This is a genomic window from Arenibacter amylolyticus, from assembly GCF_002150785.1.
Lineage (GTDB): Bacteria > Bacteroidota > Bacteroidia > Flavobacteriales > Flavobacteriaceae > Arenibacter > Arenibacter amylolyticus.
Genome location: NZ_MTAZ01000031.1, coordinates 1 through 45,516, shown reverse-complemented (window position 1 = coordinate 45,516; position 45,516 = coordinate 1). Strand labels below are relative to the sequence as shown.

Below are 45,516 nucleotides of genomic sequence, written 5' to 3'. Positions count from 1 at the left end.
CCCAAACCATTTAATTCATTATTTCAATCCTAGCGCGCCTGCCTAACGGCAGTCAGGCCTGCCTGTCGGCAGACAGGTCTACCAGTTCCGCCACTCGAGCAAACTAATTATTTTTATCTCTAAGGGATCTCAGTTGTTCTTTGTAAAACTCTTGAACCTCCTAATTCGCAATCTGCTTTTAATGTATTCCTTGCTATGCTGCAGGGCATAAATTTTGATAGCGACTGCAAAAGTAGAAAATATTTTGTTTAATCCCACAAAAAAATATCAAGAATTATACTTTAGCAACCCAAATAAATTTCTAAATTTGCACCTGCTTAGAAAGACGAACCTCCAATAATCTAAAAAACAAGACGTTATAAATGTCATATCAAGTACCGGAACCTAAAATTTTCACCTGTACACAAAGTGCAAAACTGTCCGAGAAAATAGCTGAATCTTTTGGAACAGAGCTGGGGAATGTAATTTTTTCCAGATACAGTGATGGTGAGTTTCAGCCTTCTTTTGAGGAGTCTATAAGAGGTAGAAGGGTTTTTATTATCGGTTCAACCAATCCAAGCTCCGAGAATCTAATGGAACTATTGCTTATGTTGGATGCGGCCAAACGCGCGTCTGCCCGACATATCACTGCAGTAATTCCCTATTTTGGGTGGGCAAGACAAGATCGGAAGGATAAACCGAGAGTGCCTATAGCCGCTAAGTTGATTGCCAATATGTTGGAAGCTGCTGGGGCCACACGTATTATTACGATGGACCTGCATGCCGATCAGATTCAAGGGTTTTTTGAAAAACCGGTAGACCATTTGTTTGCGTCCACCTTGTTTTTGCCCTATCTGGAGAGCTTAAATCTTCCAAATCTTACGATAGCCTCCCCGGATATGGGTGGTTCTAAAAGAGCCTATGCCTATTCTAGAGCGCTAGATTGCGATGTGGTAATCTGTTACAAGCAAAGAGGTGGAGCCAATGTTATTTCACATATGGAGCTGATTGGGGATGTAAAAGGTAAGAATGTGGTATTGGCCGATGATATGGTAGATACTGCTGGGACCCTGACCACTGCGGCAGATCTAATGATGGAACGAGGAGCAGCAAGTGTAAGGGCTATTACAACCCATGCATTGCTTTCTGGGAAGGCCTATGAAAGAATAGAAAATTCGCAATTGTCCGAGCTGATTGTTACAGACTCCATACCTTTGCGAAAAGAAAGTAAAAAAATAAGGGTGATTAGTTGTGCAGAATTGTTTGCAGATGTTATGCATAGGGTACATCATAACACCTCCATAAGCTCTAAATTCTTGATGTAGGAGCTTAGTGGGAAAAGGAAATTAATTAATATTTAATTATATACAATGAAGTCAATTACAATTAAAGGATCAGAAAGAGAAAGCGTGGGCAAAAAAGCGACAAAGGCCTTACGTAATGCTGGAAAGGTACCTTGCGTTATTTACGGAGGGGAAAAACCATTACACTTTACAGCAGATGAACTGTCGTTCAAAGATTTAGTGTACACTCCAAACGCGCATACTGTTGTGATTGATTTGGGAGAAGCAGGTAAATATGATGCCATTAAGCAAGACATCCAATTTCACCCTGTAACGGACAATATTCTACATATTGATTTCTACCAATTGTTCCCGGACAAAGAAGTTTCTATGGATATTCCTGTGAAATTAGTAGGAAACTCTCCTGGTGTTCGTAATGGTGGTAGATTACTATTTAGAAAGAGAAAACTTAGTATTAAGGCACTTCCTGGTGATTTGCCCGATTTCTTTGAGGTGGATATCTCTAAATTGAAGATTGGTCACCATATTTCAGTGGAGTCACTTAAGAAGGACGAATTTACAATCCTACACCCAGACGCTACTACCATAGTGCAGGTTAAAGCGGCACGTAACGTTATAATCGAAGATGATGAGGACGAAGAGTTAGAAGCAGAAGCTACCGAAGGAGGAGCTGCTGAGGCTGCTAACGAATAGATCTTATTCAATTTATTATCAAAGCATCTGCGAAAGCAGATGCTTTTGTATTTTTATAAACTCCAAAAACAGGTCTATGTTCCACTATTTAAGGGCGCTTTTTAAGGTGAACGGACTACTACTGGACGAAACAGACGGAATGAAAAAATTTTTAATAGTTGGTCTTGGTAATATCGGTGACGAATATGTTGAAACTCGACATAATGTTGGGTTTAAAATATTGGATGCCTTGGCCAAAAAGGAGGAATTCTCCTTTGAAACCCAAAAGTTGGGGGATGTTGGGGTGTTTAAGGTGAAAGGGAGAAGTATACTCTGCCTAAAGCCCTCTACCTATATGAACCGCAGTGGAAAGGCCCTTCGGTATTGGATGGAGAAAGAAAAAATCCCCTTAGAAAATGTGCTGGTAATTACAGACGACATCCACTTGGATTTTGGAACCTTAAGGTTGAAGAAAAAAGGTAGCGATGGTGGACATAATGGGTTGAAGGATATCCAGTTGCATTTAAATACTACGAAATACAATAGATTGCGATTTGGCGTTGGGGCCGACTTTGGCGAAGGGGGGCAAATAAATTACGTACTAGGGGAGTGGAGTCAAGATGAACGGGACAGGCTGAAAGAGCGGTTCGAGAGAACTACCGAATTGGTTCGGTCTTTTGTGCTGTCCGGCATGGAAAGAACCATGAACCATTTTAACAATACCTAAGCAGTTATTTAGCGGACCTTGAAAGAGGCAATGGCGTTCGTAGCCTTGTTGCCTTCCAGATCAAAGCTTACAATACGCCAGTAATAACTGGTGTTGCTGGTTACACTTACGTTTAATTCCGACTGACTGGAGGTGAGGGATGCCAAAAGGGTGGTTGGTGGATTGTCCGTGGAAAAATACACCTCGTAACCAGCCAGGTCATTGTCTACATCTGCACCTTCCCAGATTAACACCACTTCATTATTGATGTCCTTGGCCACCGTACTCCCCATTCTGGGTGCCTTTACTTCCGCAGGGAAGGGGGCGTAAGTAGTTTGGAATCCGGCATTATAAAAAAGCCAAGTTTCACTTTTTCCGGTCTCTTGAACGGCCTTGTTCCTGCTGATGACAGACCACGAGTAGGGGCTCCCTTTTTCTAAAGTCAGCTTTGCTGTTGGGGCAGTAGACATAATTGTTTGCGTGGTATTGGTATTGAGGTTGGTAGCTCTAAGCTCATAGGTTTCTGTGTGATTGGAAGCTACCCAGTTAAACGTTACTACCGAGGTGTTGGTCCCGATTACGGTTTCTCCTGTGGTGCATTCAGAGTTTTTAAGGGGGAAGGTTAATTGTGCGGCAGCAGGGGCCTGGGGTGCGTCTTTACCCCCGCAGGCCATTAGAATCATTAAAAATAGAAGTAAGAAGGGGAGTCTCATGAGCCTATTTTTTAATTACATGTATTGTGGTGTTTGTAACACTGCCTTTTAGTCTTAGGAGGTAGCTTCCAGAAGGGAGTCCCGAAAAATCTAAATTTAAGCTGTGACCCGTGGGTCGGTACGTTTTCTCTTTAATAAATTTTCCTGCTAAGGTATAGGTGGCAACGCTAAGCTCTTCCACTGTCTGGTCTAGGCGAATAGATACAATTTCGTCAAATGGGTTGGGATACGCCTGCGGCTTGTCTAACAATAAGAATTGTTTCTCAAAAACTCCTTGACAAGCCATCTTGCTTTGCACTTTTAAGTGATTGATGCCTTTGGAGAGGTTTAGCACCAAAGCAGGGGAGGTGGTGGTTGTGAGCGCCCCGTTAAGTTCAATATGGTATTCCTCTGCTCCTTCCATGGTGATTATTACCTGTTTCCCATCAGCGGTTAGATTGGCGTTCACCGTTAGGGGGTGAGGTTCGCTTATCACGGTTTCAAAACAATAGGGTTCATAGGTCTTTCCTCCCTCTGTTCCTTCAATGCAAATCCCATAGGTTCCTGAGGCTAGGTTCTGAATAGTGTAGGATTCCGTGAAATTGAAGGTGGTGCTTATGGAGCCTCCTGTAATTGTCCCTTGGTAATTTAGCGTCTTATTGGCGTGTAGGTCAATGGAACCATCACTTTTCCCCCGGCAGGAAGCACTATTAATTGCTATCTCAAAATTATCTGCTGGGAATAGGTATAACGGACATCCATTTAAATCTACCAGCGTTCCTGGTGGGGTTCCTAGGCAGAGGTCGTCCCCATCATCAAAGACACCGTCATTGTCATCGTCTATTCTTAGGGTGCCCTCTACGCAAAAATCTATAGAGAAGGTATTTAGGAATCCCCCGTCTGAGGGTGCTACATCCCTAACTTCCAGTGTCCATTGACCAAAGCTAGACTCCCCGTTAAAGGCGCTTAACGAGCCTAGGGGTTTTACGGTGCCTTGGATAGCAGGATTAGTGCCACAGATAAAACTATTGGCATCATCATCAAAAGTCGCATTGATATTCTCGCTTGCACCACAGGAATTGGATACTAGGGTTACCCTGGTGCCCGACGGGGAAATTAGATCTATTTCCAAATCGGCCAGAAAAGTGTGTTTAAGGTCTATAGTAACATTCATATCTGCAATTGGCAGATCGTTAATAATATCTATAGAGGCAGTGATGGTAGAGGTCCCGGTAGTGGATATGGCCATGGGGAGTCCGTTAGCGGTTTTGGTATTGCAGTCCAGATCAATGGTAGAGAAGCTAAAGGCAGGTCCAAAAGTCCCCTCCCCACAGCTGTTTTTAGGCTTTACCCGCCAAAAATAGGTATTCCCTTCGCTTAGATTGTCTGTTAGGTAGGTGGTAAATAACGTGCTATCTGCTCTAATAATATTAGTGAAACTGGGGTCTTCGGCAATTTCCAACTCGTAGGAGGTATGTGAAGGGTTGGGAGCCCATTCCAATACCGTGGCCACATTGGTATTGGTGGCGCCATTGGCAGGGGATTGAAGCACCACGTCGGTATAATTAGTGTCCAATACCCTTAGGTCTATGGCGATGGTCTTGGTGATACTTGGGGTGGTGGCTAATATATTGATGGGGTAATTGCCTGGGGTTACTGCATTAGTGTTAGAAAAGCTGAGGTTCACCAAGGTGTCATTTACAGCAGTGGAGGTAGGGGAAAAATCAACAGTAAGTCCGGCAGGAATCCCAGTGGCCGAAAAAGTGGCTTCCTCAGAAAATCCTCCAAAGGTTTTATAGGTGAAGGAGGTGGTTAGGTTGTCTCCTTGGCATACTTCATATTGTAATTTAGGGAAGTCCAAAACTATCTCGGAAGTGGCAATACTGAAATTGGATGCGTTTACCGCCAAAAATATATTATCGTGGGCCTGTACCATTATTCGTGCTAAATTGGTAGCGGTACTGGGGATGATAATATCGTGTTGCCCATCATTTGGCACCCCTTCCGCAAGTAATATAGGAAAGGAGATCCCTCCGTTGGCAGAAAAATAAATATCCACCATTTGTGTGTTCACGGGAAATTGGTTGGTATTGGCTACATCCCAGGTGACCTCCTGCCTAGTGCCAGCTAGGTAGGTTTCATTCGCGGCTTGGGAGGTTATTTTAAAAGGCCCGGCCTGGTCTGTCACCTTTACGGTTACCAGGTCGGCATCTACTTGTCCCCCTCCCGGGGCATTGTCCCTAACCGTTAAGGCGAAGCTGAGATCTCTTTCTACGTCCGAAACGGTTTCCCAAGTGCTATTGTTCGTTGGATTGGTCTGGGTGAGGTTGCCATTGACAATACTACTTAGCCTAGGGAAATACCTAGTAGGTTGTACACTGGGCTTTATGGATCTAAAATTGGCTCCGCTAAGGTTGGTGGGACCAAAGCTGGAATAGGTGACAATCCCGTCATTAATCTGCTCCCAATTATAAGTGAGTATATCCGTTGAATCTATATCTACGGCATGGGCAGTAAGTGCAAAGGCGGTAGATTTTGGGATGGTGTAATCTCCAGAAGGCGTTATCTGAGGCGGGTTGTTGGTAATAGGGATAACTTCCCCGCAATTGGCCGTTTCTATGTAATCTAGTATTTGTAGAATGCTGTAATAATGAAAATAATCGTCCCCCTTCAAGGCCACATTGTTTTTTCCCGATATGCCTGCGTATCCCATAATGGTAGTGCCGCTTCCCGGCTCCGCCTGCACTAAGGTGCCTTCAGATTCATAGGACCAGGTGTGGTTGGCCCCAAACTGGTGTCCAAATTCATGGGCCACAAAATCCAGGTCAAACATATCCCCTTCTGGCATACTCCCAGAGGAGTAGGCACTTCCTTTCCTGGAATCGATGCATGCAGAGGCTATAAATCCGGCATTTCCTCCATTGAAGTCTTTATGGAAAAGGTGTCCTACATCGTAATTTTCTGGCCCTACTACCGTGGTTAAGGTGTGTTGCACCTCAGAATTTAAATTCACCCCATAGGGGTCTGTATCCTTGTTGAGGTAGATTACCTGTTCTGTTGCTGCTACCAGTTCTAACCGCACCCCTAGGTCGCGCTCAAAAACTTCATTGACACGGGTTAGGGTCGCATTTATTCCTGCAAGGGCGTCCGCAACCGTTCCCCCGTGGTAGGCCGTGTATTCCCCAGTAGCGGAAATGGCCACCCTGTATTTTCGCAGTTCCTGGCCATCTACTAATTTCTGAGAGGAAATTCTTTTTTCTGGTCCCGTGACAGATTGGGTGTCGCAGATAAAATCCGTATTCATCCTATAGGTATCCTCCCTCCTGTAAACCATATACTCATTGTTGGCGCGAGAGGTTTTTTGCATAAAGGTGGCAGGCTGCCCATTGCCATGGATAATCATGCTCTGAAGTCCCTTATGGGATACGCTAAAACGTATGCGGTCTCCGGAAGCATCTAGGCTATGGCCTATGTACGATTTAATTGCTGGATATTTTTGTGCCAGGGCTGGTGAGAATACGGAAGCCTCTTCAATTTGGAAGGAGGTAAGTTCCCCCGCTGCATTTGGGAAGGCCAAGGTCTTTTTGCCCTTGCTAGCCATGGTAGCCTGTAATTGGTCCCCAAAAACACGGGAATCTAGTGTGAAAATTTGGGCGTTTTTAACCTCTAAGGGTACTACTTGCTGTTGGGTGTTTTGGCTGTAGGAACCTGATTTTATCCAATAGGGAGATTGTGCCGCCCCGTAAAAGCTGAGAAAAAATATGGATATTGATAAAACAAGGCGTAATTTTACAACCATCAACAAGATATTAGTACATACTCAAAGATAGGATTTTTTATTATTTCAATTTGTGATAACAGTTCAAGGCATCTCTAGGTACGATAAAGCGCATTCCACCGCCATTACGATTGGCACTTTTGACGGTGTTCATGTAGGTCATCGAAAGATATTGGAGCGACTTATAAAAAACGCCAAAGATCTGGGACTAAAATCTACCGTCCTCACTTTCTTTCCACATCCAAGAATGGTTTTGCAGCAAGATGTGTCTATACAACTCCTGAATACCATAGATGAAAAGATTAAAATACTTAGATCCTTGGGGCTAGATTATCTGATTATCCATCCCTTCACCAGGGATTTTTCTCGCTTATCTGCAACGGAATTCGTTCGGGATATACTGGTGAACGAGCTAAAAGTGAAGAAAATAATCATCGGTTATGACCATCGCTTCGGACGGAATAGGAATGCCAATATCAATGATCTCATTTCATTCGGGGAGGCGTTAGACTTTAAGGTGGAAGAAATATCGGCCCAAGAAATAGACGATGTTTCCGTGAGTTCTACCAAAATACGAAAGGCCTTGGAAGCGGGGGATGTACGTACGGCCAATAATTATTTAGGGTATCAATATATGCTTACGGGTACCGTGGTAAAGGGGAAAGGACTGGGAAGAAAGTTAGATTTCCCAACCGCAAACCTATCCATTGCCGAAGAGTATAAGTTGATCCCCAAAAATGGGGTATACGTGGTTAGTAGTGTCCTAGATGGAAAAAAGGTCTACGGGATGATGAATATCGGGGTAAACCCCACCGTTGCAGGGACCAAACGCAGCATTGAAATTAATTTTTTCGATTTTGACCAGGATCTCTACGGAAGGCTTATTCAGATAGATATCGTAGATCGTATACGGGACGAATATAAGTTTGACTCCTTGGAAGCTTTAAAGATACAGTTGGGAAAAGATAGGGAAACCTCCCTCTCCTTAATTCCCAAATAATGTTAGAACGATTCCTGTTCACCAAGATAGATAACAGTCCGCTAGTTGTTTTTCGGATGTTGTTTGGCGTATTGGTGAGCTTTGAATGCTATGGGTCTATACTTACTGGATGGGTGAAACGCAATTTGATAGACCCTAGCTTTACCTTTTCTTTTATAGGTTTAGAATGGCTGCAGCCTTTGCCGGGATTTGGCATGTATTTCTATTTCTTTGCCATGGGCACCCTAGGGATCTGTATTGCGTTGGGATATAAATACCGCATAAGCGTCCTTAGCTTTACCATCCTATGGGCCGGCGTGTATTTTATGCAGAAAACGGCTTATAACAACCATTACTACCTGTTGTTGCTCATTTCCGGTATGATGTTCTTTTTACCGGCGCATAAGGACTATTCACTAGATGCAAAACGTCATCCTAGGATCCGAGCGCATAGCATGTATGCTTATGTGAAATGGGTAATTGTACTTCAGTTGCTCATCGTATATACCTATGCGGCTATCGCTAAGCTGTATGGGGATTGGTTAGACTTTAGTGTGATTGAAATTCTCTTTAAAGGAAAGGCGCATTACCCCGTGGTGGGTCATTGGTTGCAAAATACTAGCTTGCATCAGTTTATAGGTGTTTCCGGATTCCTTTTCGATCTGTTGATTGTTCCCGCCCTGCTTTGGAAACCCACAAGGAAGTGGGCCTTTATTGCCTCCGTCTTTTTCCACCTATTCAATTCCATAATTTTTCAAATTGGGATATTTCCCTATTTGGCATTGGCTTTTACCGTATTCTTCTTTCCGCCAGAGGTAATACGAAAGCTCTTTTTAAAGAAGAAAGCCCCTTATTTGGAGGTGGAGTCAGTGGCGCCGCCTGATAGAAATTGGATTGTTGCCCTTTGGGGTCTTTATCTTTTGGTGCAATTAATACTTCCGGTAAGGCATCATTTTATTAAGGGAGATGTGTTGTGGACCGAGGAGGGGCATAGGATGAGTTGGAGGATGATGTTGCGAAGCAGGGAGGGAATGGCCACCTATAGGGTGGTGAATAAGGCTACGAACGATGTTTATTTGGTAGATTTAAACACCTATTTAACCAAAGCCCAACAGCGGAAGGTAGCCAGTTATCCAGATTTTATGTGGCAGTTTGCCCAGTATTTAAAACGGGAGTATAAGGCAGAGGGGATAGAGGTCTCGGTATTTGTGGATGCCAACGTAGGGGTAAATGGGAAGCCCAAGCAGCCCTTTATAGATCCTGAGACAGACTTAGCCGAGGTGCGGTGGAACTATTTTTGCCATAATCCCTGGATACTGCCTCCAAAGCAGTAAAGACCTTCTTCTAGGGCCAATAAGAAAGTATGGTTTTTAGGGGGAATCTACCTTCCATAGTAGAGCAGAACAAATTGTTCTAGCAATAAATTGATTCCTTCTCCAATTAAGCTTAAATTTGACCTCCAAAAAAATAGAATTCATGCTACAGTTACAGGCGATACGCGAAGATAAGGAACGGATGATAGCGGCGTTGGCAAAACGCAATATAGCGGCGCTTCCACTTTTGGATAAGGTGCTTCAGTTAGATGAAGAGCGAAGGGCAGCTCAGACTCGTCTGGACAATACCTTGGCTACGTCCAATAAGCTGTCCAAAGAAATTGGGGGGCTATACAAAAGTGGTAAGGCAGAAGAGGCCGATGCGCTTAAGGAACGTACCGGAAAACTAAAGGAAGAGGCTAAAGAATTGCAGGACTCACTTGCGAACACGGCCAAGGAATTGCAAGATTTGCTTTACCAAATTCCGAATATTCCACATCCTTCCGTACCCGCAGGGAATTCTGAGGAAGACAATGAAGAGATTTTTAAGGAAGGGGATATTCCTGTATTGGTAGAAAATGCACTTCCTCATTGGGAGCTGGCAAAAAAATACGACATCATAGATTTTGAGCTGGGCGCTAAGGTTACTGGAGCAGGTTTCCCCGTGTATAAAGGGAAGGGAGCTAAACTCCAAAGAGCTTTGATTGCCTATTTTTTGGATAAAAACACCGAGGCGGGGTATCAGGAGATACAGGTTCCGCATTTGGTAAACGAAGCTTCGGGCTATGGAACGGGACAATTGCCAGACAAGGAAGGGCAAATGTATCATATAGGTGCAGATGACCTTTACCTAATTCCGACTTCAGAAGTCCCAATTACCAACCTTTTTAGGGATGAGATTGTTTCGGAAGCTGCCCTGCCGTTCACCTATACCGCATACACTCCCTGTTTTAGGAGAGAAGCGGGTAGCTATGGAGCCCATGTAAGAGGGTTGAATAGATTGCATCAATTTGATAAGGTAGAATTGGTACGCGTAGAACATCCTCAAAAATCCTATGAGGCCTTGGACGGGATGGTAGAACACGTAAAAGGAATTCTAAGGGAATTGAAACTTCCTTACAGGATACTCCGACTTTGTGGAGGAGACCTTGGTTTTACCTCGGCTTTGACCTTCGATTTTGAAGTGTTCTCCACAGCACAGGACCGTTGGTTGGAAATTAGCTCGGTCTCCAATTTTGAAACCTTCCAATCTAACCGCTTAAAACTCCGTTTTAGGGACGAGAATGGAAAAATGCAGTTGGCACATACGCTTAACGGAAGCTCCCTAGCCTTGCCTAGAGTGTTGGCAGGAATATTGGAGAATTACCAGACCGAAAATGGAATCGAAATTCCAGAGGTGCTAAGACCCTATACGGGCTTTGATAGAATAGACTAAATAGTTGTTAGTCGGTAGGTACCTTGGTTGTTAAGCTTCCAATAACTACAGCGGTGTGGCGCTATTCACTTTCCTAATTCCTAAAAAGGAGCGGAGAAGCGCCAAGCCCATACAAGGGGTTGTAGCGCTAAGTTGAAAACGTAAGGGCATCTATGAGTAGCCCTCCTTATTATAAACTGCCCTCGGATGCATGCCGGGGGCAATTCTAATCTAATAGGAGACGTGTAAGCAATTTCCAGGGCTCTTTACGGTCCTAAATGCCTGCTAATTGTGCTTTGTGTTAAAAATGCCAACAATAGCTGCCATTCACTTTGTTCATTCTACGTATCTTTGATAAAAAAGTAACAGTGCGAACCATTTTCCTCATTTTTATCTTTTTTTGTTCCCTGTCGGCCTTTTCACAAGAAGACTTTCTGGCAAGACAGTATTTTGAGGAGGGGGATTTTGACAAGGCCATGGTATTTTATGAGAAGCTGGTGGACAAAAATCCGCATCGTACGGATTATAGGGAACAGCTAATCGCCTGCTATCAGGAATTGGAGCAGTATCATAAGGCGGAAGAATTGCTGCAACAGCTTATTGGTGCCGGAAATCAGTACCCAACGGTTTTTATAGAGCTGGGCCGAAATTATGCGCTGCAGGGTATGCAGGAAAAGGCTACCGAGAATTACGATCGCGCCCTTGCAGAATTAGAAAAGCACCCAAACTTTGGCTATGGCATCGGTTATAAATTTCAACAATACGTATTGTTGGACTATGCCCTAAAGGCTTTTTCCCGCGCCATGGAATTAAACCCGGCTCAGAATTTCAATTTTCAAATAGCAAGAATCTATGGGGAACAGGGCAATATAGAGATGATGTTTAAATCGTACCTAGAGTTAATTGGCAACACCAGGGTGTCTACGGCCAATGTGCTTCGCAGTATAAGCGATTTTATCACCTCCGATGCCGAGCATCCCAATAATCTAAAATTTAAACGTATCCTTTTACAAAATGCACAGCAACATCCCAACGTGCTTTGGAACGAACTATTGAGTTGGCTCTTTGTGCAACAAAAGGAATACCGTAGTGCCTTTGGTCAAGAACGGGCCATCTATAGGCGTAGCGAGGAAAAATCGTTGCAGCGATTACAGGGATTGGGGAAAATGGCCATGGAAGAACAGGAATTTGATGTGGCAACAGAAGTATATTCTTTTATTGAAGCTACTAGCAGTAACCTAGGAGTGGTGTTAGACGCCCAGTTGAATCTGATTGAACTGGAATTAAAGGATGCAGATGATAAGAAGCTACAGGCTGTAGAAAAGAAATATGCCCAATTAGTAGCAGAGTACGGACTTAAGATAGAAACCTTGTCCCTGCAGATTGCGTATGCAGAATTCCTGACTTTTAAGCGAGACCAGCCAGGCCCGGCTATAGCGATCTTGGAACAATGTATGGAGCTACCCTTAAACAACTATGGGCAAGCCTATGTAAAAAATACGCTGGGAGATATTTTGGTGTACAACCAAGAATTTAATCGCGCTTTAATCTACTATTCCCAAATTCAGCGCGACTTAAAGAATGATGTGTTGGGACAGGAAGCCCGCTTTAAAGTGGCCCAGACCAGTTTTTATAAAGGGGATTTTGATTGGGCCCTAACACAATTAAAAGTATTGCGGGCAGCTACTTCCCAGTTGATTGCCAACGATGCCATGCAATTGAGTTTACTTATTGCAGACAACTCTTTGGAAGACGCTACCCAGACGGCCTTAAAAAAATATGCCAGGGCCAGTTTTCTAAATTACCAGAATAAAAAGACGGAGGCCGTGCTGTTGCTAGACGAAATATTGAAAAATCATAAGGGCGAGAAAATAGAGGATGAAGCCTTGCTGAAACAAGGGAATATATTAACTGAGTTAAAAGAATATGGGAAAGCAGAATATAATTATCTGAAAATTGTGGAATTTTATGGTCAGGATATCTTGGCAGACGATGCCCATTTTGCCTTGGCAGAACTGTACCGTACCGTATTGGATAATCCTATCAAGGCTAAATCCCATTATGAGCAAATTATTTTTAACCATCAGGATAGTTATTTCTTTCCCCGAGCAAGGAAATACTATAGGGAATTGCGGGGAGACCGCATTAACTAGTGGAGAAGACGGTGCCAATTAAAAAGCACCTAAGGATGGGAAATCAATGAGGGCAAAGCCTATCCCCAAAAGAGGCTCCCGTAAATTAAATAGGAATGCGCTTCCCCGGAAGCATAAAATAAAAAGATGTACATATACAACGTAACAATAAACATAGAGGAATCCATTGAGCAAGACTGGCTACAATGGATGCAGGATACCCATATTCCAGAAATGCTAGCAACGGGAAAATTCTCCAAGGCCTTGATGACCAGGGTGATGGTAGAGGAGGAGATGGGCGGATATACATTTTCCGTGCAATACACCACAGACTCTAAAGAAACCTTGGAAAGATACTATGCCGAAGATGCGGAGCGACTACGTAGTAAAGGAATGTCACTTTTTGGAGGTAAGTTTGTCACCTTTAGGACAGAATTGGCCGTGGTAGGTGAACATTAATAAAACTCCAACTTTTCTACATGAGCAAAAAGGCGAAAAAAACATATAGATCCCAAGGTACACCTACAAGGCCTAGGAAGGAACAAGGCCCCGTAAAGGCAAAGAAACATCTGGGACAGCACTTTCTTAAGGATGAGGCTATAGCAAAAGATATTGGAGATACGCTTCGCTTGCAGGGAGTGCGGAATGTGATTGAAATTGGTCCGGGAACCGGGGTGCTCACTAAATATCTGTTAGAAAAGAATATAGATTTGGTAGCGATGGATTTGGACCGGGAGTCCATTGAATATCTCAACCAAAGCTTTTCATTGGAACACCAAAAATCTAAACACCCCAATGGGAGTTTTAAGGTCCTGGAGGCCGACTTCCTAAAATACGATCTAAAAAGCCTCTTTGGAGAGGAGCAATTTGCCATAACTGGTAATTTCCCTTATAACATCTCTTCCCAGATTGTTTTTAAAATGCTGGACTACAAGGAGTATATCCCCGAGTTTTCAGGGATGTTCCAAAAAGAGGTGGCAGAGCGTATCTGTGAAAATAATGGGAGCAAAGCCTACGGAATTCTCTCTGTACTGGTGCAGGCATTTTACGATGCGGAATACTTGTTTACCGTTCCCCCACAGGTCTTTGACCCCCCGCCTAAGGTAGATTCGGGCGTATTGCGGTTAACTAGGAAAGCCGACCTTGAATTGGGGGTGGATGAAAAACTATTTAAAAGAGTGGTAAAAACCGCTTTTAACCAACGCAGAAAAACATTGCGGAACAGTTTAAAGGTGTTTAACCTTTCCGATGTTCTTAAGGAAGATGGTATGTTGGGGTACAGACCCGAGCAAATGACTGTTACCGATTTTATTGCGTTGACAAAGAAAATACAGGATGACACCGTTTAAACTCACCGAAGAATTTGTAGATGAGATAGAAAAGCTCATAGAAAATCAGCAGGATGCGGCCATTACTGCCCTTTTGGTAGATGTGCACTATGCTGATGTGGCAGAGTTGATGAATGAGCTAGATGAGGATCATGCCACCTATCTAATAAAATTACTGGATACCGAAAAAACTTCGGAAACCCTAACTGAGCTCGATGAGGATGTAAGGGAAGCCATTTTGGGTAACCTTTCTTCCAAGGAAATTGCGGAGGAGTTAAATGAATTGGATACCGATGACGCGGTAGATATCATTGGCGAGCTTCCCAAAAATATGATCCAGGAAGTAATTTCTGAACTGGAGGATAAGGAACACGCCAAGGATATTGTAGACCTGCTGCGATACGATGAGCATTCTGCAGGTGGACTCATGGCGAAGGAGTTGGTGAAGGTAAATGAGAATTGGAACGTGCTTACCTGTGTGAAGGAAATGAGGGCGCAGGCAGAAAATGTGACCCGGGTGCATTCCATTTACGTAGTAGATGATGAAGGGAAATTAAAGGGCAGACTCTCCCTAAAGGATCTGCTTACAACTTCTACCAAAGCCAATATTAAGGATGTCTATATCCCAAAGGTAGATTACGTAAATGTGAACGAACGGCCCGATGAGGTTGCTAGGATTATGTCTAAATACGACTTGGAAGCTATTCCGGTGATCGATGAGATAGGCAGATTGGTAGGTAGGATTACCATTGATGATATTGTAGACGTCATTAGGGAGGAAGCCGAAAAGGATTACCAGTTAGCAGCAGGTATTTCGCAGGATGTAGAGGCAGATGACAGCATCCTAGACCTTACCCGAGCCCGTTTGCCATGGCTGTTTATCGGGATGATGGGCGGTATTGGGGCCGCAAGTATAATCAACGTTTACGAGGGCGCTTTTGTCAAATTCCCCATTTTGTTGGCCTTTATACCGCTTATGCAGGCAACTGCGGGGAACGTGGGGGTGCAATCCTCGGCGATTGTGGTGCAGGGTCTGGCCAATGATACCATTAAGAAAGGGGATTTGCTGGGCCGTCTAGGAAAAGAACTCTTGCTGGGGCTGGTAAACGGATTGGCACTGGCTTTAATCTTTATCCTGATCAGTCATTTTGGCTTTAACACCAGTTATATGGTGTCTATCACCATCGGGGTGGCCCTGGTGAGCGTAATTGTAAACGCGGCGGTTATCGGCACCTTTATCCCCATATTTCTTAACAAGCGGGGGATAGACCCTGCCATTGCCACCGGGCCGTTTATAACCACCAGCAATGACGTTTTGGGAATATTGATCTATTTTACCATTGCCAAGCATATTTTAAATTTTTAGGGCACTCCACCGCTTAGGGCGGTGTCGGGCTTTCCGCGCTACACGGTAGCTTGCTGCAATCCCTAGTGCAGCCACAAGGGTGTTTGTTGCTAGCCTAAATTGCTGGTTTTACAACCGTAAAGGGGGCAGCTACCAAGAATTGGCGAGCGCTAAGCTATATTAGAGAAACAACCGAAGACAAACAACCATAAAAAATAAACTACCTATGAAAGTACTTCATCTAGATGTTAACCATCCATTAATCATGGAGCAGTTTGCCGCCCACGGCTTTGAAAACCATGAAGATTACACCTCCACCAAAGAGGAGGTGGAAAATAAAATTGCCGCCTATGACGGCATTATCATTCGCAGTAGGTTTACCTTGGACCAACAGTTTTTGGATAAGGCCACCAACTTAAAATTTATTGGTCGGTTGGGAGCTGGACTAGAAAATATAGATACCAAATACGCAAAAGACAGGGGGATATTCTTAGCTGCAGCCCCGGAAGGAAACCGAAATGCAGTGGGAGAACATACCCTAGGAATGATTTTATCCCTTTTTAATAAGTTGAACAAGGCAGATAAAGAGGTGCGAAGCGGTACGTGGGACCGAGAAGGGAATAGGGGACTGGAGCTCGATGGAAAAACCGTTGGAATTATTGGGTATGGTAATATGGGAAAGGCATTTGCCAAAAAACTCAGAGGTTTTGATGTGGAGGTTATCTGCTATGATATTGTGGGGGGAGTAGGGGATGCCAATGCCAGGCAGGTAGGTATCATGGAATTTAAACAACGATCCCAAATTGTAAGTCTTCATGTGCCACAGACCCCAACTACCATAAACATGGTGAATACAGAATTTCTAGAGGGGTTTAAAAACCCTATTTGGCTATTTAATACCGCTAGGGGTAAATGCGTAGTAACGGAAGATCTAGTAGCCGCCCTCAAAGACGGTAAGGTGTTGGGAGCCGGCTTGGATGTGTTGGAATACGAAAAGAAGTCCTTTGAGGATATGTTCGATGATGCGGCGCTGCCTCCAGCTTTCAATTACCTAATAGAAGCAGAAAATGTACTGCTTTCGCCCCATGTGGCAGGCTGGACCGTGGAGAGTAAGGTGAAATTAGCACAGACAGTGGTAGATAAAGTTGTGGAAAATTTTCCTAACTTTAAGGAATAACCCTAAAACCAAGGTGTGCAATATCAGGCAAATTCCCCAACGGAATATTTAGAACAGCTTCCCGAAGACCGCAAACTGGTGTTAAGTAAGCTAAGGCAGGTTGTCTTGGATAACCTGCCTCCCGGCTTTGAAGAGCAGATAAGTTATGGTATGTTGGGCTACGTGGTACCGCATTCCAAATATCCCAAAGGGTATCATTGCGATCCCAAACTTCCCCTTCCTTTTATGAGTCTGGCTTCCCAAAAGAATTTTGTGGCGGTATACCATATGGGGGTTTATGCCAGTGAGGAGCTGTTACATTGGTTTCTGGGCGAGTATCCCAAACACCTAAGCACCAAGCCAGATATGGGGAAAAGCTGTATCCGGTTTAAGAATATGAAAACTATCCCCTACGCTCTTATTGGGGAACTTTGTTCCAAGATGACGATGGAGGAGTGGGTTGCCCTGTACGAGGGGAAAATTGAGGGTAAAAGATAATTGAAAGTCAAGCTATCTACTATAAATTATAACCAACCGAGATGAAAAAAAGAGTAACAGGATTGGGCGGATTTTTCTTTAAAACAAAGGACCCGGACAAGGTAAAATCCTGGTATAACAAACACCTAGGCTTAAATACCGATCAATACGGCTGTACCTTCTGGTGGAAAGACAAGGAGGGGAACGATTGTAGTACCCAGTGGAGTCCCATGAAAGACGATACTACCTATTTTAAACCTAGTGAGTCTTCTTTTATGATGAATTTTAGGGTAGAAAACCTAGAAGAACTCCTAGAAGTTTTAAAAGAGGAGGGGGTAACGGTAGTGGGAGAGATGGAAACCTACGACTATGGTAAATTTGGATGGATCTTAGATCCGGATGGCAATAAATTAGAGCTTTGGGAGCCAGTGGATAAGGCGTTTTTGTAAGTTAAAAATAATTGTTAAATTTAATCGTTATATTTATTGTTCGACCCTTTAAATTATTAATAATCAAAATTACCAACACAACCATGACAGAAGACAACAAAGATAAAGATGATAAAGCCAAAGATGCTTTTGACAACGCTAAGGAATCGGCAAAGGAATTCTCCCAGGAGAGTAAGGAATCCGCAAAAAATATAGGTGATGAAGCCAAAAAAACAGCCAATGAGTTTAAAGAAGGCTTGGCTAGTGCCGGTGGAGAAAATAAAAAGGTGTTAGTGGGAGTCCTCGCCATTATTTTTGGTCAATTGGGAGTCCATAAATTCTTGTTGGGCTATCAAAAGGAAGGGATCATACTATTGGTGAGCACTATAATTGGCTATGCTACCATGTGTCTAATTGTTGGGAGCTTTATTGTAATGGCTACCGCAGTTATCGGAATTATAGAAGGAATTATCTATCTCACCAAGACAGACGAAGAATTTTATAATACCTATCAAGTTGGTAAAAAGCCTTGGTTCTAAACTCAAAAAACTATTTAAAAAAAGCCAGTGATACTACATCACTGGCTTTTTTTATGCATTTTTTTGTGGTAGACTAGTTTAAGAGTGGTGATAGTCCTATAGGGCCTCGGTGTTAAGATTTTAAGTTACTTTCTTCCATCTGTTGTCCCTCCGCCAATTTGCGCTCCAACTCGGCCTGAAATTCCTCCATTACGGGCTTTACAGTTCCTTCCGGAAGATCGGCGATCTTAATATACATAAGTCCGTCCACGGAATTGTTAAAGAGGGGGTCTACATTAAAGGCCACAACCTTGGCATTCTGCTTAATGTATTTTTTTATTAATACCGGTAAGCGTAGGCTTCCGGGTTCCACTTCCTCAATTAGCTTGTCAAACTTATTTAAATCCGCAGCAGTCTCATCAAAAATAAACTCCTTATCTGCGTCTTTCAGTTTAACCTTAAACGCTTTTTTGGGGCGAATGTATTGCGCCACATAAGGATCCCAGTAGTTGCTTTTCATAAACTCTATCATCAAGGACTTGGAGAAATTGGAAAATTGGTTGCTAATACTCACCCCGCCAATCAAGTATTTATGATCGGGGAAACGTAGGGTAGTATGTACAATTCCTTTCCATAGCAGAAACAAAGGCATGGGTTTTTGCTGATATTCACTGATGATATAAGCTCTTCCCATTTCTATGGATTGCTGCATCATGCTATAGAGTTCTGGCTCAAAGCGAAACAGGTCTTGTAGATAAAATCCGTTGATGCCGTGTTCAGCAAAAATTTCGGACCCCATTCCCATTCTATAGGCTCCTACAATTACTTGTGCTTGGTCATCCCAAAGAAAGAGATGGCGGTAGTAATTGTCAAACTCATCCAGGTCTATGGAATTATTGGTGCCTTCGCCAATAGCTCTAAAAGTAACCTCTCGCTGCCTTCCAATTTCTTGTAGCACAAAAGGCATATCTGAGGCCTTGGCTAGGAAAACCTCGTAGTTTTTACTCTGCAAAAGTCTGCAGTCCATCTCCCGTAGCCTATTGATGTCCTCTATAATTACCTCGGTCCCAACGGCCTCTGCAATCTTTCTGGGGGCTTTTGGAATTTTTAAACTGGTGGGAAGTTGATGTAATAAACTCTCCTTCTCATAAGCATTGGAAAGCATATAGGTTTTACGACGTAGTAACTCCGTGAAATCTGCTAAGGTCGCCTGTTCTTTTTGGGTCTTTACGGAAATTGGTTTCCCTATTCGTACTTTTATCACCCGCTTCTTTTGAGTAGTAAGCTCAGAGGGGAGTTTTGCAGTGCGAAAGACATCACTGATTTTGGACAGGGTGTAAAACATCCTGCTGTTCTTTGCATGAAAATAGATAGGTACCACCGGTACTTCGGCCCTACGGATTAACTTTAAGGCAGCCTCTTCCCATGGGCGGTCTACAATTAGTTTTCCATCCCTATAGGTGGATACTTCCCCCGCAGGGAATATTCCTAATGGATGTCCTTCCTGTAAATGTTTTAAGGCATTTTTAAATCCTACTAAGCTGCTTTTGGCATCCTTGTGGTTTTCAAAAGGATTTACCGGGAGGATAAAGGGCGCCAAGGGTTCTATACGATTTAATAGAAAGTTGGCAATAATCTTAAAGTCGGACCGCTGGTGTAACAGCAGTTTTAATAGCAATACCCCATCTATCCCGCCTAAAGGGTGGTTGGAGATAGTGATATAGCTTCCGTCTTTTGGAAGGCGTTTAAAATCTTCTTCAGGGATTTCAAATTTTATTTTGTACTCATCTAATATGGCATCCAAAAAGGCAACACCATCTAAGTGCTGGTGGCGATCGTAGAAACGATTGATACTGGCTATTTTGGTTACTCGCATGAGCAACCACCCTACAAATGTTCCAAGAAAACCATAGTTTTGAAGATGTATCGCCTTAGCTACTTCTTTTGCGGTTACTAAACCCATGTATTATTGAAATTTGGTCACCACTAAGATAGGGAAAAACCCATAAGTCCGCCCTTTAAATAACAGGAAGGTCCATATCTTGCTAATTTTGTTTAACTACCAACTGCAAGGTTTCTCTACCTCGCTGCTCTAATAGTACTTCCCTTCCGTTCTGTAGCGAGTCTACGGCTTCTTTATTGAAATGCCTAATGGTATAAAGTGATACTCCTTCGTGGCAGGTTACCTTGAAGCGTCCCTTTAAATGGCTCAATAAACTTTCCAGTTTGCCAAACTTGTTATCTACACAGACGGAGAAGCTAATGGCAGAGCTCTGTATAAGGTCTACCTTCATCTGATGATCGTGCAGCATTTTAAACAATTCGCTAATGCTGTCTTCTACGATAAAGGAGAAATCCAAGGACGACAATTTCATTAATACCTGGTCCTTCTTTAGGATAAAACAAGGTACTTTTGGTTCTATTCCTACGCCCTTTCCAACGGTAGTCCCTTTGTCTAACGGGTTGATAAAGGATTTTACGTGAAGCGGTATCTCCTTTCTCTGTAAGGGTTGTAGGGTTTTTGGGTGAATTACCGAAGCTCCATAAAAGGCTAGTTCTATCGCTTCGCGGTAAGAAATGCTGTTGAGTAGTTCGGCATTTTCAAAATACCTGGGATCTGCATTGAGCACCCCAGGGACATCTTTCCAGATGGTTACTTCATTGGCATTGAGGCAGTAGGCTAGGATGGCGGCCGTATAATCCGAGCCCTCCCTTCCTAAGGTAGTGGTGAAATTATTCTCGTCACTACCTAAAAATCCTTGGGTAATATTCAGTTTACGCTTATCTACCAATTTCGTCACATTTTCCTGCGTCTGCTCCCAGTCTATTTGCGCATCTCTATAGTCGTCGTTGGTCTTAATAAGGTTTCTTACATCTAACCAAGTATTGGTGATTCCTATCTCATTAAAGTAGGCGCTTAGGATGGTAGAGGACAGCAATTCGCCATAACCCACCACTTGATCATAGACAAAGCTATGTTTTGGGGATTTGTTCCATGCTAAAAATCCTTGTACCTCGTCAAAAAGTGTTTTCACACTCCCGTATACGGGATGCTGGTCATTGGGAAATAGGTCTTTAAGGATAGAGGTGTGGTAATTATAGACCTCCTGGATACTAGACTGTATAGCCGCCTTATCCTTAAAATAAGCATTTACGATTACCTCCATGGCATTGGTGGTTTTGCCCATGGCCGATACCACTACCAATGTATTTTCGTGTCCAACCTGTTGTAAAACATTAACAACGTTCCTTACTCCTGCTGCATCTTTTACCGATGCTCCCCCAAACTTAAAAACCCTCATATCCTTTCTAAAAATGTTTCAATTCCTTTTTCGTCCAAATGCACCACATTCCAATCGCGTTTCACTTGGGCACCTTTACTTTCATACAGCGCTATGGCATTTTCGTTCCAATCCAATACCTCCCAATTAATACGTTTAACGCCCAATTTCTTGCCGTGCTCCACTACCTTGGTCAGTAAGGCGGTTCCTAAACCACTGCCTCTCATCTTTTCCGTCACTACCAGATCTTCCAAATGAATGATGGGGCCTTTCCATGTAGAATACCGCTTAAATAATAGCGCCATACCTACAATATCCCCTTCAGATTCGGCCACGTAACAATGAAATAGCTTTTCTGAGCCAAATCCATCGCGCTTAAGGTCTTCTACGGTAACCTCTACGGCATCCTCCTCCTTCTCAAATACCGCCAATTCCTTGATCAGCTGATGTACCTGGGCCATATCATCGGCCTGTGCGTCTCGAATACTATACTTCATAATTGTTACAAATAAAACACAAAGTTATAAAAATTAAAAAACAATAATTCACGAAAACGTTGTAGTTTCACAAATTAACCGATATTTGTGCTTAAATAAACAACACAAACCATGGTTCAGAAAAACACCACGCTTGGAGAGTTCATCATTGAAAACCAGTCTTCTTTTCCCTACTCTTCGGGAGAGCTGTCCAAATTGATAAATGCCCTAAGACTAGCTGCAAAAGTAGTAAACCACGAGGTAAATAAAGCCGGTTTAATAGATATAATCGGGAATGTAGGGGATACTAATATTCAGGGGGAGGAACAGCAAAAGCTAGATGTTCTGGCTAATGATAAATTCATTCAGACCCTTACGAATAGGGAGATAGTATGTGGAATCGCTTCCGAGGAGGAGGATAGTTTTATCTGTATCAACAGCAACGATAATAAAAATCAAAACAAATATATTGTGCTTATCGATCCCTTGGATGGTTCTTCCAATATTGATGTTAATGTGTCCGTGGGGACCATCTTTTCTATCTATAGGCGTATTACCCCTTTGGGTACCCCAGTAACCTTGGAAGACTTCTTACAGCCTGGTAGAAATCAGATTGCTGCGGGTTATATTGTTTACGGAACTTCTACCATGTTAGTCTATACTACTGGGGACGGGGTAAATGGATTTACCCTAAATCCGGCTTTGGGGACTTTTTACCTTTCGCACCCTAAAATGGAATTTCCGGAGACAGGAAGGATATATTCTATAAATGAGGGTAATTATGTGCATTTTCCACAAGGTGTAAAGGATTATATTAAATACTGCCAACAGGAAGAGGGAGATAGGCCCTATACTTCCCGATATATCGGATCCTTGGTTTCCGATTTTCACAGGAATATGATTAAGGGAGGGATCTACATCTATCCCAAAAGCAGTGTTGCGGCAGAGGGGAAGCTGCGACTGTTGTACGAATGTAACCCCATGGCATTTCTTGCTGAACAGGCCAAGGGAAAAGCCAGTGATGGCTATAGGGCTATTATGGATATAAAACCCACCGAATTACATCAACGCGTGCCCTTCTTTTGTGGCAGTCGGAAAATGGTAGAGAAAGCAGAGGAATTTATGCAGCAGGCATAAAAAAAGGAGCCCAGGGCTCCTTTTTTTTAATTCCTTGTGCTTGTTCTAATGCTTTAAGAGGTAGATATAGTCCTCCAGACTTATCTTTCCGCTAAAAATATCAATGGATTTTTGTATAATAATTTCGGCAGCTTCAGATTTATAACCCAGGCCTATCGCATATTTGGTGATTAAATTGCGTTCTTCCTCCTCTATAACATGGTCTGCAAAAATAATTCTAAAAAGATCGAAAAGTCTTTCCAAGCGTTCTTCTGCACTTGTAGGAGGATTAATGGGATATTTGTTTTCGGCCTTCATAACCTCCTTGTATTCCTCCTCGGTAATATCCAATTTTTGGGCAAAACGGTCTAGTAATTGTTTTTCCTCCTCATTAACTTCTCCGTCAACAGCAGCCAAGGTCGCAATAGCCGCAAAATGGGCTAAATTTCTTCTGTGGGCACCACTACTGTAAAGATCTACGAAAGACATATTGTATATAAAATTTATGGTTTTTAACAAAGATATGTGTTTTCAAAAAAGTTTATCCACAAACCCGAGAATTATTTTAGTGGATATTAAGAATTAGACCAGCATCCAAATAGGTGGTTTGTGTAAGTTTTCCCGGACTAATCCTCTAAAACCGCGGTTAATAAAATGGCGTGTTTTTCCTTTATTAAACTGGGCCTACAATCAATCCAAGGGAAATTTTCTTATTGATGATAAGGAACATTTCTTGGATCAGTAGTATCTTTGTGCCTGTATTATTGCATTTTAGCGATAACATTGTGTCGACCCCAAATAAAAATATGACCATTAGATTCACTTCAAAGCCATTACTCTTACCTACCATTGTTTTTCTGGGGCTGCTTACTGTGGTTATCCTGTTGTGGAATAGTTCCTTGGATGGGCATAAGGAATTATTGCAGCATAGGGTAGACACCAATGGATATTTTAGATTTAAAGAGTTCCTGTCTTCTTGTGAAGATGACATCGCGGCCTTAGAAAACTTAAAGGAGCGCATTGAGATGACCAATGGAGGGTACTTCGACTATTGGGAGGAGGATGCGGCCCTTATCTTAGCACAAAACCCCTCCTTTAAGTTTGTGCAATGGATTGATAGCACCATGATCATAAGAAAAATTACCCCGCTAGCGGGCAACGAGGCGGCTATCGGTTTGGATATTTCAAGGCATCCTAGAAAAGACGGGTGGTCTCGCCACGTAAAAGATTCCTCTACCAATATCACCTCCTGGATTCCCTTGACCCAAGGGGGAAGAGTCTTTTTGGTGGATGTACCCGTATTCTTCAATGGCGCTTTTCAGGGAACCATCACCGCTGGTATGGATTTTACCGTTCCATTTAATCAGCTTACTACGGGAATGAACGATTTTTCCATCGTAATGAAAGACGATGAGGGGACCGAATTCTACCGTTATAACAACCCAAATCCGGAATATTTTGAGGACGAGCTGGTATATGAGAAGTCGTACTTAGTAGACGAACTAGACGGACAGCATTGGACCTTTTCCTTGATGCCAAGCGATATCAATATACTTCAGGCGCAAAGAAGAGAAGCCTATAGCGATTTAATATTTGGGATATTACTGTCCGTGCTTACTAGTTCCATGATCTATTTCTACCTGGTTTCCCGTAGGGAGAATGGTAGGTTTAGGGAATTAAATGCAAAGCTCAATGATCTAAACGCAACTATTAGGAAAGAACAATTGAAGGCCGAAAAGGCTTCCAAAGCTAAAACGGAGTTCGTTTCCAATATGAGCCACGAAATACGTACGCCATTGAATGCCATTTTAGGCTTTATTGAAATCCTTAAAGCATCCGAATTGGACAAGTCGTCCTTGGAATGTGTTTCGCTAATGGATATATCGTCCAATAAATTATTGATGCTGGTGAATAACATCTTGGAAATTGATAAAATAGAATCGGGGAAGATAGAATTTAACAAGGAAGAGTTCTCTCCCTCCGCAGAATTGCGGAGTATTCTAAGTATCTATAGGCCCAGTATGGAGGTAAAGGGATTACAGGTGCTGCTAAATGTGCGCTCTCAAGACAACTGCAAGGTAATTGGGGATATGGGGAAGTATGGGCAAATACTCACCAACCTATTAAGGAATGCGTTAAAGTTTACCGAAGCAGGAAGCATAGAGGTGTCCTATTCGGAAAAGGTGGTAGCCCGTAAATTGCAAGTTAGGATCAGTATTAAGGATACGGGTATTGGGATTCCTAAAGAGAAATTGAAAACCATTTTTGATCGCTTTATACAGGTAGACTCCGGAATTTCCAAAAAGCACGAGGGGAGTGGGCTGGGCTTGTATATCACCTATATCTTAATAGAGCTTTTGGAAGGACATATTGAGGTGGACAGTGTTGAAAATGAAGGGACGGAATTTATTTTGAAATTTAATTTTCCGCTTTCCGAAGTGACTCAAATACGTGCGGAACGCTCGCCAGAATCTATAGACTTAAGTGGTTTTAGGATCTTGATCGTAGATGATAATAAGATCAATATGATGGTGTTGAAAAAAACCATGGATAATTTTGGGGTTCACTCTAGCTGTGTTTCCAATGGAAAGGAGGCGGTGAAGGCAGTGGCAAATGGGGAGTACGATCTAGTTTTTATGGATGTCCATATGCCCGAAATGGACGGTTTTGAGGCTACTAAGGAAATAAGAAAGACCAACAAGGATATTGTAATTATTGGCTTCTCTGCCGATGTAACCAAGGAAACCATACAAGGGGCCAAGGATGTTGGAATGAACGATTATTTTACCAAACCCATGTCTTTTGATAAACTAAAGCAGAACCTGGCCAATTACCTCATTAAAGTTTAGCGCACTTTTCTACTACCCCTGACGTTCCCCTGCCGTATACGGTATTTTCTAAGTTCTCAGATGTTCTACGGCTTAGGAGCTTGCTTTATTTGGTTCTTTTGTTTGGAACTCCCAAGAGTACCCATTGAAGCCCAATACTAGCTATGGCTCCAAGAATTAGTGCCGTCTTCCGGTATCAAATAATACATGGAAGACGGCAGAAATGGCTATTAGAATGAATTTAAAACCTACAAAGAGATCTTAATTCTTCAACGCCTTTAATCTAGGAATGTATAAGGCCTATTTAAATGCTGGCATCCCGGTTATATCTGCTCCCGTAATCAGTAGGTGAATGTCATGTGTGCCCTCATAGGTTATTACACTCTCCAAATTCATCATATGGCGCATAATGCTGTATTCTCCCGTAATCCCCATTCCGCCTAGTACTTGTCTGGCTTCGCGGGCTATGGTAAGTGCCATGTCTACATTATTTCGTTTGGCCATAGAAATTTGGGCGGTGGTTGCCTTTCCCTCATTTTTCAACTGCCCCAACCTAAATGCTAATAATTGGGCCTTGGTGATTTCGGTAATCATTTCGGCCAATTTTTTCTGTTGTAATTGGGTGGCCCCTATGGGTTTTCCAAATTGGATGCGCTCCTTGGAATAACGCAAGGCGGTATCGTAACAATCCATTGCAGCACCAATGGCTCCCCAAGCAATTCCGTAACGTGCAGAATCTAGGCAACCCAAGGGGGCGCCAAGTCCATTTTTCTTTGGTAGGAGGTTCTTCTTGGGGACTTTTACATTGTCAAAGATGAGTTCCCCAGTTGCCGAGGCACGTAAAGACCACTTATTGTGGGTTTCAGGAGTGGTAAAGCCTTCCATGCCTCGCTCTACGATGAGACCATGGATTCTGCCTTCTTCATTTTTTGCCCATACAATGGCGATATCCGCGAAAGGAGAGTTAGATATCCAGAGTTTGGCACCGTTTAAAAGGTAATGGTCTCCCATGTCCTTAAACTTGGTTTCCATACCACTGGGATTGGAACCGTGGTTGGGTTCGGTTAGTCCAAAACAGCCCATTAATTCCCCGCTTGCTAATTTTGGGAGGTATTTTTTTCGTTGTTCCTCAGATCCATAAGCGAAAATTGGATACATTACCAGTGAAGATTGTACGGAGGCAGTAGAGCGTACCCCGCTGTCTCCACGTTCAATTTCTTGCATAATTAATCCGTAACTTATTTGATCTAGTCCCGCGCCACCATATTCCTCTGGAATGTAAGGGCCAAAAGCGCCAATTTCTGCCAGTCCACCAAGTATCTGCTTGGGGAATTCTGCCTTTTGGGCATACTCCTCTATAATAGGGGAGATATCGCGTTTTACCCATGCCCTTGCGGCATCACGAACCAAAATATGTTCTTCGGACAAAAGATCGTCCATTTGGTAGTAATCGGGGGATTCAAATAAATCTGGTCGCATATCAAAAGTTTAAATCAAACATAAAGAAATAATCACTCTGGTAAAAATATAACAATAATGCATTTAACAGTTACATTTTAAGGTAAAAGTCTTGGGTCAATGCAATATAATCTTCCGTATAACAATGTCGTTCCTTCTCAATAATGAGCTCCTTCCTACTTATTTTGTTTTTTTGAAATTGCATTTCCAAAAGGCTGCGTTTCACCTGTGCTGCTGGGGTACCGCGTACATGGGTGATTTTGCTTGGGAATAGGTGGAATTTCTCGGCTATAGCTAAAAGTTCTTGTTCTTCTTTATGGGGGATGATGGTAGAAAATCGGCCTGTTTCAGATAGTAGTTTAGATACGCCCTCCATTAGTTCGGAAATAGGAAGTGAGACGCTCTGCCGTGCCATGTCCCTAGACTGGTTGCCACTGGAAACCGTTTCGGAATAGAAGGGTGGGTTAGAAACAATTAGCTCGTATTGGTCGTCTATCTCATTGGCAAACTCATCTAGGCCTGCGTGGTAACAGAATAAACGGTCTCCCCAAGAGGATGCTTCAAAATTCTCCACGCATTGTTCGTAGGCCGCTTCATCAATTTCTAGGGCATCAATTATCTCGGCATCGCTTCTCTGCGCCAGCATAAGGGCTATAATCCCTGTTCCGGCTCCTATGTCTAGAATGGAGGAGGGGTAGTTGTCTACGGAGGTCCAAGCGCCCAAGAGTACGCCATCCGTGCCAATTTTCATCGCGCAGCGATCTTGTTTTATTTCAAATTGTTTAAATACAAAAGGTTTGCTCATGTGGAGGTAGCTTTTTCGCTAGTAGTGTTTTTCTATAAGTCAAATATATATGAATTTGCTTTAGGTTGCTTTCAATTATTGAGCCTCCCTACTTCTCTATTTTCCGAGCCCTCCAAGTCTAGTAGTGAATCGCCTAGTTTTTGTCGCATATCATTGGCTAGTAATCTAATTTTTTTCACCACTTCTGGGTGGTCTGCAGTTACATTCTTGGTCTCAGCCTTGTCTGCTACCACATCGTAAAGGGCAATGTCTTCCAAGGCAACCATTTTGTATTCTCCTGGGAGTCCATCTGCTCCAGGTACTTGCCCATCCATAGTTCTGTAGGTGTGTGGAAAATACATTTTCCACTTACCATAGCGTACTCCATGAAGCTCGTTTACTCGATAGTAAAAGAAGTAAGCTTCCTGGGGACTCTCCGTGCTATCCCCTGTAAGTACAGGCCAAATGCTTTTTCCGTCAATGGGTAGTTCTGGCAATGGGGCGCCAGTAATTTCAGCAATGGTGGGTAAAATATCAATGGCCATTACCGGGATATCTATAGTTCTGCCGGGGGATAATTTTTCCGGATATTTTATTATAAAAGGTTCGCGCTGGCCACCTTCCCAAGCAGTTCCCTTGCCCTGGCTAAAGGGCAGTGCGCTTCCTGCGTGATTTCCGTATGCTAACCAGGGCCCATTGTCCGAAGTGAAAATGACTACCGTGTTTTCTTCTAGGCCATTTCTTTTTAAGGACTTGATAATCTCTCCCACAGACCAATCGATCTCCATAATGACATCTCCATAGAGTCCGCCTTCAGATTTCCCCTTAAACTTATCCGATACAAATAGAGGAACGTGGGGCTGCGGATGTGCTACGTATAAGAAAAAGGGTTTGTCCTTGTTTTTCTCGATAAAAGCGACGCTTCTCTCCGTTATTTGGGTGGTGAGATCCGATTGGTCTGTTAGGGTGTCCAGTATTTTTTCATTCTCGTAAAGGGGTAGCGGGCCAAAATTAAAAACGGGGCCCTGTTGGGGGTGTTGGGGCCACATATCATTGGAATAGGGAATGCCAAAATAATCATCAAAGCCGTGATTATTGGGCATAAATTTCTGATGGTCACCTAAATGCCATTTGCCATAGATGGCGGTGCTGTAACCTATGGATTTCAACATCTTGGCGATGGTGGTTTCCTTGGTGTTCAATCCTGTTTTGGCATTGGGCATATAGGCGTTGTGGATGCCAACCCGGTTAGGATAGCAGCCGGTGAGTATTCCGGCCCTGGAGGCCGAGCAAACGGCCTGTGCTGCATAAAAGCTGCTTAGCTTAACTCCGTCCTTTGCCATCTGGTCCAAGTGAGGAGTTTTTATATCGGGGGATCCAAAGGTTCCCACATCTTGATACCCCTGGTCATCCGTGAAAATTAATATTACGTTGGGCGGATTGGTTTTAGTTTCCTTTTTATCCCCGCAGGACAGTAATAGAAAAAATAGCGGAATTAAAATTAGGGTTCGGGACATAGGGTTGGTTTTTAATGATGGGTTATTTGGTTTGGTGCTAGGCTAAAATACGGAATTGCCATTAAATGGGACATCAAGGGGTGGGGTGAGAATGTGAGGTGGCTAATAGGCAGGCGAGTGAGGTCCCAGTCGCAATTAGCTATAGGCTATGGATAGGTGTTGGGGAAAATACCGGCTATTAAACTGCTACTAATAAAATTTACTAGGAAAGATAAAGGTCTACAAGACCTTCTGGAGTATCCACAAATATGGTTTTCTCATCGCGATTTACTTGAACGATAATCTCATCGCGGACGGGGATAAGTAATTGTTTTTCCCCTTTTTTTACCTCAAATAGTGCTTGGGGGGTACTATCATTTACACTTTCTATGATTCCAATATTGCCGTGGACTTTGTCTTCCATGGCAAACCCGATTACTTCGTGATAATAGAATTTATTCCCTTTTAGTTTGGGAAGGAAGGATAGCGGTAAGTAAATTTCGGAGCCCATTACCTTATCGGCATCCGATTCATCGGCCACTTCTTCAAATCTTACGCGGAGCAAGCTAGATCGGTGGAGTCTGCTTCTTTCAATAAAAAAAGGAACCAGATTGTTTCCAAGAGAAACAAATACTGATTCCAATTCTTCGTATAATTCGGGTTCGTCGGTATCCAATTTAATGAGTACCTCTCCCTTGTAGCTATATTTAGAAACGATTTTTCCGAGGTAAAAACACTCTTCCTTTGTCATCGCTTCTAGATAACTATTCCTTTTCTGTAGTTGCTTCTGCAGTATCCTCAGCTGCTGCCTCTTCGGTAGCTGCTTCTTCTTCAGCAGGAGCTTCAGCTGCTGCCAATTCTGCGGCTCTCTTTTCGTTAACTTCTTTTTCGGCAGCAAGGGCTTTTTCCTTGGCTTCCGCTTCGGCCTTAGCCAAATCTTCTACCTTAGAACCAACTTTCTTTTCTTTTTCCTCTAACCAAGCGTTGAATTTTTCTTCGGCCTGCTCTTCGGTGAACGCTCCTTTACGTACGCCACCTAATAAATGATGCTTTAAAAGAGCACCTTTGTAAGAAAGGATTCTTTTAGCAGTATCTGAAGGCTGAGCCCCGTTTTGAAGCCATTTTACCGCACCGTCCACATCCAATTCAATAGTGGCAGGGTTGGTGTTTGGGTTGTAGGTTCCAATTTTATCCAAATATTTACCGTCTCTTTTAGCGCGGGAATCCGCAGCTACTACCCAGTAAAATGGTTTTCCTTTTTTTCCGTGTCTCTGTAATCTAATTCTAACTGGCATATCACATTAATTTGTAGGGTGCCCGACCCCTGATTATTAATTCTTTTTTCGCTTGGTTCTTCCAAAGCGGGTGCAAATATAATATTTCTATTTGATGTTGCAATGTATTTTTTCATTAAACTACTGCTTAATAGGGCTGCAAAGACTTTTAATGCTATTTGGATGCTGAGTTTTGCCTTATTTCCCCATTTTTAAGGGCAAAACGAGGGAGGATAACAGCTCTCCTTTTTGCACGTGTAGACATCTCCGAATAATTCGGTTTTTATTGCGCATGGGATTTGCTTAATTTTACCCGCTGTTTTTTTAGGATATACCCTAAAGGTCTTGGATATTGCCCAGCGGGGCGTATCCAAAGGAGGAATTGCCAAGGAAGACCTTCCTATGCAGTAGCACAGAGCTGGTAGCATACAAGGAATTTCTTTCAGAAGATTGGACGATGATCCTTTAGTATTAACTTTAAACAATAAACCTTAAATCTCACTCTAACCTATGTACCTAATTTTTGATACCGAGACCACAGGATTACCCAAGCGTTGGAATGCGCCGCATACAGACGTGGATAACTGGCCGAGATGTATCCAGATAGCCTGGCAGTTGCACGATGAAATGGGGAGGCTTGTGGAAAGTCAGGATTTTTTGGTGCAGCCAGACGGATTTAATATTCCCTATGACGCAGAGCAGATTCATGGGATTTCTACCGAATTGGCCCAGGAGCAAGGGGTGCCCATACACGAGGTCTTAGAAAAGTTTAATATCGCCCTGGGGAAGGCCAAGTTTGTGGTAGGACAAAATGTGGGGTTCGACCTAAATATTATGGGGGCCGAGTTCCACCGATACGAAGTGGAAAATAGCTTGCAAGAGCTGCCAGTGCTTGATACTTGTACCGAACATACCGCCCAGTTATGTCAGATTCCTGGAGGAAGGGGAGGGCGCTTTAAGTTGCCTACGCTTACCGAACTTCATGAATACCTATTTGGAGAACCCTTTGCTGAGGCCCACAACGCTACCGCCGATGTGGAAGCTACTACCCGTTGTTTTCTAGAGCTGGTAAGGCGTAAGGAATACACCACGGAGCAATTGGATGTGGGGCCAGATTACTTTAAGAATTTCTCGGAAGCCAATCCGCAGGAGATCCAACTGATAGGTTTAAAGCATATCAACCTTAAAAAAGCTTCCAAGAAAATTGCCGATAAACTATGGGCAAAGGATACTGAGGTTGTTTCAAAGGAGGAAATTCAGGAGAATTTAAAGGCGCTAGAAGAGGCACAATTTGTACATCTCCACAACCACTCTCAGTTCTCCGTATTACAGTCTACCATGTCCGTTGCAGAGTTGGTGCAAAAAGCGGCCCAGGAAAAGATGCCTGCCGTAGCGCTTACCGATCATGGAAACATGATGGGGGCTTTCCATTTTGTGAGTGCGGTAAACTCCCACAATGCCAAAGTAAAGGCTAAGAATGCCGAAGCGGTGGAGAATGGAGAGGAACCTACCGAGCAGGAGATCAAGGCAATTTTGGGGTGCGAATTCAATGTCTGTGAGGACCATACCAATAAAAGTGTGAAGGACAACGGGTATCAGATCGTTATTTTGGCCAAAAATAAAAGAGGATACCACAATATGGCCAAGATGTCGTCTATCGCCTATACAGACGGATTTTATTATGTGCCTAGAATAGATCGTAAGATCATAGAGCAATACAAGGAAGACTTGATTGTCCTTACGGGGAACCTTTATGGGGAGGTGCCCGGGAAAATATTGAACGTAGGGGAGAATCAGGCGGAAGAAGCCCTGCTGTGGTGGAAAGAACAGTTTGGCGATGACCTATATATCGAAATCATGCGCCATGGGCAGGAAGACGAAGACCGGGTAAACCAGGTGTTAATAGCCTTTGCCAAAAAGCATCAGGTGAAATTGGTGGCGACCAATAATACCTACTATGGATCTAAAGAAGATGCAGATGCCCATGATGTGCTTTTGTGTGTAAAGGACGGAGAAAAACAGGCCACCCCTATCGGGCGGGGACGTGGTTATAGATTTGGGCTCCCCAACCAAGAATATTATTTTAAGTCGGCAGACCAGATGAAGGAGGCTTTCAAAGACCTGCCAGACTCTATCATCAATATCCAAGAGGTAGTGGATAAGGTGGAGCCTTTTGAGCTTGCACGCGACGTACTACTGCCTAAGTTCGATATTCCAGAGGAGTTTAAGGTGGCCCAAGATGAAGAGGATGGTGGTAAAAGAGGGGAGAACGCCTACTTAAGGCATATTACCTATGAGGGCGCCAAGGTGCGCTATGGGGAAATTACCGATGAGATTAGGGAACGACTGGATTTTGAGCTCTCCATTATTGAGAACTCGGGGTATCCAGGGTACTTTCTCATTGTGGAAGACTTTATTCGGGAGGCTAGGAAAATGGATGTTTCCGTAGGGCCCGGAAGGGGTTCTGCAGCGGGTTCGGTTGTAGCCTATTGTCTTACTATTACCAATATAGACCCGCTAAAATATGACCTGCTTTTTGAGCGGTTCTTGAATCCGGACAGGGTGTCCATGCCCGATATCGATATCGATTTTGATGACGAGGGAAGGGGACGTGTAATGGATTATGTGATTAAAAAATATGGAGCCAACCAGGTAGCGCAGATTATTACCTACGGTACCATGGCAGCAAAATCTTCTATACGGGATACGGCAAGGGTATTAGACCTGCCGTTGGGAGATGCCGATAGGATTTCCAAGCTAATCCCGAACATGTCCAAATTGAGTAAGATATTTGGGGTTAGTGAGGCCGATTTAAAAAAGAAGTTCCGATCCGAAGACCTGGAAAAAATCAATGAGCTGCTCAATATTTCCGAAGGTGAAGATCTGGAAGGGCAGACCGTAAAAATGGCGAGGATATTAGAGGGGTCCGTGAGAAATACCGGAATCCATGCTTGTGGGGTGATCATTACCCCTAGCGATATCACCAACTTTGTTCCCGTGGCAACGGCAAAGGATTCGGACCTATATGTTACGCAGTTCGATAACTCGGTGGTTGAGAATGCCGGACTCCTAAAGATGGATTTCTTGGGATTAAAAACCTTGACCCTGATTAAGGATACGGTGAAAATTGTAAAGGCCAAACACGGGATAGATTTGGTGCCAGACGATTTTCCTTTGGACGACCAGAAGACCTATGAGCTGTTCCAGAGAGGGGAGACCGTAGGGGTGTTCCAGTACGAATCCCCAGGGATGCAGAAACACATGAAGGACCTAAAGCCTACGGTGTTTGATGACCTTATTGCTATGAACGCCCTTTACAGACCAGGGCCAATGGAATACATTCCTAGCTTTATTGCCCGTAAGCATGGGGATGAGGAGATTTCCTATGACCTGCCCGATATGGAGGAATACCTACAGGAGACCTATGGTATTACCGTGTATCAGGAGCAGGTGATGTTGCTGTCCCAGAAATTGGCGGGCTTTTCTAAGGGTGATGCCGACGTTTTGAGGAAAGCTATGGGGAAAAAGATCTTTGCCCTCCTAGAAAAATTAAAGCCTCAGTTTCTGGATGGGGGTGAGGAAAGAGGTCACCCTAGGGAGGTGCTCGAAAAAATTTGGAAAGACTGGGAGGCCTTTGCTTCCTATGCCTTTAACAAGAGTCACTCTACCTGCTATGCCTATATCGCCTATCAGACCGCTTATTTAAAAGCGCATTATCCGGCAGAATATATGGCGGCGGTGCTTTCCAATAACATGAACGATATTAAGCAGGTTACCTTCTTTATGGAGGAGTGTAAGCGTATGGGATTAGAAGTACTAGGACCAGACGTTAATGAATCGTTCTATAAGTTTGCCGTAAACGCCGAAGGGGCAGTTCGTTTTGGAATGGGGGCCATTAAAGGGGTGGGCCGCGGTGCAGTAGAAACTATAGTGGAGCATAGAAGGAAAGATGGACCTTATAAGTCTGTTTTTGATCTGGCAAAACGTATCGATCTACGGGCAGCCAATAAAAGAGCTTTTGAAAACCTAGCCCTGGCCGGAGGGTTCGATTCGTTTGGGGATACCCATAGGGCGCAATATTTCCATGACGAAGGGGACGGAATTACCTTTTTGGAGAAGGTGATCCGCTATGGGAACAAATTTCAAGAGAACGAAAACTCGGCCCAAGTAAGTTTATTTGGGGATGCCAGTGAGGTGCAGATCCCAGAACCGGTTGTGCCACCTTGTGAAGAATGGGGCACCATGGAGAAACTCCGAAGGGAAAAAGAAGTGGTCGGAATATATATATCTGGGCATCCTTTGGATGATTTTGCAGTAGAAATCAAGGCTTTTACCAATGCCAATATCACCGCAGTAGCCAATATGGCCGATCATGTAAACAAAGAGCTAACCTTTGCAGGGGTAATCTCCGATGTGCAGCATAGGGTTTCCAAAAATGGAAAGGGATGGGCCACTTTTGTTGTAGAGGATTATGCCGATTCATTGGAATTTAGAATTTTTGGGGAAGAGTATTTGAAGTATAGGCATTTCTTTATGATCAACTCCTTTGCCTATTTTAAAGTGTTTATCAAGGAAGGATGGGTTAACCGGGATACTGGTAAGAAAGGAGATCCTAGGATGCAGTATAATATGATAATGATGTTGCAGGAGGTAATGGAGACTTTTGCCAGAAAACTGACCATAAGAATAGATGTAGATCAACTCAAGGAAGATAATATACGTGACTTAAAGGATACGCTGGATGCTCATATGGGTAACCATCCGCTGCACTTTGTGGTATATGAAATGAAAGAAAAGATAAGGGTAGATATGACCAGTAGAAAGCAGAAGATTAATATTTCAACGGAGCTGCTTACGCAATTAAGGGAAAAAGATGTAAATTACAAATTGAATTAATTCGCAAGATTTGCAAGCGCTTGGTTGGCAGTAGGCTGGTTGCAATATAGGAATAGGATTTGTTGATATCAGCATAACCAAAACCAATAAAGAGTATGTAAGGAAAAGGCAAAATAATTGTCTAAGTTTGTATAATATTTAAAATAACGAAACATGGCATTAGAAATAACAGATGAATCCTTTGAAGAGGTAGTATTAAAAAGTGACAAACCAGTAGTAGTAGATTTTTGGGCAGCATGGTGCGGACCTTGTAGAATGGTAGGACCTATCATTGAAGAGGTAAGTGCTGAATACGAAGGCAAAGCCGTTGTAGGTAAAGTGGACGTGGATGCCAACCAAGAATTTGCCGCTAAATACGGAGTAAGAAATATTCCTACCGTATTGGTATTTAAAGATGGTGAAATTGTAAACAGACAAGTTGGCGTTTCTCCTAAGAAGGTATATACCGATGCTATTGACGCATTGTTGTAGTTTTGCTGAGGTTGAACCAAAAGCATAAAACTTTGAAAAAAAATCCTGCCCTTTGGCGGGATTTTTTTTGGTATTAATTCTTCCAAGTGGGATGGATTCAAGAATGGACTGGGAGGCTAATTTATACAGTGTCGGTTTTTACGGTACACATTTCCGATAAGCGGGTTTCTTCATTATATTAGCAGTATGAACCCATCGTCCGAGATACAGAAAGCCCAGCTATTTCCAAATTTGGAGTTATTGGCCAACCAGATTATGGAAGGCTTTATCAGTGGAATTCACAAAAGTCCCTTTCACGGGTTCTCGGCCGAATTTGCAGAGCATAAGATTTATAACAAGGGGGAAAGTACCAAGCATATAGATTGGAAGCTCTTTGCTAGGACAGATAAACTGTACACCAAGCGCTATGAGGAAGAGACTAATTTACGTTGCCATATTATTTTGGACAATTCTGCTTCCATGTATTATCCGGAGGTAAAAAAACTGGGACTGGATAATTTAAATAAAATAGGTTTTAGCGTGCTTGCCACGGCCGTCTTAATGCAAATACTAAAAAAACAGCGCGATGCCGTTGGGTTAAGTGTATATTCTGATCGTTATAGCTATTACGCGGCCGAAAAGAGTAGTGAAAGACACCATCGGATGCTGTTGGCCAAATTAAGTGAGATTAGTAAGGAAAACGCACCTGCAAAGAAAACGGAGACCTATGATTATTTGCACCTAATTGCGGAAAAACTAAAGCGACGCAGCCTCGTAATCCTTTTTACGGACATGTTTCAGACCACTGTGGATGATGAAAAGCTTTTTGATGCCTTGCAACATCTAAAGTACAACAAACACCAAGTGGTATTATTCCATGTGATGGATCGGGAAACGGAGCTTTCCTTTAATTTTGACAATACACCCAAGCGATTTTTGGATATGGAAACAGGTGCCCATGTAGATTTGTATGCAGATACTATTAGAGAGGGGTATCAAAAGGAGGTGCAGCATTATTTTAACGCGATAAAGCTGAAATGCGCCCAATACAAAATTAAGTATGTGGAGGTCGATGTACGGGCAGATTTTGCCATGGTGATGAACACTTTTATGGTGGAAAGAAAAAATTTCGCATAAAAATTAAAATTTTTTCGAAAAATGTTTGTGCAATCGAATAAGGGGTGTATATTTGCACTCGCTAAACGCCACGGTTCGGTAGTTCAGTTGGTTAGAATACCTGCCTGTCACGCAGGGGGTCGCGGGTTCGAGTCCCGTCCGGACCGCTAAGTAAACAAAGGCCTTCAAGAAATTGAAGGCCTTTTTCATTTCCATTTATAAACTATTTATAAACATTTTTTTGGATCATGACTAATTGTTGTGTTTAGGTAAAATATTAATGTTGATTTGAGCAGGACTTCTTTTTCTTATGCCAGTTATACTGGATCAAGTCAAAAAGTTGGATCAAGTCAAAAAGTTGTGGGATGCTGGAATTAGGCAAAAATATTTAAGAGTCCGACAGGAAAAATCCTATCTTTTTCATCCCTCTGAGCTGTGCTAATTCCATGTTTCAGAATCTTATCTGTTCTTTTTGTCAGAGATGTAATTTGCCTCAAAAGCTTCCAGTTTGCGATTTTGCGGGTGCGTTGGTATTCCTATAAATAAAGTCCATTAAATAAGCCCTTTTTTCTCTAAAGAAGTTCTCAGCTTAGCTTGATTTTCCCAGAAGTTGTCTTTTATTTTCTGCATAATGGGCCCAAAATCAGGATGTATTTTAAGTGATTTAATCAGTGGTTCATCTTCAATCAACAAAAACCAGTACAGGTAGTTTTCTTCTTCGGAAAAAATTCTGAGTTGGTCTATAGCTTCATCAATCTTCCCCTCATAGGCGTATTTCCAAACCAGATTAATGCTTTTGTATTTAGATTTGTCTTCTTCGCAATACCTTGAATAATCCCTGAAAAGTTGCTCAGCTTCTTTAAATAATCCCATGCTTTTATAGACTAACGCAATTTTAGCGTTTTCCTGCACATAAATGTCGAGACCATTAGCCTCCCTGACATTGACAAATTTTTTAAAATAGAAATAGGCGCTGCTATAATCTTCTTCGATATAGTACAGCTTCCCAATGTCCTGTAAAATGTCCAGCCTAGTAGTATCCTTATTCCATTCTCTTATAAGCAAATTCCTGGTTCTCTCAATAGTACCATCCTTAGCGAACAGAATAAATGCCTTTAAATGTGGTGCAAAATAATTTTCGGAATTGTAATCCAACGACCTATTGATGTATTCTAAAGCTTCCTCTTTAAATCCTGATGACACCAGGGCATTACTTAGCTGTAGATACGTATAGCTCTGAGTGACGGAATCACGGTCAATAGCAAGACGAACCCCTTTTAAGGCGTACTCTAGGTATTTGTTGGTGTTAGGAGACAAACGATAATAGAAATCCGCAAGTATTTGTACCGCCAGAGAAGAATTAGGATTATACTCCAACGCCTTTTCAAGATGTGGTAAAGCTAATTGGTACTCCTTGGTTTGAATGTAGTAAAAAGCCTTGGCGACCAAGCTTTCAGCTAATTTTGAATCATAAAGTAAGGCCTTATCCGCAAAGCTATTTATCTTATCAGTGTGCTGTTTCTCACTTTGAGACATTTCTAGAAGATAGTATGAAATAGCGATGTTGGCATATGCTAGGGCGAATTCTGAATCTTGTGCAATGGCTTTTTCAAATAAGGGAATGGCCTTTTCCAACCCCTCCTTAGTACGCGAATAATAAGGATCCAATGCTTGTAGGTAGTAATCATAAGCCACAAGATTTTCAGTTGGTTTTTTCTCCATTTGCTCTAATTCGGCCGGTGTAACCACTGCCGCAATGGCATCCGCAATTTTCCTGGCAACATCATTCTGTAACTCAAAAATGTCTTTAACTTCCTGATTGTACTGTCCTGCCCAGATTGGGGTGTCCGTGGAAGCTTTGATCAACTGGATATTCAGCAAAACTTGATTTCCAACGCGTTGTCCACTACCTTCTACCAAATAGTTTACCTGCAGTTCTTCGGCAATTTCGGGGATGCCCATATCCGTATTTCTGTATTTCTCTACCGAGGTTCTGCTGATGACCCGCAGGTCTTCTATTTTTTGTAGGTTATTCAAAGCAGATTCCATAAGTCCGTTGACAAAATAAAGGTTCGTGGAATCGCTACTTTCATTTTTAAAGGGCAGAACGGCTATGGATTTTTCAATTTCTATCTTCTCTAGCGCATCCTTTCTATTAAAGAGCAAGAAGGAAACAACGAGCAGGACTACGGTCATTGCAGCAATAAAGATCCATTTGAATCGCTTCAATAAATTGATCCGGACCTTTTCTGTTTCTATCGCTACAGTGCCTTTTCCAATCTCCCCAGGCGAATATCCATAAAATTCCCGAAAACATTTTATGAAGTATGAGGTGCTTCCAAAGCCTACTTGATGCGAAATTTGGGAAACGGTTAAGGAATCTTCCTTTAGCAGCTCCATTGCTTCTTTAAGACGGACTTGACGAATGAACTGGCTTGCGGAAAGTTGGGTTTGTTTCTTGATTTTTCGCAACAGGTTGGACCTGCTCATATTCATAGCATCTGCCAATTCGGACACCCCAAAATGCTCATTGGCCAAATGTTGTAGAATCAGGGCTTCCGCTTGTTTAATAAAGGTGGATGTATTGGCCGATTCGTTTGACATGTTGGTTTTATTTGCAGTTCTAAATTTAGGGAAAATCCAAACAAATAAGCGGTTTTTCAGTACAGCATATGTATTTTAAAGTCATCAATTGCGTCATAATTTATATCACTGCGCCATAGTTTTTACACTCCATTGAAACTTTACATAGTTCTCCGCATAGCTTATACCTGTTGCTTCAAGATCTTTAGAACCTTTGTATCAACAAAAATTATAACGAACAATTTAAAATTAAAATCATGAAAGCATCATTCACAAGAACAACGACAGAAGCCAAAACAGGACAGTATTTTTCATTATTCCGTTCTACCAAAAGAGCGCAATGGGCACAATACAGGAATTTTAACCGATAATCACGGTTCATAATAACAATTAGTCAAATAAGATCACAGTCATGAAAACTATTATCAACCTGTCTGCTGGAAAGGCAGGTCAATCGCCAACGGAATCTAGAAGGTTCAATTTCTTTTACCACTTAAAGAGCAGCAAGAGAATCCGTTGCGCAGCATGGAGACATTACCTTCCTTAAGAATCCTACCTCAAAGGGTTGGATAAAGGATAGGCCCTCATCAAAGTCTATCCTTTATTTGTGAAGCAATTTGATTAGTTCTACCAATAGCTCATAGGAGTTGTTTCAATTTCTATGGCGCTTTTATAACAATAAAATTATAACAAACAATTTAAAAATTTAACAGCATGAAATCCAAGATTTACGAATACCTATTAGAATTAAATAAAATAGCCATGAGAAAAACAGTTAGAATTGCTTCAATAAGAACCTTGAAATACATGTCAATAGTTCTTCTTGTGCTTACCTCAGCATGCGGTCAATCCAACAACAAAACAAAAGCGGAGACTACCATTAATGGTGAAACTAAATCTGTGGTCGCTAAACCGAAAATCGATCTTCACACTGCAGTACTTTCTGATAATTTGGAGGCGGTTAAACAACATATCAAAGCAGGAACGGATTTAAATATAAAAGATGCTATGAGTGGTTCTACACCCCTAATTACTGCCTCGAGCTTTGGTAAAATTAAGATTGCCCAAGAACTTATCGATGCCGGGGCCGATTTAACTGTTAAAAATAAGGATGGTGCCACGGCTCTGCATACTGCCGCGTTCTTTTGTAGGATAGAGGTTGTTCAAATGCTAATGGACGCCAAGGCAGACAAGACTGCAAAAAACAATTTTGGAATGACCCCAAGAGAATCGATAATGGGGCCCTATGCCGAGGTTAAACCCATCTATGAAATGTTACGGCAACAACTGGCCCCGCTTGGCATGCAACTAGATTTGACCGAAATTGAAAAAACCCGTCCGGTCATTGCCATGATGTTGCAGTAATAAACCCTAAACCAATACAAGAATGAAAACAGAAAGAAGACACGATATAGATTGGCTCAGGGTCATTGCTATTGGTCTACTACTCATCTATCACATAGCCATCATTTTTCAACCTTGGGCCATGCTTATAGGATTTGTTAGAAGTGATGAATTCTTAGAGGGGTTATGGAAACCGATGACCATGCTCAATGTGTGGAGAATCCCCCTATTGTTCTTCGTCTCGGGAATGGGACTTTATTTTGCCATGCGAAAGAGAACCTGGAAGCAATTGCTTATGGAACGGACCAAGCGAATTCTTTTACCCTTCGCTTTCGGCTTTGTGGCCATAACCACTTTACATATGTTTATCTTTCAGAAGTATTACGATATACCCTTGGGCTACTTTCCGCATGCAGGCCATTTATGGTTCTTAGGGAATATTTTCGCCTATGTACTCTTATTACTACCGTTGTTTTTGTATCTGAAAAGGAAAGAGAACGGAAGGTTTAGAAGATGGCTGTCTACCATAATGAGTACCCCTAGTGGGCCCTTAGGTATTACCCTGTTTTTTGTTGTAGAAGCGCTGGTAGTTAAACCTCCACTCTTCGCCTTGTATGCAGAGACCTGGCATGGATTTTCCCTAGGCCTGCTGGCCTTCTTCTTTGGTTTTATATTTGTGTATTGCGGCCAATCATTCTGGCAAACCGTTTTAAAATGGCGATGGCTATATATTGGGTTAGCTACTGTTCTGTATGGATTCAGATACTTTGTGTTTGCAACAGAAGCTCCCGGATATCTTATGGCCATTGAATCTAATTCCTGGATTTTTGGGGTATTTGGGATGGGTTATAGGTATTTGAATAGGCCAAGCAAAATACTGAGCTACTTAAGCAAGGCGGCCTATCCTATATACATTATTCACATGGTGGTATTGTACGCTGGGGCCATGGTTTTTTTACCAATGGATATGCCCGTTCTCCTAAAATTCATTGCAATTACAGTGTTTACGATGCTCCTATGCTACCTTTTTTATGAGTTCATCCTTCGGAGAATTGCTTTCTTAAGGCCATTGTTTGGGCTAAATTGGTCTCAAAAAAAATCTAAAGATCCGAACTTCAAGGCTATACCTGAAAAAAGAATATCGTAACTTTAAGTTCATTATATGCTTCAAAACCAATGCTTTGATTGTGTGAAGGCAACCCTTGAAATCCGCAAACAAAAATGAAAGTCTTTCGAAAAATACGCTATAACTTAATCGGGAATAATAAGACAGGTAAGTATTTAAAATACGCTTTTGGCGAAATTGCACTTGTTGTAATTGGGATTCTGATTGCATTACAGATCAACAATTGGAATCAGGCCAAAAAGGATAACAAGGCGCTAAAAGAGTATTTAGTTAAAATTAAGTCCCACACCATAGAAGACCTTTATAAACTAGACTCCATAACAAGAGGTAGAACACAAATAGCCGAGCTTTGTAAAAAGGCCCGTGCAAGTATCTTGGATAAGACAGAAGACCAGAATCTTATCCTTCTTATGTCTAGTGGGTTCGCCTTTGCAGATTTATATTTCAAACCGAATGCAGGAGGGTATGAAGCGTTAATAAATTCAAACTATTTTGGCAAGATCAACAATACGCCCCTGGATTCCCTGTTAATCAGATACCATAGTTTAATAGACGAAATTGCAGCAAGCGAAAAAAGTTATAATGATTATGCAAAAAGTCAGCAGGCGTATCTTTCCACCCAGTTCGATAGGTCTTTGATGCTCGCTTTCGCTTTTGTACCCCCAGATTCCCTAAATAATAGGGCAACAACGCAAGCTGAATACTTGGAGGATTTCGCGGCCTACACGGCCTCAGCCCCCTATAGGAACGTCATTAGCCTAGCAGCTTGGCAGTTTGATACTATGATTATTTTGTATAATAAATTAAGGGAGTTAGGGGAAAGCATCATCGAAGAAATAGATCTCTTCACAGAGAGAAATCTTTAAAATTTACATCTTATACAAATGAAAATATTTAAGCGTTTATTGAAAATTTTCATAGCACTCATTGGTGCAATGGCAATAACTGCACTGATTATACTTTGGATTGATTCACGAAAAACCAGCTATCTTAAAATCGATAAGGACGAACCAACATTCAATGACACTTATCTAATTACCAACGTCAATGTCCTACCTATGAATATAGATACGGTTTTGGTCAACAAAATGGTACACATAAAAGATGGCATCATTAATAAAATTGCGGATACAATTCAGGTCGATGACATTCAAATTCTGGATGCAAAAAACCGCTATCTAACGCCAGGTCTTATCGATATGCATGTTCATGTTTGGGATAAGTACGAATTGGGGATATACTTGTCCAATGGGGTTACCGCTGTAAGAAACTTATGGGGTATGCCCATGCATCTAAGGTTAAAGAAAGAGATCGAGTCCAATGAAATAGTATCACCATCTTTTTTCACTACAGGTCCTAAACTAACTGGACCGGAATTTATTGGAGATGATAACCTTAACCTGTATTTACCCGATGAAGCCCAAGAAAAAATTAAAGCTTATAAGGAAAGTGGTTACGACTTTATCAAAACCTATAACGGTCTTCCAAAAGATTTATTTGATGCCGTTTTAATTCAGGCTAGAATTTCAGATATGGACATTGTTGCACATCCTTCTCAAAAGGTTCCGTTTTCTTACCATTTAAATCCGCAGATCAAATCTATAGAACATGCTGAGGACATCGTACAGCAATCTTTAAATTTTGATTTGGATACGCTAAAATTAAGACCAATCATTGACACTATTGCGGTTTACAAAGACGCTATATATTGCCCAACCATTACCGTATTTAATAACATTTATCAGATGATGATGAACGATTCCATTCTGGACACTAAAAACTTAACATATATGAATCCCTTGATTAGAATGGTAGATAGCAAGAACCAATTTGAGCGCTGGTTTATTGCCAAACAGGAGGATGCCAAAACCATTGATCGAATCAAAAGTCAGCATGATTTTCATTTGACCATTGTAAAAAAGCTACACGAGGCAGGCGTAAAAATTATTTGCGGCACCGACGCAGGTATTGGGGTTACCCTTCCGGGATTCTCAATTCATAAGGAACTGAAATTTTACAAAGAAGCAGGTCTTTCCAATTACGAAGTATTGAAAACAGCCACGGTTAATGCTTCTACAACCCACGACATCTTGAATTCATTAGGAACCATTGAAGAAGGTAAAATCGCTAATTTATTACTATTGGAGAATAACCCACTACTGACATTGTCAACTCTTGAAAATCCAACCAGCGTTTTTATTAAGGGACGAAAGTTGGAAAGGGAGACTTTGGTTTCTTTTAATGAAAAGGCAAGGAACAGAAAGAATCTTATGGCTTCTGCATTAAGGTATTTGGAAAACTTGGCATCTGTAAAATAAAACACCTCTAACAATGTGGTAGTTGAACGTTTCCACAAAAAAATAAATGACGGGCAATAAAAGCAAAAGCAATCAACACTAACAAAAATGAGAAATAAACCAACCAAACAACTATTTAGGATTGTATTATTATTAGGCACGGCAATTTCCTTATTCTTTGTGCCATGGATTTTGGTAAAGGCATGGATCTTGCCCCTTCCGGATACGGTTCAAGAACAAGTAGATGAAGCGATTGGTCATGGCTTTGATGGGATGATCGTTTATGTGGATGAAGGGGGTAAACCACCAGCGTTCTATGTAGGCGGTTGGAAAGACCGTGATAACAAAATACCGGCAGACCCCAATGCATTGTTCAAAATAGCAAGCATTAGCAAACTCTATACTGCCGTTGCCATTTCCAAACTGGTCATGAGCAAACGCTTGTCTTTAGATGGGACACTCGCGGATTATTTTCCTGAATTGGTTGGTAGGATTGAAAATGCCAATAAGATCACCCTCCGATCCATGGTTCAACACCGAAGTGGTATTCCCAATTTTACCGATAATCCCGCCTATTGGGAGAACGAACAGGAAAATGGAAAAAGGGCACTGGAATTTGCTTTAGATCTGCCCGCAAGTTTTGAGCCTGATCAAGGCTATGAGTACTCAAACACCAACTATTTATTGCTCCGCCAGATAATCGATAAAATTTTAGGGTATGGTCATGAACCAATAGCGTCCTAAACGTTTAAAAAAGGAAGGGAGTTTTG

General features: G+C 42.3%; 36 protein-coding genes, 1 tRNA gene and 1 pseudogene. 26 read left to right on the top strand and 12 right to left on the bottom strand.

Annotated elements, in window-relative coordinates; genetic code table 11:
- Window positions 1–362: 362 nt before the first annotated feature.
- From BV214_RS11965 to pth, 3 genes are all read left to right on the top strand, one after another.
- Complete coding sequence (locus tag BV214_RS11965) at window positions 363–1,304, top strand: ribose-phosphate pyrophosphokinase (protein ID WP_086477744.1); 942 nt, start codon at window positions 363–365, stop codon at window positions 1,302–1,304.
- 45 nt (window positions 1,305–1,349) lie between these two features.
- On the top strand, window positions 1,350–1,976 hold the full coding sequence (locus BV214_RS11960; protein ID WP_086477743.1) for a 50S ribosomal protein L25/general stress protein Ctc: 627 nt from the start codon (window positions 1,350–1,352) through the stop codon (window positions 1,974–1,976).
- Between the two features lie 76 nt (window positions 1,977–2,052).
- Entirely contained in the window at window positions 2,053–2,682 is a 630-nt protein-coding gene (gene pth / locus BV214_RS11955) for an aminoacyl-tRNA hydrolase (protein ID WP_086477742.1), read from the top strand.
- An 8-nt stretch (window positions 2,683–2,690) separates the two neighbouring features.
- On the opposite strand, the gene BV214_RS11950 is transcribed toward pth, so the two are convergent.
- Window positions 2,691–3,374: a hypothetical protein gene (locus tag BV214_RS11950; protein WP_086477741.1), complete on the bottom strand. Its 684-nt coding sequence runs from the start codon at window positions 3,372–3,374 to the stop codon at window positions 2,691–2,693.
- A 4-nt stretch (window positions 3,375–3,378) separates the two neighbouring features.
- The gene (locus BV214_RS11945) at window positions 3,379–7,152 is read right to left on the bottom strand and encodes a reprolysin-like metallopeptidase (RefSeq protein ID WP_086477740.1); all 3,774 of its coding nucleotides are present in this window, start codon (window positions 7,150–7,152) and stop codon (window positions 3,379–3,381) included.
- A 52-nt stretch (window positions 7,153–7,204) separates the two neighbouring features.
- Between BV214_RS11945 and BV214_RS11940 the strand changes: the two genes are divergently transcribed.
- From BV214_RS11940 to BV214_RS11890, 11 genes are all read left to right on the top strand, one after another.
- Window positions 7,205–8,131, top strand: coding sequence for a bifunctional riboflavin kinase/FAD synthetase (locus BV214_RS11940; protein WP_086477739.1), 927 nt, complete (start codon window positions 7,205–7,207; stop codon window positions 8,129–8,131).
- Window positions 8,131–9,444, top strand: a complete 1,314-nt coding sequence (locus BV214_RS11935; RefSeq protein WP_086477738.1) for an HTTM domain-containing protein — start codon at window positions 8,131–8,133, stop codon at window positions 9,442–9,444. The genes BV214_RS11940 and BV214_RS11935 overlap by 1 nt, the downstream gene beginning before the upstream one ends.
- A 142-nt stretch (window positions 9,445–9,586) precedes the next feature.
- A complete protein-coding gene (gene serS, locus BV214_RS11930) occupies window positions 9,587–10,858 on the top strand; it encodes a serine--tRNA ligase (protein WP_086477737.1) in 1,272 nt (423 codons plus the stop codon).
- A gap of 347 nt (window positions 10,859–11,205) precedes the next feature.
- Window positions 11,206–12,990 carry a tetratricopeptide repeat protein gene (locus tag BV214_RS11925; RefSeq protein ID WP_245806789.1) on the top strand — a complete coding sequence of 595 codons (1,785 nt, stop codon included), beginning with the start codon at window positions 11,206–11,208 and terminating at the stop codon, window positions 12,988–12,990.
- A gap of 126 nt (window positions 12,991–13,116) precedes the next feature.
- The gene (locus BV214_RS11920; protein ID WP_086477736.1) at window positions 13,117–13,428 is read left to right on the top strand and encodes a DUF4286 family protein; all 312 of its coding nucleotides are present in this window, start codon (window positions 13,117–13,119) and stop codon (window positions 13,426–13,428) included.
- A 20-nt stretch (window positions 13,429–13,448) separates the two neighbouring features.
- A complete protein-coding gene (gene rsmA, locus BV214_RS11915) occupies window positions 13,449–14,318 on the top strand; it encodes a 16S rRNA (adenine(1518)-N(6)/adenine(1519)-N(6))-dimethyltransferase RsmA (RefSeq protein WP_086477735.1) in 870 nt (289 codons plus the stop codon).
- A complete protein-coding gene (gene mgtE, locus BV214_RS11910; protein ID WP_086477734.1) occupies window positions 14,305–15,663 on the top strand; it encodes a magnesium transporter in 1,359 nt (452 codons plus the stop codon). The genes rsmA and mgtE overlap by 14 nt, the downstream gene beginning before the upstream one ends.
- A 205-nt stretch (window positions 15,664–15,868) precedes the next feature.
- Window positions 15,869–16,819 (top strand): 2-hydroxyacid dehydrogenase, encoded by a 951-nt coding sequence (locus tag BV214_RS11905; protein WP_086477733.1) that lies wholly within the window; start codon window positions 15,869–15,871, stop codon window positions 16,817–16,819.
- 15 nt (window positions 16,820–16,834) lie between these two features.
- Window positions 16,835–17,296, top strand: a complete 462-nt coding sequence (locus tag BV214_RS11900; protein ID WP_086477732.1) for a DUF1801 domain-containing protein — start codon at window positions 16,835–16,837, stop codon at window positions 17,294–17,296.
- A gap of 41 nt (window positions 17,297–17,337) precedes the next feature.
- On the top strand, window positions 17,338–17,724 hold the full coding sequence (locus tag BV214_RS11895; RefSeq protein WP_086477731.1) for a VOC family protein: 387 nt from the start codon (window positions 17,338–17,340) through the stop codon (window positions 17,722–17,724).
- A gap of 83 nt (window positions 17,725–17,807) precedes the next feature.
- A complete protein-coding gene (locus BV214_RS11890) occupies window positions 17,808–18,242 on the top strand; it encodes a TM2 domain-containing protein (RefSeq protein WP_086477730.1) in 435 nt (144 codons plus the stop codon).
- A 112-nt stretch (window positions 18,243–18,354) separates the two neighbouring features.
- On the opposite strand, the gene BV214_RS11885 is transcribed toward BV214_RS11890, so the two are convergent.
- The 3 genes from BV214_RS11885 to BV214_RS11875 form a co-directional block, all read right to left on the bottom strand.
- Window positions 18,355–20,184 (bottom strand): GNAT family N-acyltransferase, encoded by a 1,830-nt coding sequence (locus BV214_RS11885; RefSeq protein WP_086477729.1) that lies wholly within the window; start codon window positions 20,182–20,184, stop codon window positions 18,355–18,357.
- 82 nt (window positions 20,185–20,266) lie between these two features.
- Complete coding sequence (locus BV214_RS11880; RefSeq protein WP_086477728.1) at window positions 20,267–21,523, bottom strand: aspartate kinase; 1,257 nt, start codon at window positions 21,521–21,523, stop codon at window positions 20,267–20,269.
- Complete coding sequence (locus BV214_RS11875) at window positions 21,520–21,999, bottom strand: GNAT family N-acetyltransferase (RefSeq protein ID WP_086477727.1); 480 nt, start codon at window positions 21,997–21,999, stop codon at window positions 21,520–21,522. The genes BV214_RS11880 and BV214_RS11875 overlap by 4 nt, the downstream gene beginning before the upstream one ends.
- A 111-nt stretch (window positions 22,000–22,110) precedes the next feature.
- Between BV214_RS11875 and fbp the strand changes: the two genes are divergently transcribed.
- Window positions 22,111–23,115 (top strand): class 1 fructose-bisphosphatase, encoded by a 1,005-nt coding sequence (gene fbp / locus BV214_RS11870; protein ID WP_086477726.1) that lies wholly within the window; start codon window positions 22,111–22,113, stop codon window positions 23,113–23,115.
- 45 nt (window positions 23,116–23,160) lie between these two features.
- Here the strand turns inward: fbp and BV214_RS11865 are convergent, their stop codons facing one another.
- A complete protein-coding gene (locus tag BV214_RS11865) occupies window positions 23,161–23,613 on the bottom strand; it encodes a tellurite resistance TerB family protein (RefSeq protein WP_394334938.1) in 453 nt (150 codons plus the stop codon).
- 287 nt (window positions 23,614–23,900) lie between these two features.
- On the opposite strand from BV214_RS11865, the gene BV214_RS11860 reads away from it, so the two are divergent.
- Window positions 23,901–25,943: a response regulator gene (locus tag BV214_RS11860; RefSeq protein ID WP_176328506.1), complete on the top strand. Its 2,043-nt coding sequence runs from the start codon at window positions 23,901–23,903 to the stop codon at window positions 25,941–25,943.
- Window positions 25,944–26,222: 279 nt separating this feature from the next.
- On the opposite strand, the gene BV214_RS11855 is transcribed toward BV214_RS11860, so the two are convergent.
- From BV214_RS11855 to BV214_RS11835, 5 genes are all read right to left on the bottom strand, one after another.
- A complete protein-coding gene (locus BV214_RS11855) occupies window positions 26,223–27,401 on the bottom strand; it encodes an acyl-CoA dehydrogenase family protein (RefSeq protein WP_086477723.1) in 1,179 nt (392 codons plus the stop codon).
- A gap of 70 nt (window positions 27,402–27,471) precedes the next feature.
- Complete coding sequence (locus BV214_RS11850; protein WP_086477722.1) at window positions 27,472–28,185, bottom strand: tRNA1(Val) (adenine(37)-N6)-methyltransferase; 714 nt, start codon at window positions 28,183–28,185, stop codon at window positions 27,472–27,474.
- A 71-nt stretch (window positions 28,186–28,256) separates the two neighbouring features.
- The gene (locus BV214_RS11845) at window positions 28,257–29,681 is read right to left on the bottom strand and encodes a sulfatase family protein (RefSeq protein ID WP_086477721.1); all 1,425 of its coding nucleotides are present in this window, start codon (window positions 29,679–29,681) and stop codon (window positions 28,257–28,259) included.
- A 202-nt stretch (window positions 29,682–29,883) separates the two neighbouring features.
- Complete coding sequence (gene rimM / locus BV214_RS11840) at window positions 29,884–30,411, bottom strand: ribosome maturation factor RimM (RefSeq protein WP_086477720.1); 528 nt, start codon at window positions 30,409–30,411, stop codon at window positions 29,884–29,886.
- 13 nt (window positions 30,412–30,424) lie between these two features.
- Entirely contained in the window at window positions 30,425–30,955 is a 531-nt protein-coding gene (locus BV214_RS11835; protein ID WP_086477719.1) for a 30S ribosomal protein S16, read from the bottom strand.
- Between the two features lie 489 nt (window positions 30,956–31,444).
- On the opposite strand from BV214_RS11835, the gene dnaE reads away from it, so the two are divergent.
- The 4 genes from dnaE to BV214_RS11815 all read left to right on the top strand — a co-directional run bounded on the left by dnaE (window position 31,445) and on the right by BV214_RS11815 (window position 37,563).
- The gene (gene dnaE / locus BV214_RS11830) at window positions 31,445–35,830 is read left to right on the top strand and encodes a DNA polymerase III subunit alpha (protein WP_086477718.1); all 4,386 of its coding nucleotides are present in this window, start codon (window positions 31,445–31,447) and stop codon (window positions 35,828–35,830) included.
- A gap of 153 nt (window positions 35,831–35,983) precedes the next feature.
- Window positions 35,984–36,301 (top strand): thioredoxin, encoded by a 318-nt coding sequence (trxA, locus tag BV214_RS11825; RefSeq protein ID WP_086477717.1) that lies wholly within the window; start codon window positions 35,984–35,986, stop codon window positions 36,299–36,301.
- 186 nt (window positions 36,302–36,487) lie between these two features.
- Window positions 36,488–37,417: a DUF58 domain-containing protein gene (locus tag BV214_RS11820; RefSeq protein WP_086477716.1), complete on the top strand. Its 930-nt coding sequence runs from the start codon at window positions 36,488–36,490 to the stop codon at window positions 37,415–37,417.
- Window positions 37,418–37,489: 72 nt separating this feature from the next.
- A tRNA-Asp gene (locus tag BV214_RS11815) sits at window positions 37,490–37,563 on the top strand.
- A gap of 385 nt (window positions 37,564–37,948) precedes the next feature.
- Here BV214_RS11815 and BV214_RS11810 read toward each other — a convergent pair.
- Window positions 37,949–40,000, bottom strand: coding sequence for a helix-turn-helix domain-containing protein (locus BV214_RS11810; protein ID WP_086477715.1), 2,052 nt, complete (start codon window positions 39,998–40,000; stop codon window positions 37,949–37,951).
- Window positions 40,001–40,391: 391 nt separating this feature from the next.
- Here BV214_RS11810 and BV214_RS17075 point away from each other — a divergent pair, with 391 nt between their 5' ends.
- The 6 genes and pseudogenes from BV214_RS17075 to BV214_RS11785 all read left to right on the top strand — a co-directional run.
- Window positions 40,392–40,526, top strand: a complete 135-nt coding sequence (locus tag BV214_RS17075; protein ID WP_262483073.1) for a hypothetical protein — start codon at window positions 40,392–40,394, stop codon at window positions 40,524–40,526.
- Between the two features lie 167 nt (window positions 40,527–40,693).
- Complete coding sequence (locus tag BV214_RS11805; protein WP_245806788.1) at window positions 40,694–41,344, top strand: ankyrin repeat domain-containing protein; 651 nt, start codon at window positions 40,694–40,696, stop codon at window positions 41,342–41,344.
- Between the two features lie 22 nt (window positions 41,345–41,366).
- The gene (locus BV214_RS11800) at window positions 41,367–42,470 is read left to right on the top strand and encodes an acyltransferase family protein (RefSeq protein ID WP_086477714.1); all 1,104 of its coding nucleotides are present in this window, start codon (window positions 41,367–41,369) and stop codon (window positions 42,468–42,470) included.
- A gap of 74 nt (window positions 42,471–42,544) precedes the next feature.
- The gene (locus tag BV214_RS11795) at window positions 42,545–43,315 is read left to right on the top strand and encodes a DUF6090 family protein (protein WP_086477713.1); all 771 of its coding nucleotides are present in this window, start codon (window positions 42,545–42,547) and stop codon (window positions 43,313–43,315) included.
- 18 nt (window positions 43,316–43,333) lie between these two features.
- Window positions 43,334–44,767, top strand: a complete 1,434-nt coding sequence (locus BV214_RS11790; RefSeq protein ID WP_086477712.1) for an amidohydrolase family protein — start codon at window positions 43,334–43,336, stop codon at window positions 44,765–44,767.
- A gap of 87 nt (window positions 44,768–44,854) precedes the next feature.
- A pseudogene (locus BV214_RS11785) lies at window positions 44,855–45,466 on the top strand (serine hydrolase domain-containing protein); the annotation flags it as partial.
- Window positions 45,467–45,516 lie beyond the last annotated feature (50 nt).

Excerpts from the sequence above, each read along its gene's own strand:
- BV214_RS11965 (WP_086477744.1), top strand. The coding sequence starts at position 363 with ATGTCATATCAAGTACCGGAACCTAAAATTTTCACCTGTACACAAAGT.
- BV214_RS11795 (WP_086477713.1), top strand. The coding sequence starts at position 42,545 with ATGAAAGTCTTTCGAAAAATACGCTATAACTTAATCGGGAATAATAAG.
- trxA (WP_086477717.1), top strand. The coding sequence starts at position 35,984 with ATGGCATTAGAAATAACAGATGAATCCTTTGAAGAGGTAGTATTAAAA.
- BV214_RS11895 (WP_086477731.1), top strand. The coding sequence starts at position 17,338 with ATGAAAAAAAGAGTAACAGGATTGGGCGGATTTTTCTTTAAAACAAAG.
- mgtE (WP_086477734.1), top strand. The coding sequence starts at position 14,305 with ATGACACCGTTTAAACTCACCGAAGAATTTGTAGATGAGATAGAAAAG.
- BV214_RS17075 (WP_262483073.1), top strand. The coding sequence starts at position 40,392 with ATGAAAACTATTATCAACCTGTCTGCTGGAAAGGCAGGTCAATCGCCA.
- fbp (WP_086477726.1), top strand. The coding sequence starts at position 22,111 with ATGGTTCAGAAAAACACCACGCTTGGAGAGTTCATCATTGAAAACCAG.
- BV214_RS11820 (WP_086477716.1), top strand. The coding sequence starts at position 36,488 with ATGAACCCATCGTCCGAGATACAGAAAGCCCAGCTATTTCCAAATTTG.
- BV214_RS11790 (WP_086477712.1), top strand. The coding sequence starts at position 43,334 with ATGAAAATATTTAAGCGTTTATTGAAAATTTTCATAGCACTCATTGGT.
- BV214_RS11905 (WP_086477733.1), top strand. The coding sequence starts at position 15,869 with ATGAAAGTACTTCATCTAGATGTTAACCATCCATTAATCATGGAGCAG.
- BV214_RS11945 (WP_086477740.1), bottom strand. The coding sequence starts at position 7,152 with ATGGTTGTAAAATTACGCCTTGTTTTATCAATATCCATATTTTTTCTC.
- serS (WP_086477737.1), top strand. The coding sequence starts at position 9,587 with ATGCTACAGTTACAGGCGATACGCGAAGATAAGGAACGGATGATAGCG.
- BV214_RS11920 (WP_086477736.1), top strand. The coding sequence starts at position 13,117 with ATGTACATATACAACGTAACAATAAACATAGAGGAATCCATTGAGCAA.
- rimM (WP_086477720.1), bottom strand. The coding sequence starts at position 30,411 with ATGACAAAGGAAGAGTGTTTTTACCTCGGAAAAATCGTTTCTAAATAT.
- BV214_RS11860 (WP_176328506.1), top strand. The coding sequence starts at position 23,901 with ATGACCATTAGATTCACTTCAAAGCCATTACTCTTACCTACCATTGTT.
- BV214_RS11890 (WP_086477730.1), top strand. The coding sequence starts at position 17,808 with ATGACAGAAGACAACAAAGATAAAGATGATAAAGCCAAAGATGCTTTT.
- BV214_RS11850 (WP_086477722.1), bottom strand. The coding sequence starts at position 28,185 with ATGAGCAAACCTTTTGTATTTAAACAATTTGAAATAAAACAAGATCGC.
- pth (WP_086477742.1), top strand. The coding sequence starts at position 2,053 with ATGTTCCACTATTTAAGGGCGCTTTTTAAGGTGAACGGACTACTACTG.
- BV214_RS11805 (WP_245806788.1), top strand. The coding sequence starts at position 40,694 with ATGAAATCCAAGATTTACGAATACCTATTAGAATTAAATAAAATAGCC.
- BV214_RS11950 (WP_086477741.1), bottom strand. The coding sequence starts at position 3,374 with ATGAGACTCCCCTTCTTACTTCTATTTTTAATGATTCTAATGGCCTGC.
- BV214_RS11875 (WP_086477727.1), bottom strand. The coding sequence starts at position 21,999 with ATGAAGTATAGTATTCGAGACGCACAGGCCGATGATATGGCCCAGGTA.
- BV214_RS11935 (WP_086477738.1), top strand. The coding sequence starts at position 8,131 with ATGTTAGAACGATTCCTGTTCACCAAGATAGATAACAGTCCGCTAGTT.
- BV214_RS11845 (WP_086477721.1), bottom strand. The coding sequence starts at position 29,681 with ATGTCCCGAACCCTAATTTTAATTCCGCTATTTTTTCTATTACTGTCC.
- BV214_RS11880 (WP_086477728.1), bottom strand. The coding sequence starts at position 21,523 with ATGAGGGTTTTTAAGTTTGGGGGAGCATCGGTAAAAGATGCAGCAGGA.
- BV214_RS11810 (WP_086477715.1), bottom strand. The coding sequence starts at position 40,000 with ATGTCAAACGAATCGGCCAATACATCCACCTTTATTAAACAAGCGGAA.
- BV214_RS11855 (WP_086477723.1), bottom strand. The coding sequence starts at position 27,401 with ATGCGACCAGATTTATTTGAATCCCCCGATTACTACCAAATGGACGAT.
- BV214_RS11800 (WP_086477714.1), top strand. The coding sequence starts at position 41,367 with ATGAAAACAGAAAGAAGACACGATATAGATTGGCTCAGGGTCATTGCT.
- rsmA (WP_086477735.1), top strand. The coding sequence starts at position 13,449 with ATGAGCAAAAAGGCGAAAAAAACATATAGATCCCAAGGTACACCTACA.
- BV214_RS11885 (WP_086477729.1), bottom strand. The coding sequence starts at position 20,184 with ATGGGTTTAGTAACCGCAAAAGAAGTAGCTAAGGCGATACATCTTCAA.
- BV214_RS11960 (WP_086477743.1), top strand. The coding sequence starts at position 1,350 with ATGAAGTCAATTACAATTAAAGGATCAGAAAGAGAAAGCGTGGGCAAA.
- dnaE (WP_086477718.1), top strand. The coding sequence starts at position 31,445 with ATGTACCTAATTTTTGATACCGAGACCACAGGATTACCCAAGCGTTGG.
- BV214_RS11835 (WP_086477719.1), bottom strand. The coding sequence starts at position 30,955 with ATGCCAGTTAGAATTAGATTACAGAGACACGGAAAAAAAGGAAAACCA.